Annotated in this window: 38 protein-coding genes (1 of these 38 cut by a window edge); 23 read left to right on the forward strand and 15 right to left on the reverse strand. The window is 49.7% G+C overall.

Going from position 1 to position 45600, the window contains the following annotated elements:
• The 3 genes from ACO6V1_RS02250 to ACO6V1_RS02260 all read right to left on the reverse strand — a co-directional run.
• A protein-coding gene (locus ACO6V1_RS02250) for a hypothetical protein (RefSeq protein ID WP_422465623.1) crosses the window boundary here: on the reverse strand, positions 1-21 show its beginning. The gene continues 1479 nt to the left of window position 1, outside the view; the window shows 21 of its 1500 coding nt (coding positions 1-21); the start codon lies at positions 19-21; its stop codon lies beyond the left edge, outside the window.
• Positions 22-143: 122 nt separating this feature from the next.
• Entirely contained in the window at positions 144-854 is a 711-nt protein-coding gene (locus ACO6V1_RS02255; protein WP_422465625.1) for a hypothetical protein, read from the reverse strand.
• A 237-nt stretch (positions 855-1091) separates the two neighbouring features.
• Positions 1092-2225, reverse strand: coding sequence for a glycerate kinase (locus tag ACO6V1_RS02260; protein ID WP_422446025.1), 1134 nt, complete (start codon positions 2223-2225; stop codon positions 1092-1094).
• 277 nt (positions 2226-2502) lie between these two features.
• Here ACO6V1_RS02260 and ACO6V1_RS02265 point away from each other — a divergent pair, with 277 nt between their 5' ends.
• Together ACO6V1_RS02265 and ACO6V1_RS02270 are read left to right on the forward strand one after the other, a co-directional pair.
• On the forward strand, positions 2503-3252 hold the full coding sequence (locus ACO6V1_RS02265) for an SDR family NAD(P)-dependent oxidoreductase (protein ID WP_422465627.1): 750 nt from the start codon (positions 2503-2505) through the stop codon (positions 3250-3252).
• Positions 3253-3276: 24 nt separating this feature from the next.
• Positions 3277-4761: a cryptochrome/photolyase family protein gene (locus tag ACO6V1_RS02270; RefSeq protein WP_422446021.1), complete on the forward strand. Its 1485-nt coding sequence runs from the start codon at positions 3277-3279 to the stop codon at positions 4759-4761.
• A gap of 40 nt (positions 4762-4801) precedes the next feature.
• Here the strand turns inward: ACO6V1_RS02270 and ACO6V1_RS02275 are convergent, their stop codons facing one another.
• Positions 4802-5707 (reverse strand): C2H2-type zinc finger protein, encoded by a 906-nt coding sequence (locus ACO6V1_RS02275; RefSeq protein WP_422465629.1) that lies wholly within the window; start codon positions 5705-5707, stop codon positions 4802-4804.
• A gap of 221 nt (positions 5708-5928) precedes the next feature.
• On the opposite strand from ACO6V1_RS02275, the gene ACO6V1_RS02280 reads away from it, so the two are divergent.
• Positions 5929-6120: a hypothetical protein gene (locus ACO6V1_RS02280; protein ID WP_422446017.1), complete on the forward strand. Its 192-nt coding sequence runs from the start codon at positions 5929-5931 to the stop codon at positions 6118-6120.
• A gap of 36 nt (positions 6121-6156) precedes the next feature.
• Here the strand turns inward: ACO6V1_RS02280 and ACO6V1_RS02285 are convergent, their stop codons facing one another.
• Together ACO6V1_RS02285 and ACO6V1_RS02290 are read right to left on the reverse strand one after the other, a co-directional pair.
• Positions 6157-6999: a hypothetical protein gene (locus tag ACO6V1_RS02285; protein WP_422446015.1), complete on the reverse strand. Its 843-nt coding sequence runs from the start codon at positions 6997-6999 to the stop codon at positions 6157-6159.
• Positions 7000-7136: 137 nt separating this feature from the next.
• Complete coding sequence (locus ACO6V1_RS02290) at positions 7137-7364, reverse strand: hypothetical protein (protein WP_422460720.1); 228 nt, start codon at positions 7362-7364, stop codon at positions 7137-7139.
• A 144-nt stretch (positions 7365-7508) separates the two neighbouring features.
• Between ACO6V1_RS02290 and ACO6V1_RS02295 the strand changes: the two genes are divergently transcribed.
• Positions 7509-8987 (forward strand): ankyrin repeat domain-containing protein, encoded by a 1479-nt coding sequence (locus tag ACO6V1_RS02295; RefSeq protein WP_422446012.1) that lies wholly within the window; start codon positions 7509-7511, stop codon positions 8985-8987.
• 124 nt (positions 8988-9111) lie between these two features.
• Here ACO6V1_RS02295 and ACO6V1_RS02300 read toward each other — a convergent pair whose 3' ends face one another.
• From ACO6V1_RS02300 to ACO6V1_RS02310, 3 genes are all read right to left on the reverse strand, one after another.
• A complete protein-coding gene (locus ACO6V1_RS02300) occupies positions 9112-11508 on the reverse strand; it encodes a hypothetical protein (protein ID WP_422446010.1) in 2397 nt (798 codons plus the stop codon).
• 158 nt (positions 11509-11666) lie between these two features.
• A complete protein-coding gene (locus ACO6V1_RS02305; protein WP_422465631.1) occupies positions 11667-13001 on the reverse strand; it encodes an RNA ligase (ATP) in 1335 nt (444 codons plus the stop codon).
• A 110-nt stretch (positions 13002-13111) separates the two neighbouring features.
• On the reverse strand, positions 13112-14224 hold the full coding sequence (locus ACO6V1_RS02310; RefSeq protein WP_422465633.1) for a DUF3080 family protein: 1113 nt from the start codon (positions 14222-14224) through the stop codon (positions 13112-13114).
• A gap of 90 nt (positions 14225-14314) precedes the next feature.
• Between ACO6V1_RS02310 and pdxB the strand changes: the two genes are divergently transcribed.
• On the forward strand, positions 14315-15475 hold the full coding sequence (gene pdxB, locus ACO6V1_RS02315; protein ID WP_422446004.1) for a 4-phosphoerythronate dehydrogenase PdxB: 1161 nt from the start codon (positions 14315-14317) through the stop codon (positions 15473-15475).
• Between the two features lie 184 nt (positions 15476-15659).
• Here pdxB and ACO6V1_RS02320 read toward each other — a convergent pair whose 3' ends face one another.
• On the reverse strand, positions 15660-16025 hold the full coding sequence (locus tag ACO6V1_RS02320) for a YacL family protein (protein WP_422460722.1): 366 nt from the start codon (positions 16023-16025) through the stop codon (positions 15660-15662).
• 431 nt (positions 16026-16456) lie between these two features.
• Here ACO6V1_RS02320 and nirB point away from each other — a divergent pair, with 431 nt between their 5' ends.
• From nirB to ACO6V1_RS02350, 6 genes are all read left to right on the forward strand, one after another.
• A complete protein-coding gene (gene nirB, locus ACO6V1_RS02325) occupies positions 16457-18994 on the forward strand; it encodes a nitrite reductase large subunit NirB (RefSeq protein ID WP_422446000.1) in 2538 nt (845 codons plus the stop codon).
• Positions 18994-19350 carry a nitrite reductase small subunit NirD gene (gene nirD, locus ACO6V1_RS02330; protein WP_422445998.1) on the forward strand — a complete coding sequence of 119 codons (357 nt, stop codon included), beginning with the start codon at positions 18994-18996 and terminating at the stop codon, positions 19348-19350. The genes nirB and nirD overlap by 1 nt, the downstream gene beginning before the upstream one ends.
• Positions 19350-20606, forward strand: coding sequence for an NAD(P)/FAD-dependent oxidoreductase (locus ACO6V1_RS02335; RefSeq protein ID WP_422460724.1), 1257 nt, complete (start codon positions 19350-19352; stop codon positions 20604-20606). The genes nirD and ACO6V1_RS02335 overlap by 1 nt, the downstream gene beginning before the upstream one ends.
• A 23-nt stretch (positions 20607-20629) precedes the next feature.
• The gene (locus ACO6V1_RS02340; protein WP_422460726.1) at positions 20630-23332 is read left to right on the forward strand and encodes a molybdopterin-dependent oxidoreductase; all 2703 of its coding nucleotides are present in this window, start codon (positions 20630-20632) and stop codon (positions 23330-23332) included.
• Positions 23333-23477: 145 nt separating this feature from the next.
• On the forward strand, positions 23478-23981 hold the full coding sequence (locus ACO6V1_RS02345; protein ID WP_422445992.1) for a hypothetical protein: 504 nt from the start codon (positions 23478-23480) through the stop codon (positions 23979-23981).
• Between the two features lie 194 nt (positions 23982-24175).
• Positions 24176-24892, forward strand: coding sequence for a hypothetical protein (locus ACO6V1_RS02350; RefSeq protein ID WP_422465635.1), 717 nt, complete (start codon positions 24176-24178; stop codon positions 24890-24892).
• On the opposite strand, the gene ACO6V1_RS02355 is transcribed toward ACO6V1_RS02350, so the two are convergent.
• Both ACO6V1_RS02355 and ddpX (ACO6V1_RS02360) read right to left on the reverse strand, forming a co-directional pair.
• Complete coding sequence (locus ACO6V1_RS02355) at positions 24889-25785, reverse strand: cation transporter (RefSeq protein ID WP_422465637.1); 897 nt, start codon at positions 25783-25785, stop codon at positions 24889-24891. The two genes, ACO6V1_RS02350 and ACO6V1_RS02355, sit on opposite strands and share 4 nt — an antisense overlap.
• Before the next feature lie 228 nt (positions 25786-26013).
• A complete protein-coding gene (ddpX, locus tag ACO6V1_RS02360) occupies positions 26014-26589 on the reverse strand; it encodes a D-alanyl-D-alanine dipeptidase (RefSeq protein WP_422445986.1) in 576 nt (191 codons plus the stop codon).
• A 217-nt stretch (positions 26590-26806) separates the two neighbouring features.
• On the opposite strand from ddpX (ACO6V1_RS02360), the gene ACO6V1_RS02365 reads away from it, so the two are divergent.
• A complete protein-coding gene (locus ACO6V1_RS02365) occupies positions 26807-27751 on the forward strand; it encodes a hypothetical protein (RefSeq protein WP_422445984.1) in 945 nt (314 codons plus the stop codon).
• Between the two features lie 128 nt (positions 27752-27879).
• Entirely contained in the window at positions 27880-29187 is a 1308-nt protein-coding gene (locus tag ACO6V1_RS02370; protein ID WP_422465639.1) for a protein kinase domain-containing protein, read from the forward strand.
• A 47-nt stretch (positions 29188-29234) separates the two neighbouring features.
• Here ACO6V1_RS02370 and ddpX (ACO6V1_RS02375) read toward each other — a convergent pair whose 3' ends face one another.
• Together ddpX (ACO6V1_RS02375) and gltA are read right to left on the reverse strand one after the other, a co-directional pair.
• On the reverse strand, positions 29235-29801 hold the full coding sequence (gene ddpX, locus ACO6V1_RS02375) for a D-alanyl-D-alanine dipeptidase (RefSeq protein WP_422465641.1): 567 nt from the start codon (positions 29799-29801) through the stop codon (positions 29235-29237).
• Between the two features lie 197 nt (positions 29802-29998).
• Positions 29999-31291, reverse strand: coding sequence for a citrate synthase (gltA, locus tag ACO6V1_RS02380; RefSeq protein ID WP_269674837.1), 1293 nt, complete (start codon positions 31289-31291; stop codon positions 29999-30001).
• A gap of 466 nt (positions 31292-31757) precedes the next feature.
• Between gltA and sdhC the strand changes: the two genes are divergently transcribed.
• From sdhC to sucD, 9 genes are all read left to right on the forward strand, one after another.
• Positions 31758-32132 carry a succinate dehydrogenase, cytochrome b556 subunit gene (sdhC, locus tag ACO6V1_RS02385; protein ID WP_422460728.1) on the forward strand — a complete coding sequence of 125 codons (375 nt, stop codon included), beginning with the start codon at positions 31758-31760 and terminating at the stop codon, positions 32130-32132.
• Complete coding sequence (gene sdhD, locus ACO6V1_RS02390) at positions 32126-32494, forward strand: succinate dehydrogenase, hydrophobic membrane anchor protein (protein ID WP_422465643.1); 369 nt, start codon at positions 32126-32128, stop codon at positions 32492-32494. Before sdhC ends, sdhD begins: the two co-directional genes overlap by 7 nt.
• Before the next feature lie 3 nt (positions 32495-32497).
• Positions 32498-34270 (forward strand): succinate dehydrogenase flavoprotein subunit, encoded by a 1773-nt coding sequence (gene sdhA, locus ACO6V1_RS02395; protein WP_422465645.1) that lies wholly within the window; start codon positions 32498-32500, stop codon positions 34268-34270.
• Between the two features lie 13 nt (positions 34271-34283).
• Positions 34284-34988 carry a succinate dehydrogenase iron-sulfur subunit gene (locus ACO6V1_RS02400; RefSeq protein ID WP_101746869.1) on the forward strand — a complete coding sequence of 235 codons (705 nt, stop codon included), beginning with the start codon at positions 34284-34286 and terminating at the stop codon, positions 34986-34988.
• Between the two features lie 381 nt (positions 34989-35369).
• A complete protein-coding gene (locus ACO6V1_RS02405) occupies positions 35370-38204 on the forward strand; it encodes a 2-oxoglutarate dehydrogenase E1 component (protein WP_101746902.1) in 2835 nt (944 codons plus the stop codon).
• 138 nt (positions 38205-38342) lie between these two features.
• The gene (odhB, locus tag ACO6V1_RS02410; RefSeq protein WP_422460730.1) at positions 38343-39587 is read left to right on the forward strand and encodes a 2-oxoglutarate dehydrogenase complex dihydrolipoyllysine-residue succinyltransferase; all 1245 of its coding nucleotides are present in this window, start codon (positions 38343-38345) and stop codon (positions 39585-39587) included.
• A gap of 103 nt (positions 39588-39690) precedes the next feature.
• Entirely contained in the window at positions 39691-41130 is a 1440-nt protein-coding gene (gene lpdA / locus ACO6V1_RS02415; RefSeq protein ID WP_422445971.1) for a dihydrolipoyl dehydrogenase, read from the forward strand.
• A 121-nt stretch (positions 41131-41251) separates the two neighbouring features.
• Positions 41252-42418: an ADP-forming succinate--CoA ligase subunit beta gene (gene sucC, locus ACO6V1_RS02420; RefSeq protein ID WP_163370820.1), complete on the forward strand. Its 1167-nt coding sequence runs from the start codon at positions 41252-41254 to the stop codon at positions 42416-42418.
• Positions 42418-43290, forward strand: a complete 873-nt coding sequence (sucD, locus tag ACO6V1_RS02425) for a succinate--CoA ligase subunit alpha (RefSeq protein ID WP_422445969.1) — start codon at positions 42418-42420, stop codon at positions 43288-43290. Before sucC ends, sucD begins: the two co-directional genes overlap by 1 nt.
• Positions 43291-43369: 79 nt before the next feature.
• Here sucD and ACO6V1_RS02430 read toward each other — a convergent pair whose 3' ends face one another.
• A complete protein-coding gene (locus tag ACO6V1_RS02430; protein WP_422445967.1) occupies positions 43370-44533 on the reverse strand; it encodes an iron-containing alcohol dehydrogenase in 1164 nt (387 codons plus the stop codon).
• Positions 44534-44698: 165 nt separating this feature from the next.
• Between ACO6V1_RS02430 and ACO6V1_RS02435 the strand changes: the two genes are divergently transcribed.
• Complete coding sequence (locus ACO6V1_RS02435) at positions 44699-45574, forward strand: AraC family transcriptional regulator N-terminal domain-containing protein (RefSeq protein ID WP_422445965.1); 876 nt, start codon at positions 44699-44701, stop codon at positions 45572-45574.
• Positions 45575-45600: the final 26 nt, after the last annotated feature.

Below are 45600 nucleotides of genomic sequence, written 5' to 3' on the forward strand. Positions count from 1 at the left end.
TTTGTCAGCACTCAGATCCATAATTTTATTCTCTTTAAATAGTCCGGAAAATCTAGCTCTCGACTTTGTGGTTGACAAGGAATCAGAAATGGTTGGAAAGTGGTTTCGCAGTGTGCAGGTTAATTCAGGCAATAGCAGAAGGATTAACCTTCTACCAGGTGGGTAAATGCCGCTAAAGCCTCCGGATCTCCACGTTTGATTTTATTCGCAATGACATAATGGAAAAAGTAATGGAAGTGTTCGTGATCCTGGGCCGCAAACAGGCACTCATCGCCCGGTAGTACCGGTGTGTTATCGACCTTTTTATCATCGGCCACCATGGCCATGACCCGGCCATCATTGTACAAACGCCAGCTGGTGACATGAACCAGTACAATCGTTTTAAACTGGTCTTCGGTCAGAATGGCATGGGTGCCGATGGTGTCGGGGATTTCCTGAATAATGACAGCTTCATCCGACTCTATGGGTGGGTAGTAATTGGCCGCGTTTTCCAGTTCCGCAACCTTGTGATCCGGTACGTCGAAAAATGCATGGTCGTGTATCTTGTCAAAGTAACCTTCCCAGTGGCCATTTAATGGGTCATTGAGCTCACGGGCAGGTACCACCTTATTCAGCCAGGGGATGAGGGCATCAACCGTGCCGTCTTTCATCATTGCCCAGCAGAGAATTTTCATGCTGAACAGCTTGCCCGGATTGGCATCATTGCTGTAGAGCATTTCCATACCATCCAGTTCAGGAGCAATGCGCACAATCTGATGAAGGTTAACCTCGTCCAGAGGCTTGCGGGTGAACATATCGATGACATTGCCACTGTTATCATCGGGCTGATTTTTATCTTCAGGTTCTTTGGCCATGAACAATCCCGGGTAAAGCTGAGTCTGGTAAAAATGACGAAGTTCATAGCCCATATCGGCATGGTCGTATCATCCTGCACTATTGGTTGCAGTGGGGGAGCACAAACAGGAAGGTATGAATCCTGACGCTGATTAACAGACGCTTTGCACCACAAAGGCACAAAGAAGACTGGTAAGAGCAAAGATCAAACAAAAAAAATGCTTTTACTTTGTGTCTTTGTGGTTAAAACAAAAATATTACCGCAGGAGTATTAAGGCACTGGCCAGGTTTCTGGCTGCCCGGATCAGGTTCTCCTCACCTTTGGCCAGGGCCTCGGACAGTGGGACTGCACCGTGAACAATCGGGAACAACGCATCAATGCCACAGTCGTAGACCGCGTCAACATCGGAACCCACAGAGCCAGCCAGAGCAATCACCGGAAGATTGAACTGTTTGGCAATCCGGGCAACCCCCACGGGTGTTTTTCCCTGCGCGGTTTGTCCATCAATCCGGCCCTCTCCGGTAATCACCAGATCAGCGCCGATCAGTTTTTCTGCCAGGCCGACGGCATCCATGACGATGTCAATACCCGGTTTCAGTTCAGCATCCAGAAACGCCAGCAGGGCAGCACCCATGCCCCCGGCAGCGCCTGCTCCCGGCTGTTGCCCAACATCTTTGCCAAGGTCCCGTTGCAGAACGCTGGCATAGTGTGTCAATGCCTGGTCCAGTTGTTCGACCATCTCAGGAGTCGCCCCTTTCTGGGGACCAAACACTGCTGAGGCACCATTGGCTCCGGTAAGTGGATTGTCCACATCGCAGGCCGCAATAAACTCGATGGTCTGGAGTCGTCTATCCATCGCACCGGTATCAATGCGACACAGACGTGACAGCGCTGCACCACCCCGGGGCAGCTCCCGGCCATCAGCATCCAGCAGTTTTACCCCCAGTGCCTGCATCATACCTGAGCCACCGTCGTTAGTGGCACTGCCGCCAATACCGACGATGATGCGTTTAATGCCCTGGTCCAGGGCGCTGAGAATCAACTCTCCGGTCCCCCGGGTGGTACTGAGCATCGGGTTGCGTTGATCCCTGGGTACCAGCTCAATACCTGAAGCCCCGGCCATTTCAATGACAGCGGTTTCAGCATCACCCAGCAGGCCGAAGCAGGCCTGAACGGTCTCTCCCATTGGGCCGGTTACCGCAACATCCACCAGTGTGCCACCGGTAGCGTCCACCAGTGACTGCAGCGTACCTTCGCCACCGTCGGCAACCGGAACCTTGATGCACTCGGCATCCGGCAGGACCTGCTGCAAACCGGTTGCAATGGCCTGTGCTACTTTGGCTGCGGTAAGACACTCCTTAAAGGAATCGGGTGCAATAACAATTTTCATGGTCTGTTCCCCCAGTATTGAAGAGTGCCGTAAATCAGTGTGGCGGCCCCGGAAAAGCAGCAAAAACAGTGCCTGTCCACTTAGTTAGAAAATATGATTTCATTTGGTTAACTACTTATTCAGGGGGATAATCATAGTCCGTTGGACGATCTGTTGAGTTACAGGTTCCGTAGAGAAGTTTTTATAGAAATAATCGGTTAAACGCAACGCCATTCAGCCTGTCTGCCTGAGGCTGTCTTCTAAATAAGGTTTTCTAGCCAGATATATGGAGTGCTCCATGACAGAATTGAAACTGGACTCATTTGCCGAGGGCTTGCATGTTGCTGTCATCGGAGCCTCCGGTGCCATCGGCAAAGCCATGGTCCATTGGCTGGAGCAGGTACCAACAGTCACCAGAATTTATGCCTTTTCACGCAGTGAACCTGAGTTTGGCCAGGTGAATAAAACCGTTTTTCACCCCATGGATCTTCTGGATGAAAACAGCATTGCCAAGGGTGCGGATCAAATTTCGGAGCCGTTGGACCTGGTGTTAGTCACCACCGGTATCCTCCATGAGGGGGAAGGCCTGAAGCCGGAAAAATCCATCAAGGATTTCCAGCCCGATCACTTTGCCAGAATCTTCGCCGTCAATACCACCGGACCCGCCATGGTTGCCAAATATTTTCTTCCCAAGCTGGCCAGAAACCGTAAGAATGTGTTTGCCGTGTTATCCGGCAGAGTGGGCAGCATTTCTGATAATCAATTAGGCGGCTGGTATGCCTACCGGGCATCAAAGGCAGCGCTGAATATGATTATCAAGAGCCTGGCCATCGAAATTGCCAGAAAAAACAAAGCATCGATTATTGCTGCATTGCATCCGGGCACAGTGGATAGTCATTTGTCCATGCCGTTTCAGTCCGGCGTGCCTGAGGGTAAACTCTTTTCAGCGGACTACTCGGCAGAACGGCTTTTGCATGTGATTGATCAGTTGACACCAGGGGACAGTGGTCACATGTTTGCCTGGGATGGCGAAAAGCTGCCTTTTTGATGGTGCAAAACCTAAGGAGACAAGATGGTTATTATTCACTGGTTTCGTCAGGATCTCAGGTTGTCTGATAACCCCTCTCTGTTCGAGGCGGCTGGCAATGGCCAGGTGCTTCCGGTATTTATTCTGGATGATCACTCTGCCGGTCAATGGGCTCCCGGCAGGGCCAGCCGCTGGTGGCTGCACCACTCACTGGCAGCATTAAACGACGCTCTGAAAGGCCGACTGCTGGTGCTTCAGGGCGACGCGGCAAAAGTGCTTCCGGAGGTGGCGGCGGAATATAAGGTGGATGCCGTTTATTGGAATCGCTGCTATGAGCCCTGGCGGATCCAGCGGGATCAGCAAATAAAGAAAGCCCTGCGAAATGACGGGCTGGAAGTCAAAAGCTTCAATGGTTCCCTGCTCTGGGAACCATGGACCGTGCTGAAAAAGGATCGAACGCCCTACCGGGTATTTACGCCTTACTATCGCAAAGGGTGCCTGGTAGCTGAACCGCCCAGGGAGCCATTGCCGGTACCGAAAAAAATCCGGTGTGTTGATACCACCTCGAAAAGCGACATCAATGACCTTGAGCTATTGCCAGCCGGAGGTTTTGTCCCCGCCCATAATCCTGAGTCTGCCGGTGAGGCAAAACAGGTGCGCTGGGACCATAATCTGTATGCCTACTGGTGTGAGCAGGGCAGAGGGGTTGGTGAGACAGCGGCAAAAAACAAACTCCAGGATTTTCTGGGCGAGGGGCTGAATGGGTATAAAGTAGGGCGTGATTTCCCTGCCAGGCGCAGCATTTCACAACTGTCTGCCCATCTTCATTTTGGTGAGGTATCCCCCAATCAGGTCTGGTACGCGTCGGCGGCTGCTGCAACCGACAGTAATGTGGAGACGGACCTTGACTGTTTTCACTCAGAACTGGGCTGGCGTGAGTTTTCTTACTATTTGCTGTACCACTTCCCAACACTGCCGGAGCAAAATTTCCAGCCAAAGTTTGACGGCTTTCCCTGGCAGGATGATCCCGAAAAACTCAGGCGGTGGCAGAAGGGACTGACCGGTATCCCCATTGTCGATGCCGGGATGCGCGAACTTCGGCAAACCGGGTTTATGCACAACCGGGTGAGAATGATCGTCGGCTCATTTCTGGTCAAAAATCTGCTACAGCCTTGGCGGCATGGGGAAGCCTGGTTCTGGGACTGCCTGGTGGACGCTGATCTGTCCAGCAACTCGGCAAGCTGGCAATGGGTGGCGGGTTCAGGTGCGGATGCGGCACCCTATTTCCGGGTTTTTAATCCGGTTACCCAGGGGCAGAAGTTTGATCCTGATGGCGAGTATATACGTCGATATGTACCTGAGCTTTCCGGGGTACCGAATAAGTATCTGTTTGCGCCCTGGGAAGCCGACGACAATGTCCTTTATCAGTCAGGTGTTATCCTGGGGGAAAATTACCCATCGCCTGTGGTTGATTTGAAAAAGTCCCGGGCTAAAGCGTTAGAGGCGTGGCAGGCCATTCGCACTCAATAAGCTGGCCTTGATATAGAAGCATCTTCATTTTGAATAGCTTCTAACTCGTATGAACGCGTTTGTGTCTTTCCAGATTTGCCTTTCTGATAAATCCTTTATTGCAAATCTCACATTGATACGGCCTCTCCCCTGTATGAGTGCGTTTGTGTCTTGTCAAACATCCCTTTCTGATAAATCCTTTATTGCATATCTCACATTTATGCGGCTTCTCCCCTGTATGAGTGAGTTTGTGTCTTGTCAAACATCCCTTTCTGATAAATCCTTTTTTGCAAATCTCACATTCATGCGGCTTCTCCCCTGTATGAGTGAGTTTGTGCATTTCCAGATTACTCTTCTGGATAAAGCGTTTATCGCAATTCTTACATTCAAACGGTCTCTCTCCCGTATGAATGCGTCGATGTCTTTTCAGAACAGACTGATAATAAAATCTGCTATCACAACCCTCAAACTCACATTTCAATGGTCTGTGACCCAGATGAGTGAGTTGGTGTCTTTTCAGATGCTCATTGCGGGTAAATGTTTTATCGCAACCATTCAATAAACATTGATAAGTCTTGCGCTTTTCTGATGGTAGGGCTGCTGTATTGGGCTGCAGGTACTGCTGTTCATTAGTTTGTGAATTTTGACCGTAAAACCCAGTCGGGTGATAAAATCCGACACGTTGACTTGCCTGACCTGGCCCTGAAGACTGTTGACCCAGTCCGCCAGCAACCTGGTTTTCAGGGGTGGTTAATTTGCACATTCTCTCCCTGAGGTCTTGAGCCACAGACCTTTCCTCCCCCTGCTTTGGTTTTATGCCCAAGTCAAGAGGCTGGCCTTGAACTCTTACCTCTCTGTGAGAGGACGTTGTGCCCGATACTGGTTGCTCAGAACTGGCCCTGGTCAATAAATATGAGGCTATGGCCTCAATTTTTGCACCTGAAGCATTTAAACGTGCTGAATTCATGTGTTTATCATTTGTATGATAATCCTCCCGGGAGGCCGATCGATTTACTGTCGAGTAGGGTAGTCTATTCTCGGTCAGCAACCCGGCTTTGACATATTTGTAGGTTTATGGTTCCCGTTCACAATCGTTCATTTGATTATATTCAGATACCTGTTTATGTATTAAAAATGATTATCCTGTCATTTATTACACGTCTTAAGGCGTGTATTTAGCTGGATTAGATGATCAAAGGGGCATTTGATGAGATGTCTTCACTTGGGACATCCTACTGCCAGGGAAGTTTAATGAACGTTGATTGTTATAGAGAGCGAAGTTTTGCGAAAGCTGAAAAAACAATCCTTGAGGTGGGTGACTTTTCTATTGCTCCTGGTTTGAATTTTGCCGCCAGATTACTGGCGGCCATCTTTAAGTAGCTAACCATATGATTTCATATGGTTAGCTACTTATAGTTACAGATTATCAACGGTGTTAAATAAGGTTCTTAATTGTGCGTCAAGTTCGTTAAAGTGAACAATGTCCGCCTTTGGCGCTTTTTCAACGGGTTCTGGTACATATTTGAGATTGCAAATTTCCCTGAAGTAAGGGGCATCAAATTCAAAACGACTTTCCAGTTGATGACCGCAGAGTTGCCATTTGTCCTTGTCAGCAGATTTGGTGGCAATCAGCTGGTTAATTGTATGTCGTATAAGCTTAATGGGTTTAATTGAGTCATGAAGCTTATATTTTTCAGGACGAGTAGTATGGATCAATGATTCAAGCGGTTGCTTAAATTCTTTTATAATTTTGATAAACCCAGCATTGTTTGGTTGAGAATCTGGCGGAATATCAAAGAATTTATCACTAAAACCTAAATCCAGAGTTTTGTTAACTTCCTTTAAAATGGTAATATCCTTGTCAATGTTTTTCCTTTTGATTTTTGTAGGATTAACCTTAAGATTGCTGGAAATAATATTTTTGGCAATAAATATATAGTAGGCCTTTTGTTTTAACTCTTCTAAAAGATTCAAGTAAAGCTCCAGGCAGTTTGTAAATGAGGTGTGCAAATTCTCAAGCACATCATCTTCTAGCTTTTCAGTTGAAACCGTATCAGTTGAAACCGTGCGTGAATCCAGGGTTTTGTTGGGAGCTTGACTCTGTTCGGAGTTGTCTGATCTACAGGACAGGTAATTAAAGGCAGACGAAATAGCCTTTACGACCCTGCCGAAGCAATAGCCGATCAGTTTAAACGGAGCTTTAATCGCCTCAATCAATATATTACCGGCGGAAGCTGCAATTTCAGAAATACTTTTCATAGTTTGTTTTCCCTAAGTTATTTTCCATTGTCAAAGACTGAAATTTCAATAAATTTCATGCAATGCACCGATAGAGATGCAATAGTTATTCTTTTTGGACATCGTTCTGATAAGAAAGTTCCATGCAAGTTGATTCATCAGAGATTATCAATGGTGTCAAATAAGTCGCTTAATCGCGCTTCGAGATAGATAAATTGACCGCTGTCCGCCTCTGGAGCTCTCTCACCGGGTTCTGGTACATATTTGAGAGCACAAAGTTCCCTGATGTAAGGCTCATCGAAGGCAAATTGCTCCTTCAGTCTTTCTCCACAGCGTTGCCATTTATCCTTGTCGGCACAGGTTGTTTTCCCTTGGCTATTTTTCATATGGTTAGATACTTAAGTGGGTATCTGATGCAATAACTATCTATATAGCTTCATATTTTGAATCAGGGAACTTTTGGATAACTTTTCGACTCATAATATAAGATAAATGAATAACTAAAATAATTAACAAGTAAGGATAAACTGATGCTTCCAACCATAAAAGTAAATGTAACCGTAGAAATTGCGTATCCTTCAGCCTCTGGTTTGAAAAATGGATTGAAACTGAATCAACCCGATCACACGGGTTATTTCCCGGGACGTGGAAAAACCAGCGTTGGCAGCTGGGGTAAAAAACTGCCAGTTATGGGAAAGTGTCCCTCTTGTGATTATTCAGGGGGGGTTAAACTTGCTGATCGAACCACGGCTGAAAAAAGAAATATGACCTCCCTGCTCACAAATGTGATGCAGCAGACAAGTCCAGGAAAAGAAACGATCAGTAATAAAGTGCTGCTGAAAAGGATATTGCTCGCAGGAGATCCCTGCTCAGAAATTCAACTCAACACAAGTCTCGGTTTCTGGCAGAACTTCAAGCAGAATGGATTGGTAAAAAAAGCAGTGAGTGATTTCTTCAAAAATTCAACCCATGATTGTTTTCCTGATGGCTCAGTTTGCGGTTCACTGCTACAAGCCGAACGGCTGCTGGATACGTTTGTCAAAACGAAATCTGCTCGAAGGTTGTATAGAAAAGCCGTTGCGAATAATCTGGTGTGCCTTGAAAGTCTTTTGAGAAAGGCGGGTGTTGATATCAATTATCAAAGCCTTAAAAGTGGTAACACACCAATAATGGCCGCAGCCCGGGCAAAACACTGGGAAATGGTTAGTTTATTGCTCGATAAAGAAACCTGCGTGGATACACACAACAAATCTGATTATCATTTATTGGAAATAATTTTTTGTGCCAGGGATAAGAAAAAGATTACCGATAAGCAGCAATATGAACTTACTTTACAAGTGCTTAAGCGTCAGCCTAATGCCAGGATTAAGGTTGCACAAGGCAAGGAGGAAATGCTACTTGCCCTTTATGCCTTTAAATATGCAATCTCGGAAAAGAATTGGCTATTATGCGATGCTTTACTGGAAAAAAACGAATGTCTGGTCACCGAATTACAACAAGAACCGATAAGATCCAAGATTATCATGGATGTAGTGACGGGCTATTATGATCGGCCAATAACAACGAAGTATCTGGCTAATTTGACAAATAGTAAAGGGCAGCCATTGTTAAATCTCAACTGTAAGACAGCTCGTGGCGAAACGCTCCTGATGCTGGCATTAAAAAAAGGCAAAACCCAAACTGTGTTATCCCTTCTTAAGACCCCGGGTGCTTTGCAAAATATTAATGATACCGTCTATTTTCAATCAAAAAATCCTAATTGGTGGTCAGCATATACTTATGCTCATTACTACAGTAACTACTATCAAAACGGCTTTCTCCTCGATGAGCTAGAGCGTCGTGGAGCATTGCCGAGACGTGCTGATTTTTTGAAAAAAAGACCATCAGATAATAACCATGGTCATTCCTACAGTTTCGGTGCCTTTGTCCTTGATGATGGTGATTGTGATGGCGGTGGCGGCGGCGGTGGCAGCTGTGATGGCGGTGGCGGTGGCGATGGAGGTTGTTAGTTTTTTTTCGATAAAACTGTGATGATACTCAGGTTATTTTGAACTGGTGATTTAGACCGTGAGTCATAAAAACTCAGGTGCCAGATCTTTTACGGAGAGAGACCTGACGCCTGATTTCATTTGGTTAACTACTCAGGCTGGTATCACTTGCGCCTACTAATTCAGACAACTCCAGGCCTGTATCAGGGTTTGCGGTGGAAAAACGCTGGCTTATGGTTTCTTTGATCCGGGTAAGCGGGTAGATGGCCAACGCTTTACCTTTTAACCCTTGCCAGTAGCCCTGGTACCACTGGTACAGGGCATAAAGGGTCACACCACCGGCAATCATCCCCCCTGCCACAATGCCGCTGGTCAGGGCTGTTGGAAATTCAACGTCAACTTCCTCGCTGTTATTATGAAGGGCTGAAGCCGTGCTGTTGACGATCCCGTTACCGGCCGCAGCAGATAGTGACGACCCATTTTGCCGGGAGGGTATTTCTGTTGACGACAAGTGTTTAATGGTGGCTGGTATCCGGTCACTGGTGGCCACACTTGAGCTGTCGGCTCTTTCGGTTGCGGGGCAACTGGCATTATCGCAGGCAAGATTTACCGTAGTGCTGATACCATCAGCAAAACTGGTTAACTCAGTATTGCAGGCAACTGTGCCGGAAAAGTTGCGATGAGGATCACCAGCTGCTAAGCCGGCGCGATACCCTTTGATGACACTGCCGCAGACCCGGGTATCGCTGATACTGCCAAAGTTATCCTGGCGACCGGCAGCAACACCGACCGCTGCACTTCCTGTATAACGGTTCGTGTCTTTTTCCCAGGCAAATAGTCCACAGTCAACGGCGGTTGTTTGGTGTACTGTGGTGTCAGCATCGTTAAACGCCGCAGCAATTGCAACGGAACTTTTGTCCGTTTCAGCATCGATTATCGTCTCTCTGGCAGTTGTGTTATGAATGCTACAGCCTTCGGCAACAGCCGCAGCAACGGCCGCATGGCCTCCCGCCGAATCTTCTCGAAAGCTGCTCTGGGACAACTCCAGATCAGAGTCGATGTCCAGGGTATGTTTGATGGTGCTATTGTGACAATCTGCGGTAACGATACCAACATGTGCCGGTAAGAAAGAGTTAACGGTTGCCTGCAGGTGGTTGTCGCGGGTGGTAGTATCCAGAATTGTGCAATGACGGGCATCAGCAACCACCATTGCGATGCGTCCATCAATTATTATGGAATGATAATGAATTTTGTTTTGATTGTGGGCCTGCGTATCTTCAATACGGGCAAAATCGGCCCTGCCGGCAACACCACCGATATTGGCCGCGAAAATGCCCGGAGAGCTTTCAATGCGGTTATGAATCAACGTTGAGTTTTTAACGACCACATTGTTATGTTCGTTACCAACTATTTTCCCTGCGATCAGGCCGATGTTGATATTGGTCTCGGCCCGGGACCTGTTCAAGGTACGTCTGCCGCTGCCAATTCCTGAGAGGAATACCTTGCAGTTTTCAACCTGGTTGCTGTCGATGGTGGCTCTATCCAGTGCTTGCCCGGCCAGCATGCCGACGTCAATCCCACTGCCCTGAATAGCAATGTTGACGTTGTTGATCTGGTTGTCCCTGAGTACGGCGCTGTCGTTCATCTTGCCTGCCAGCATCCCCAGCTGTCTGTGTTGTTGTACCCAGGGTTTTACAGCTGTAACCCTGATCTTTGAATTTTCTACGACGATGTTTTCCTGCCTTGAGCCCCCTGACATGGTACAGGCAACCAGTGCTGCACTGCCTGTGTCGTTAGTCCCGGGCAGTCCTGCACGGTCAATATGGCCATTAGTAATTGTGAGATTGCGGACTGTTCCATTGCCCTCCAGGCTGTTAAACAGGCAGCCCTTCAGGTTGCTGATGGTATTGCCGTTACCGTTGTACTCACCGGTGAAGTGCGGGATAGGCGAGTGGTTGCCAGCATCAATATCAGTGGTCTGTGCGTAGGTACCATTGGCTGGACAACAGGGATCCTTTCCGACTTTGGCCAGGACTGCGGCTCCATCAACAGGAATCGGTTTGCCCCTGCTGCCCGTGGGGGCGGTTGAGGCTGCCGTGGTGGGTGCTGAACTTGTGTCAGGACTGCTGGCCCGCTTTGTTGGTTTGTTACTGCCAGTGGTGTTGACTGTGGCCGAACCATGAGTGCTGGCAGGATTGCTCCCCTCTGAAGAAGCCCCGTCACAACCGGGCAGGCTGGCCAGCGCCATACAGGCCATGACGAGTTGATTAATGGTATTCAGATAGCTATTGGCCGGTATGGTTTTCTGGACCAGGCGCAGGGCCAGCTCTCTGGGTTGAATATTCAGTTGTATCCATGGGGTATCCGGCTGATCAGACCCTTGATGGGGGTCAAAGCCCGGATGGATGGATTTAGCTATCGACTTACTGATATTCCAGTAGCGTGACCAGCCAGAAGCCTGCTCCGGGTCGATGTTGCTATCAGTGCCAGCCGAATCAGACGTTGGCGTCAGGGTTATGCAGGAAGTGAGTATAGGGGGCATTGCAGGGATTCCGGGTTGAAAAGATTCTGATTACACATGTAGATAAAAATGAGAATAATTGTTTTTTATTTTTGTAATTCCGGGATTGTTCAGCGTTCTTGCCGCTGATGTCCCGGGACTGCTGTAGAGCAGAAACGGGAAATCAGTGAAATGATGTATTAATGTACTGCTTTGACGGTGTTGTCTTTTAACAGATAATTGTTGGAAATCACTTTAAAAGAGACTCTTTCCTCCGGATCATTGCCGTCGAATACATAGACCAGACCTTCTCGTTTTTTCTGATTGTTTAACTTTGATTTTCCGTTAGCATCCACCAATACCTTATCAATAGTTGCAGCCAGCTCCTTGTTATTGGACACAACAGGGCAGATGGGTAAACCTATTTCCTGGCATATTTTTTCCATTTCTGCCTTTTTTATATATGACTGTTTGTCAATATCATAAATATTAAACACAAAAAGCTGGAGTTCCTCGAGTTCGTATGGATTAGCTTCTATTTTGTGACCGACGACTTCAGCCTGGATCGCTATATTTTTTCCCAGGCTCCTGAGCTTTGATTCAATGTCATTCTTACTGGCTACCTTACCCAGTGGGTGATCTCTATCTGTTTTCAGTTCGTAGTTCTTTGAGCAAATACCGAAATCGTTATTTCTCAAATAAAATGTTGAACTTGTTCCGTTCAGTTTCTCTGAGACATAGAATTTTTTATCTTTGAAGGAATCAAAAATAGAATGCAGGTTTTGTATTCTTTCTTCATCGCTCTTTGGAATAAAAAAGGGAAAGTAACCTTTGATAAAGTCACGGTCCGATAAGCTTCCCGGTCGCTCATATTTTTTAATATCGAGTTTTGCGGTTACATCATCCCCCACATTGACAGTTACATCTTTTCCCAATATTGAAAGAGGCAGAACCAGGCCTTGTGATAGCTGACCACGGAGTTTGATGGTTCTCAGGCGATAACCTTCACTGCCATCTGGTAAGACTATATGGGAGGATTTACTGAGAAACTCGAACTCATCCCTGACCGGCAAGACGCTGTCAATTTCGCAAAAAATAACCGATTGGCCTGGTTTAAATTCGGATTTTTCAACAACCACTTTCCAGCCATCGACCGTAGCAACTTCAATTTTATCAGCATTTTTAATAGGCTGTATTTCTGAAATGGTTCTAATGGTTGCTAACTTTCTTACATCATCAGGGATGCCCGTATTGGCCAATGGCTGGGGAGCGTCAGACTGACTTGCCGCAATCGAACGATCAGTGATAGACGTTGAATCTTTTGCAATGTCTTGTGCAAAACCCGGGGGCTCCGTGTTGAGCGGCGGCAATTGTGGTAAAAATTCACCTTTCTGACCAGAATCAGCTACGGTCTTGCCAGAAAAAGTCGAATTGTTTGCAGAAGCAGTGTTATCAATACTCGATTGCACGGAATCACTGCCGGAAACAGTAAAGTTTGCAGCACCTCTGCTGAGGCTATCGGAGGGCAAGGACACTGGCTAATACTCCTGATAATTAATTGATCGGGATTTGCGACATAATCTGACCATTTGTTTTAATAAAAGTTTCCTTTCCATGCCGTTGGGATCAATTTCAGACAGCTTTGCTAATTAATTTGTAACGCTGGTGCTTTGCCACATTGATCCAGAAATTCAGCCCAGATGGTCGTATGGTGCTTAATGCTCTGTTCCAGCTGATACCAGGGGCTGTGAATGTTTGACGCTTGCGTGATCAGGCTGAGATAGTGTTGAATGTCATCCCGGGGTGCAGCTGGCAAGAGGGAGAGCAGACGCTTGAAGTCATTCCGGATAATGGTTCCTTCCTGATCAACCCTGGCAAGATAGGGCTGAATCTTTTCCCGATAAAACAGTCGAAAGACATTGTGCAGCCTTTCTACTTCCGCAGGGTCAGCAGCGGGGCAAACAGGCCCTTTTTCCAGACGAAGCTGCAGTATATTGGCAGCATGGTTTAGGGTCTGACTTAACAGGGCAGCGGAGTAGATGAGTTCTCCCAGGTACCGGCTGGTGGTAACCTGTTGCAAGTGACGTTCCAGATCAGTGGCGGTATAGGGGGGCTCAAGTAATTGATCGGGCAGTAATCGGGTGAGGTAGTTAAGTGCTTCGCGGGTTCCCCGGAAACTCGCCTGATCGTCAATGGCGAGCAACCTGCCCTGACTGTGCAACTGTTTGCTGAATTCAGTATTGGCAAATACCAGGTTCCACTCAATGGCTGGAAACGTTGCCAGTTTTTCGCTGAGTATCTCTTGAAGTTTGGCAATGACTTCCCGGTTGTCATTGGTTTTTTGTAAAGAGCCGATGCATTGGGGAATCAATGATAACAGGGTTTTCTCATAGAAATAGTGTTGCGAGGGGAGCATCTGCTTGCCCAGGCTGCTGTTTCTGTAGGCCACAGCCTGACTGAGGGCAGGGCATTTGAGCAAATCCAGTGCTTCCAGAGCTTTTATACGGAGATCGGGTGCCGGATAAGCGCGCTGTCTTAACGGGGGCAGCGTGGGGATAGCGATCTCTGGTTCAGGGATATCGACACCGGTAACCCGGCTGAGTCGATGGGGGTATTCCTCAAGAAAATACTCAGGCGAGGAGTGGTCTGAGCATCCGGATAACATCAGGGCAAAGACAAATAACAGGGTTGGAAACCGGTCTACCGTTATCTTGATCACTGGACCCTCAGGCAGGGATGCTGTTTTTGAGGCTTTCATGTTGGTATAACATAGCCAGTTTATTATTTTTAGCTTTTTTTAAGGGTCAGCGCTGGCTGTTAATGACAACAATTTTATGAAACATCGTGTATGAAAATAGTGGCTGATGAAAATATTCCCTTGCTGATGGAGTGCTTTGGGGCGATGGGGGAGGTGGTTGCTCTGCCTGGCCGGAACATTTCACCGGAGGATGTGCAGGATGCGGATGCTTTGCTGGTTCGGTCCGTGACTAAAGTGAGTCGGCAGCTGGTGGAAAACAGTTCACTGAAGTTCGTCGGTACTGCCACAGCAGGTTTTGATCATATCGACCGGGAGTATCTGGCCAGCCGGGGAATTGCTTTCAGTCATGCGCCGGGTTGCAATGCCACGGCAGTGGTTGAATACGTTCTGGCGGCTTTGGATATTCTGGCAGAACGAGACGGTTTTGAACTGCGTGATCGAACAGTCGGCATTATCGGCAAGGGGCAGGTGGGTGGTCGTCTGTATCAGATGATGGAGCGGCTTGGGGTAGAAGTGTGTGCCTGCGACCCCTGGCTGGCATTGGCAGAAGGCAACAGTGGTCGCTATGTCAGTGTTGATCAACTGATTGCATGTTCGGATGTCATTTGTCTGCATACCCCGCTGATAATGGATGGCCCATATCCAACCCACTATCTGATCGGTGAGCAGCAACTCAAGGCAATGAAGCAGGGAACGGTGTTAATTAATGCAGGGCGGGGGCCTGTGATTGATAATGCCGCTTTAAAGCAGTGTCTGGGCGAGCGTGACGATCTGACCGTTGTGCTGGATGTCTGGGAGTATGAACCCGATGCTGACCCGGAATTGATGACTCGGGTCGATATTGCGACCCCCCATATTGCCGGATACAGCCTGGACGGAAAGATTCGCGGTACGGAAATGATTTACAAGGCACTGTGCCGGCACTTTGGGCTTCCTGCCAGGGTGCGTCTGCCTGCGATTACGCCATTGCCGGTACTGAAACAGATGAAGTTCAGTGAGGGAATGACCTTTTCAACCACCTGTTCCAGGGCGATCCGTTCTGTTTACGACATTCGTCGTGATGATGCCACGATGCGCAAGGGGCTGATAAGGGCTGAAGAATCTCAACGCAAGCTGACGTTTGATTTGCTGCGTAAGGATTACCCGGAACGTCGGGAGTTCAGTACACTGCGAGTGGAGTTGAAAGACTGTGCACCGGAATTAGTGCATATCTTTCAGGCATTGCAGTTCAGGATTGGTGATGAACTCTGAATGGAGTTCATTCTACTCTCCTAGGAGGCTGACCGAGAATAGCGCCCGTAGCGAGGATGGCAGAAAATTGAGGATAAAAAGTCGGAAATTTTTAGTAAATAGTGGTTCTATTTGCTAAAAAATTCCGACTTTTTAGACCAATTTGCTGCCACCGCAGTAGGGCAGTCTATTCTCGGTCAGCCTCCTAGATATTCAGAAAGTCCTGCCAGCAAACCAGGAGAGTTTTAAAGTCATCCAGGCCACAGTGGCTGATGGATTCATGGTCGTAATAGTCCAGGTCTTCCATCTCTTCACAGTCCATTTCGGTATCCAGCAGGGCGGCCCGAACTTCGGCGTGATCCCGGGTCAGATGAAGGCGATAATCTGTGCCATCATCAAAATATTCCCAGCGCTGTCCTTTCTCCAGACTTTCAACCACCAGTAACAGGTGCTCCAGTTGTTGCCTGTTACTGCCCAGCTCTTCGGTCAGCCAGATGCCCATGGCTTCATGGTCCATGGAGAACTGAGCTTCCGGACGACCGGAAAAGTTGCGCTGGAAATGATAGTCCATAGTGGTGTGATATCAGAGAAACCAATAAAAGCGGGAAAGCTATTTTAGAAGGCTGCGCAGGTTTGCCAATAAGTAGTTCAATCAAAATTAATCAATAATCAGGTTTCATCGACCTGAATTCTCTGAAACTTTAAAAGCCTCCTATGCGCCAGGTCAACTGGCAAGCGGGTGTGAGTACTGAAGCGTTCTTTTGCAGTGATGCCTCAAAGCAGTGTGATGCACCAGAATTATTCCCTGAATGTCGTTCACTTACATTTTTGGTCTTATTTTGGTGCATGGATTATCGATGGCCGGAAACCTGAAGGCATTTTGCCACCGGCAACAAGCTGCCGCTCCGGCAAATCCTGTTGTGACAGCGCTTTGCGTGTTTTGGCATATCCCCTGCATGTGGGGAGGAAGAATTTGGTTTATTAAAAGGGGAATTAGCCGAAATGAGCGGGAAACAAACCCTGGTAGTGGTCGGTAATGGCATGGTCGGTCACAGCTTTATGGAAAAACTGGTGGCTGCTGGTGGATTAGAGCAATACCAGGTGGTTGTTTTTGGTGAAGAGCCCCGCCCTGCATACGACCGTGTTCATCTGTCCGAATTTTTCAGTGGTCGCAGTGCAGAAGATCTGTCCATGGTGCCTGACGGTTTTTATCAGAAACACGGCATTGACTTGATTCTGGATGAAGCAGTTATTGCCATTAACCGTGATACCCGGGAATTAACCACCAATAAAGAGAGACGTATTCATTACCACAAACTGGTGCTGGCTACCGGTTCTTATCCTTTTGTGCCGCCGGTACCGGGACATGAGCGGGACAACTGTTTTGTCTATCGCACCATTGAGGATTTGCAGGCCATTGCCAAAGCGGCTGGCAGCAGCAAGGTTGGCACCGTGGTTGGTGGCGGGCTGTTGGGGCTGGAAGCCGCCAAAGCGTTAAAGGATCTTGGCCTTGAAACCCATGTTGTTGAGTTTGCGCCCCGCTTGATGGCGGTCCAGGTGGATGATGGCGGCGGTGCCATGCTGCGACAGAAAATTGAAGCGTTGGGTGTGCAAATCCATACCGGCAAGAATACACGGCTGATTACCGATGGTGAGGGGACTGTCCATCAAATGCAGTTTGCTGATGGTGAGGTTTTAAACACCGATATTGTGCTGTTCTCGGCGGGTATTCGCCCTCGGGATGAACTGGCAAAACAGGCCGGGCTGGTGAGGGGTGAACGAGGGGGGATCGTTATCAATAACGACTGTCTGACCTCGGATGAATCGATTTACGCCATCGGTGAGTGTGCATTGTGGGATAACCGGATATTTGGCCTGGTCGCTCCCGGTTACCAAATGGCCCAGGTGGCGGTTGATCATATAACCGGTAAAGACAGCAGCCAGTTTACCGGCGCAGATATGAGTACCAAGCTCAAATTGATGGGGGTGGATGTTGCCAGTATTGGTGATGCCCATGGCAATACGAAAGGCTCCCTCAGCTATCAGTTTATCGATGAGGAAAAACAGGTTTATAAAAAACTGGTGGTTTCCAAAACCAAAAAGCGGGTATTGGGCGCGGTGCTGGTGGGTGATGCAGACGACTATGGCACGTTACTGCAAATGATGTTGAATGGCATTGTGCCACCGGCCAATCCGGCTGAGTTGATTTTACCTCAAAGCGATGGCAGTGCCAGTGCCGGACTGGGTGTTGCGGCACTGCCGGAGACTGCCCAGATCTGTTCTTGCTTTAATGTCAGTAAGGGGGATCTGGTCGATGCAGTGGCCGCAGGTTGCCAGGACATTGCTGCACTCAAAGGGGCAACCAATGCTGGAACCGGCTGCGGTGGTTGTGCCCAGCTGGTAAAACAGGTGCTTGACCATGAACTGACGCAACTGGGAGTCGAAGTCAAAAAAGACATCTGTGAACACTTTCCCCATTCACGACAGGAGTTGTATCACCTGGTCAGGGTGGGTGAGTTGACAACGTTCTCTCAGGTGATCGAAAAGCATGGTCGCGGGATGGGCTGTGATATCTGCAAACCAACCATTGGTTCTATTCTGGCTTCCTGCTGGAACGATTACATTCTGAAGAGTGACCATGCCCCGCTGCAGGACACCAACGATTATTTTCTGGGGAATATCCAGAAAGACGGCACTTACTCCATTGTTCCACGGGTTCCCGGTGGTGAAATTACCCCTCAGAAGCTGATTGTTATTGGCGAGGTGGCCAGAGACTTTAACCTTTACACCAAAATCACCGGCGGGCAGAGAATTGATCTGTTTGGTGCCCGGGTGAATGAGTTGCCCGCTATCTGGCAGCGGTTGGTGGACGCCGGGTTTGAAACCGGACATGCCTATGGAAAATCCCTGAGAACAGTTAAATCCTGTGTCGGCAGTACCTGGTGTCGTTATGGTGTTCTGGACAGTACCAGTATGGCCATTGCCATTGAGCACCGTTATCGCGGGGTGCGTTCACCCCATAAAATCAAAATGGCTGTTTCGGGATGCACCCGGGAATGCGCTGAAGCCCAGAGTAAGGATGTTGGCGTTATTGCCACCGAGAAAGGCTGGAATCTTTATGTTGGTGGTAATGGCGGTATGAAACCCAGGCATGCTGACTTGTTTGCCACCGAACTCGATGATGAAACCCTGGTGAAATATATTGACCGTTTCATGATGTTTTATATTCGCACCGCTGACCGGCTCCAGAGAACCTCGGTCTGGCTGGATAATCTGGAAGGTGGTCTGGATTATCTCAAGTCAGTGATTATAGACGACAGCCTTGGCATTAATCAGGCGCTGGAAGATGAAATGACCCATCTGGTGGGCACCTATCAGTGTGAGTGGAAAACGACACTGGAGAGTCCTGAAAAACTCAAGCGTTTCAGCCATTTTATTAACAGTGACCAGCCGGACAGCCATGTTGTTTTTGTCGATGAAAGGCATCAGATACGACCAGCAACAAAGCAGGAAAAAATACAGCTGAAGGAGGTTATCTAATGAGCCAGTGGACGACAATCTGCCAGGATGAACAACTTTCTGCAAACCTGGGCATCTGCGCCCTGGTGGGTGCTTATCAGGTGGCGGTATTCCGGGTAAAGGATCAGGTGTTTGCCCTGGATAACTTTGATCCATTCAGTGGTGTCAATGTGATCTCCCGGGGCATTGTGGGGGATCTGCAGGGGCATCTTGTTGTGGCGTCGCCTATTTACAAACAGCACTTTGATTTAACCACCGGACAATGTCTGGAAGATGATACGGTCAGCCTCAATGTATTCCCGGTGCGAGTCCATGAAGGTGCCATACAGGTGCAGCCTGCACCGCTGGTAAGACCAGTTGCTGAGCAGGTTGCCTGATGTGCCATTATCAACAGCCGGATGGTCGGCAAAAACTGGTGATTATTGGCAATGGTATGGGCTCGGTCCGCTTTCTTGAACATCTATTTAACGGTGGTCAGTGCCCTTTTCATGTGACCGTACTCTCGGAAGAGGGCTGCCCGGGGTATAACCGGATTCAGCTGTCCAAATTGTTGGCGGGCAGTGTCGATCTGGATGGGATTCAGCTGAAAAGTGCCGCCTGGTATCAGCAGCAGGGTATCGAGCTACTGATGGGCGAGAGCTACAAAGCGATCCGGATTGATCGCTCATTAAAACGGGTCGTCACCCACGGTGGTGATACGTTTGACTATGACCGTCTTGTTCTTGCCACTGGCTCTTTGCCCAATCAGATTCCGGTGCCGGGAGCTGATCTTCAGGGCGTTCTGGCCTTTCGCAGTCTGGCCGATGTCAACCTGATGCTGGAAGCGGGTCAGGGGCAGGCCGTGGTGATTGGCGGTGGTTTGCTGGGGCTGGAGTGTGGCAGTGGTCTGGCCAAACGGGGCATGTCGGTGACCATCGTCGATAATATGCCCATTCCCATGGCCCGACAGCTGGATCAACATGCCGGTGGGCTATTGCGCAAAGAACTTGAGGGCAGAGGCATTGCTTTTCGCAGCAGTGCTACGCTGCAATCCTACCAGGGCGTTGATGGTCGGGTTTGTGGTGTGCAGATTGATGGGGAATATCTGCCTGCATCGCTGGTGGTGGTGACTGCCGGTGTCCGGCCTAACATACAACTGATGCAGGAGGCAGGCCTGACATGCGACCGTGGGGTTCTGGTCAATGAGCGGCTACAGACGTCTGATCCGGATATCTTTACTGTGGGTGAATGTGCGCAGATGCAACTGACTGGCGGGCAGGAAGCGCAGTCATTGTTGTTTGGTCTGGTTGCTCCGGTGTATCGGCATGCGGAAATTGTTGCTGCATCGCTGCTGGGGGACCATGATCAAACGTTTACGCCAGTCCCCATTCCCACCAATTTGAAAGTTGATGGTATCAACCTGTTTTCCAGTGGTGAGTTCATTCCGTCTGACTCGGATCAAGTGATGACACTGGATGCTTCAGACGCTGGAATCTATCGCAAACTGGTACTTCAGAATAATCGCATCAAAGGTGTGCTCCTGTATGGTGATGTAACTGATGGCCTTTGGTACCAGGAGTTGATGGAGTCAGGCACTGATATCTCATCCATCCGGCAACAACTTATTTTCGGGCAGCGTTTTCTGGCTGCATGACGGTTCTGATTCAGGCAAACATCATGGCAGTAAATCAATTGGCAAAGGCTATCAATACAACATGTGCCTACTGTGGTGTGGGTTGCGGTATTTCCGCCAGGGTGGTTGATCCTGAGCTGCACCTGGTGGAGATTACCGGGCGGGAAGATCATCCAGCCAATTATGGTCGGCTCTGTTCCAAGGGCAGCGCTCTGGGGGAAACGGTATCACTGGACGGGCGTCTTCTTTACCCAAAAGTTCATGGTCGTCAGGTAGTCTGGTCTGAAGCCCTGGATCAAGTGGCCTCACGGCTACAGGAAACCATTGAACAGTATGGGCCGGACTCTGTGGCCATTTATGGGTCGGGTCAGCTGCTGACAGAAGACTACTATGTCGCCAATAAACTGATGAAAGGGTTTATCGGCAGTGCCAATATGGATACCAACTCACGGCTCTGCATGGCTTCCACCGTGGCTGGCCAGAAGCGTGCATTTGGTTCGGATACCGTACCGAATACTTATCAGGATCTGGAGCTGGCTAATCTGCTGGTGCTGGTGGGCTCCAATACGGCCTGGTGTCACCCGGTGTTATTTCAGCGTATCCGGGCGATGAAAGAGCAGCGGCCGGACATGAAAGTGGTGGTGATTGACCCGAGACGCACAGAAACCTGTGATCTTGCTGATCTGCATCTGGCGATAAAACCGGGGGCGGATGTATTGCTGTTTAATGGTCTGCTTGCCTGGCTTGCCGATCAGGGTGCTTTGGATCAGGACTATATTGATCAACACTGTCAGGGCTTCGATCAGGCGCTGGAAGTGGCCAGGGCCAGTGTTGGTGATATACAACAGCTGGCGGATGCCTGTGGTGTAGAGCAAAACGAACTTATCCAGTTTTATCACTGGTTTTGTACCACCGATAAAACCGTGACGGCCTGGTCGCAAGGGGTGAACCAGTCAGCAGCCGGGACGGATAAAGTGAATGCCATGATCAACTGTCATCTGGCTACCGGTCGTATCGGTCGTCCCGGCAGTGGTCCATTGTCACTCACCGGGCAGCCCAATGCCATGGGTGGCAGGGAAGTGGGTGGGCTGGCCAATCAGCTGGCTGCGCACATGGAGTTTACGCCTGATGATATCGCCAGGGTCGGGCGTTTCTGGCAGGCAGCCAATATGGCGCAGTCTCCGGGCAAGACGGCGGTTGACCTGTTCAAGTCAATGGATCGGGGTGAAATACGTTTTGTCTGGATCATGGGGACTAACCCGGTTGTCAGTTTGCCGGAGAGTAACCGGGTGATAAAGGCTCTGACAAAGTGTCCGACAGTGGTCGTTTCAGACTGCATTGAGCACACGGATACGGCTGCATTTGCCGATATTTTATTGCCAGCAGCGCCCTGGAGTGAAAAGGATGGCACGGTGACCAACTCTGAGCGGCGAATTTCCAGACAGCGTGCGTTATTTCCCACGGCCGGAGAAGCCAGGCCGGACTGGTGGATGATCAGTGAAGTGGCAGGCCGTCTGGGGTTTGCCGAGGCGTTTAACTATTCCGGCAGTGCTGATATTTTCCGTGAGCATGCGGCACTGTCAGGCTATGAAAATAACCGGGAAGGAAAAGTCCGGGATTTTACCATTGCTCCCCTGGCCGATATCACTGACTCAGAATATGACGCTTTGGAACCGTTTCAATGGCCATTATCAGCGGTTCAGGGTGATGGTTCCGGGGCGCTGTCTGACACACAGCCGGTAATATCAACAACAGCAAGCAAGGCACGATTTTTTAAGGATGGCGGCTTCTTCACCGGGAATGGCCGGGCCAATTTTATTGCCACTGATGTTCTGCGCCCTCTGAATGCTCCCGGAAAGTCTTATCCACTGTTGCTGAATACCGGGCGGGTGCGTGATCACTGGCACACAATGACCCGAACCGGGCTTTCAGCCCGGTTGAATCAACATACCGATGAGCCGTTTCTGGCCATACATCCGAAAGATGCTGAAAGTTACCAGTTGCGTGATCAGGCGTTGTGTCAGATTTCATCGGAATTTGGCAAAGCGGCGGTGCGAGTGCAGGTTTCTGAAGCTCAACGGCCTGGTGAAGTGTTTATGCCCATGCACTGGACACGCCAGCACAGTGAGACGGGCTTTTCCGGGGTGCTGGTGAATCCGGTGCTTGATCCTGTGTCCAAACAGCCGGACCTGAAGTATACGCCGGTGGCTGTTGAACCTTACCACACTGAGCGGTATGGCGTACTTATTACTCGGGAGAGAGTAGCTTTTGGCGACATGGATTATATGACTGAGGTCCGTATTGAAAATGGCTATCGCTATGAAATGGCGGGTAGCAACCTGGATCAGTTATCACTGTTCTCAAGGCTCAAGAGCTATCAAAAGGTTGAGTTTACCGACAATACCGCTGGTGAGCGTCGGGTGGCCTGGTTTAGTGATGCACAGCTTCAGGCTATTTGGGTATCAAGTCAGGCGATATCTTCCTGTGATCGGCAGTGGTTACAGTCCTGGTTTTGTCAGACGGCCTCAATTGAGGAAGCCTGGTGGGTTCTGTCCGGCCAGCCTCCCCGGGGAGAAGACGCCGGCAGGCAGGTTTGTGCCTGCTTTGGGGTTGGTGAGAAGACCATCTGCCGGGCCATTGCTGAACATGGGTTGACCGACCCTGTGCAAGTGGGCAGTCATTTGCAGGCGGGAACCAACTGTGGGTCCTGTATTCCTGAAATCAGAGGATTAATCAAGAGAGGTTGACATTAGCCTTTGAATTCCGGACATAGGTACAACAACAAAACAAGTAACAGGGCAAGGAACTAAAAGAACTTTGGTTAGTCTCATAGCAATAGGGATAATCCGCAATAGGATTGCGCTATTGAGAGGACTCAAGAGGTTTATAATTATGAGTAACCCTTTAAATAACTCAGCATCACTATACATTGGGAGTGCATCGCCACGTCCACCGGGACCGGGCCGACCTGATGGCGCGGCAAGAGGAGCAGACCCCGGATTCCCCGATAGAGCCCAAGATGGTATTCCCCGAAATTTTCGCGGCAGAGGTATTACCATCGCCGAGCAACACCCATCATCGGTACATCAAGGGGAATTGAAAATCATTAATGAGGGACGTAGTTACATTGGTACTCATTTACCAACCGGCCCTATGGCGTTTATTCCACCAGATCGCGTAATCCGTGAAATTAACAACCCTGCTTGGCTGACCAATTCTCCCAGTGCCGTTTATACACCAGAATCTGGAGGAATAATTGGACCTTCCCGTAACCCTGACGCCCCCGGCTTCAGTTCTGAGATTCAGGTGCCGGATCACTGGGTGAATCCGGGGAATACGCAACCGTTTGCGCCTCCTTCCGATGGCCCCAAATTACCAAAACCCAGAACTCTCTAGAAAAGTTACAAGCCCGACCATGCTCAATTCTAAGAGCTGTCGGTGTTTCCCGGCAATAATTAACACCTATTGCATTTTCTAAGTATCTGTTGGTTTATGACTTGTCAGACAGTGATAGAATAAATGGTACGGGCTAGAAACAAATAAAAATACGGATATTCTTGTGCCTGAATGGGCATGGAAAAACTATAAAAATGAAAATTTACTCGGAAACAATCCAGGATATAAAAGTACTTGTCGAACAGAATGAAATCAGAGACAAGCAGGATATTGCACAATATTTGGACCGCTGTTCAGAGCTTGATCCTGTGGCAGAGGGTGTTTATGCCACGGTTTATAACCTGCCCGATGAACCGGATAAGGTGGTCAAGGTGTGCCCTGACAAAAAAGATGGCTATTACCTTTTTGCCCGATGGTGCATGACACCGGAAAACCAGAGCAACCCACACCTGCCTGTTATTCATCGTGAAGATGTCATTACCTTACCCTGCGGGATGGTGGTTCGGGTTTACGTGGTGGAGCGACTGTCAGACTTTATGGATGATGGGTCGCGGGCAACTGAACCCCGGCACTTTCATGACTATGACTTTGGCCTTTTATGGGGTTCCTGTAAGGCGGTCATGCAGTCTTTTGGTGTGGATAACAGTGAGTTTCCTGAGGAAATCAAAACACTGGAAGTGTTTGTTGAGAAGATAAAAGTATCCAGTTCTGATTTGGTGCAACGAGCAGGCAACAATATCTCCGATGTGGTTGATGACGGTATCATTGAATCCCATGAAGACTTTCTGCAAACACTCTTTGATATATTGACCCAACTGTCAACGGTGGGCTCAATGGACCTTCATGGCGGTAACTTTATGCTTCGTGGTGATACGGTTGTGATTACTGACCCAATTGCCCACAGGTATTAAGTGCTGTTCTGAAAACTGAAGCTGAACTGAAGACGATAATATTGACATATTGAGCTGATAGCGTGTTCTGCTTTAGCCCTGATACTCTCAAACTCCTCTTTATTTGGCAAAGTATCGTTATGGATGGTTATCTCTACATTGACCCATAACCATCTGCCGAGCCAGATCATGCTGATATTGATTTGCTGGCCGTCCCATTGTTCTGCTATGACTTTTTTTGTCGATTCTAACAGCTCTGGTGTTACCACATCTTTTAACAGCAATTGTTTAAAGTTTTTGTGCAGTGTCTTGAGGGGGAGCCCGACCAGAAACAGCAGTAGCCCTATGGTGAGTATGGAGTCAATAAAAGGGGTAATCGGGTGACTATTTCCTAACCGGTAAGCTATGGCAAACGCTGCCGTGGCCGCTGCACTGACGGCAGAGTCAACCAGCCACTCCTGGCATTCAAAATAGATCAGCGGGGAGGGTTTAGAGCGATGAAGCAGAAAAAAAAGTGTGGCTGTAGCTCCCCCGATGATCGTTGAAAAAATCTCGTAAGCCAGGGCAAGGTCAAACTCCGGTATATACCCACCGGTGATGAGTTTGCAGATAGAAAAAGACAGTAAGGCAAGGCAAAGTCCCAGTAAAATAATGCCTTCAAAAAAAAGCATTAATGGCTCAAGGGTCGGGTAACCATAAGGGCTTTCAGGGGATGGCGGCAGCTTGACGATCTGGGATATCCTGACGTTTGCCATCATCGTCAAGGTGCAAAGCAGGGAATAACAACCGTCCAGCAGTACAGCGTTTGAGCGGCTGTAGAAGGCTACGAGAATACCTGTCACTCCAAAAAAAAGCTCCAGCACAACAGAATAGCGCAGGATGTTGAGCTCATTTAGCTGTAGCCAGTGATACATATTGTGCTCATCATAGGTCTTTCAGGAGCGTTAGAACCTGCTCTTTACCATCGTTGTCGATGACTAAGCTATGAGACATTGCACTGTCTCGAATGAAGGCATTCATTCCCGGATTTTTAATTGGGTAATTACCAGGGTTCGCTTAAAGGTCATCATGGCAAATCAGGTATGATTTATAGCAAATCACAGAGCCACGTGTGCTTTATTCTGTGCTGAAAAAGCAGGGAGTCATATTATCCCTTCAGGTGTCTCAGCTTCAGGGATTAAGGGATAACTCTCCACGTTGGGTAGCTGGTAGTGCCACCACACGGTTGCCAAGGGCTTAAAACCGGCAATATTCATCACGCCTGCCAGCATAAGTCGGTTGCGCTGTGCTTCTTCTGAAACCAGAGCGTTGCCATGATGGGCCAGCGGACGAAAGTCATCAAATTGGCTGCCCATGTCAAGCTCTCTGCCAAAACGGTCGGTGATGGTGAGATCTACCGCAACGCCTCTGCAATGTGGGCAGGGATCGGATTCCGGGTTGCCAACATAGTCAGGGTTCGGCATGTGGTGAAACAGGATGTGCTGTGCCGACAATGGACGAAAGGCATCCCAGATTTTGAGCCGGAGATTCAGTGGTCTGAGCAGCTCGGTCGCTTTCAGCAGGCAAGTCAGTGCGTCAATATGCAGAAAGCATTGGCTGCTTTGGTAAATGGGCTTGCCGGTAAAGTTGTTGCTACTGGCATAGGTAATATCAAGTGTAACGGGGTGGTGCTTTTCGCTAAGTAGAACCAGATTGCCATTACTATTTATTGTCGTCACTGGAGTCTCCATACCAGGGCAAATAGCAAGCATAGTCACTATTTCACAGGTTTCCTGTATTTTTAGCGGGATATGGGGATCTGTTCATGCTGAGTCTGTTGAAGGGCGAGAACTTCTGCCCCACATCATTTTGCCACTACCTGAAAACCAAACATCTGAACTATCAGTAAACAAATCGGTCTTGTATGCAAAACCCTTTATTCAGGTCAGCATGTTTATGGAAAGTCTTCATCAGTCAATTCCCAGGTGTACGCCACTGACTCGTTGCGAGCAGAACTTTGATTTGCAATTGGGGCCACAGTGCAAGGTTTATGCCCTGGCCGTTGTGCATCATGTTTTATGTGCCTGCGGCCAGCTACTGCCCTACAAAAATGGTGATGCGAGTGCATTAAGCGCGCGTAAAATTGCCAAGTCCTGCGGTTCAGCCGTTGGTGAGATTACCTCGCCCGAGCTGTTCCAGAAAGTGGCCTGCGGGATGGGAATGGCCACCAGTTTACATGAATATAAAGACCCGGTTGAGATGGTGTCGCTGCTCGACCATGCCTTTCGAGCGGGACGTCATGTCATCGTTTTTGTCCAGATGGACCAGGATACCATCAGTCACCCGGCCTCATCCGACTGCCACAGTCAGTGGCTTGAGCACGCCATTGTGGTTGTCGGTTGGGGTTCAGACACTCTGACAACGCTTAAAGCCGAGGTTGATGTCAGTAAAGTGGAGTACAAAACCCTCAGCGTGACCTGTTTTAACCGATCCGGTGGTATAGAAGACATCAGCCTGTCCGAGATCTACAACAGCTCCTGTCAGGTGGCGGAACAGAGAAAGTGTGAGCGTTTCTACAAACATTTGACTCTCAAGCACCATTTACCAGATCGTACTATCAAGGACTCCTGGCTTGGCATCTGCAATTCATTTCGCAAAGGTAGGGGTTCTTGCTACTGGCACGATTTTGATTCCAGTTACCATCTTTACCTCAAGCTTCATCGCGAAAAGTATCCGGATTTGTACATATCCTACGACTCGGATGCCTTATTCGACAGGGCTGCATCGGGGCTTATTCCTGAAATTGTTACCCGCGAATCATTTTCGGACAACGGCAGTTTCCGAAAGAAACTGGTCGTTGTCTCCTTGAAGACGACAGATGATACCCATCGTGCGTTCTGACTCCCGTGATGGGCATCTGATAACTTTGATGCTTGGTCGGGCTTGTGGCGCGTGTTATTAAACTTGTATCGATTATCAGCTGCGCTGGTCGAAAAAACTGAAGATATACAAGACCAGCAGGTGGCTTTATGGACGGAGTATCCGGGAATGGGAGCGATCGGCCTGTGGATGGTCAGGATCAGAAACTACCAGGACAGTCAGTTGTGAGCGTGGTGGATAATGCTGAAAAGGCGTTACCTGAGTCTGAGCTCCATCATCATGAAACGGGTTTACGGGCACGAAGCGTATCCGGAACGGATCTCTCTGTGGGCTGGTCTAGCGCAGATGAAGACGCCTCCAGCGGGGACGAGGACAGTGCTGACAGTGTCAACGGTGATGAAGGTTTTGCTGATGTTGAGATTCCCGGCCTCAACAGTAGTCTGGATTCTTTTTCCCGGGCAGATGAAGACGACGATAACGATATCATCTTCAGAGATGACAACTCATCCGGGATTGGAAGTGCGCCAACGACTCCCGGCGAGAAACCAGAAGACCCCTGGTCGGTGCCTGCCAGCGCTGAAGAAAAGTTACCCAGGCCGGTCTCCTTGGGGGAAAATCCAGATAAGTCCAACGCTACTGCCAGTGAAATCAGCTGTAATAGTAATGCTGAATCTTCAGCCTGCGAGACGCTTGTGGTCAGATACTCACCCCGTGCCCCGGCAAAGAAGCCATGGATAATCCGAAGCCGCAGTATTGATGCCAGTGATGAAGAGGCTAAGGCGGTTTATGAGGCCGATCATCATGAGGCTCTGTTGCTCAGGTCGCTGAGCAGTGATTTTATTATCGGTTTTATTGGCTTTAACGGAATCATTGATACGAAGGACTACACCACGGAGCTGGTGCTCCAGGATGGCGGACTCAATATGGCCCGGGCGATCACTCAGGTGCTGCCGGATGAACGCGTCCCGACCATCGTTTCCTGGCTGTATGATCTGGCTCGTGGTCTGACGGTGCTGAAGCAGAACCGCATTTTGCACCGGGATATCAAACCGGACAATCTGCTGGTTGATATGATTGCGAACCGTCTGCGGATCGCCGATTTTGGTAATGCCCACCGGGTGGTTGAGGACCGCTTTCCCTGCGATGCCTCCGGTTCTGCCCGCTATTCTGCGCCAGAAGTGAGAGAGTGCAAGCGACAGAATTACAGTGCTGATATTTACTCCGCTGGCATCTCATTTGTTGAGATTATGATGGATGCAGACTTGTTAACCATGCATACCTGGCAGGAATTTTGCCGAGAGAAGTTACCGGTAACACTTGCTGAACCTCATTGTCAGCATCGGTCAGCTCCCGAGCTGACGGCATTGGTCAACGGGATGATTGAAAAAAAAGCCAATCGGCGACCCTGGGCGGAAACGATTGTGCACGCACTGCAGGGGCATGGTTTGCAACCATAAGTCGTTAACCAAATGAAATCGTATTTTCTGGCTAAGTGAGGAAGCGGTTACGTCAGTGTCGATGGTTTCTGCTCCGGTTTAATAATGGGGTAGCTTGCAGCCTCCGGCAGTTGATAGTGCCACCATTCAGTATCTAAAGGGTCAAAGCCAGCAAGATTCATGACGCCTGCCAGAAGCAGACGGTTGCGCTGCGCCTCAGCAGAAATCTGTTTATTGCCATGGTGTGCCAGGGGGCGGAAGTCATCAAATGGGGTTCCCATCTCAAGCTCATGACCAAAATGGTCAATAATAGTCAGGTCAATTGCTATCCCACGGCAGTGGCTGCACAGGCCGCTCTCCGGGTCGGAAACGTAATCAGGATCAGGAAAAAGCAGGAATAATTCTGCCTGAGCCGTTATTGGCCTGAAAGCATCCCATACTTTCAATTTCAAATTCAGTGGACGTAACAGCTCTGAAGCTCGTTTGATTCCCTGCGCGGCCAGTGGGTGAAGATAACAGTCGTGGCTTTTATAAAGCGGATGTCCGGTAAAATTCTTGCTGGTCGCATACGCCATTTCGATATCAATGCCAAACTGTTCTGCGGTAATGAGTTTCAGTTCTGTGGGCGCTTTCATGAAGACGATCTCACGTTTATATAGCAGGAGAATTGGCTGTGACCAGATAGAAAGAGTGTATTGAACTCAGTGTTTCAAGCGCTGGCTTTAAACCGCAGGAGTTATTATTTATCTGAGTTTAGACGATGGGCAGAAAGGGAGTATTAAGCCCGGTATCGCTTTTGCGAGAGATACCGGGATAGAAAAGCAACTGAGGATTAACTGCGATCTGTTACAGCTATGTAGTCACGTTTTGTCTCACCGGTGTATAGCTGACGAGGACGCCCAATACGGTAATCACCGCTGATCATCTCATGCCAGTGGGCAATCCAGCCCGGAGTTCGACCGGTAGCAAAGATTACCGTGAACATTTCGGTTGGAATACCCAGTGCCTTGAGAATAATCCCGGAGTAGAAGTCCACATTGGGGTAGAGCTTCTTCTTGATAAAGTACTCATCCTCCAGGGCGATTTTCTCCAGACGCTTGGCAATCCGGAACAGAGGATCATCTTCAAGGCCCAGTTCCGTCAGCACTTCATCGCAGGTTTGCTTCATGACTTTGGCGCGAGGGTCAAAGTTCTTGTAAACACGGTGGCCAAAGCCCATCAGGCGGAATGGGTCGTCTTTGTCTTTTGCTTTGGCAATGTACTCATCGATATTGGCTTCATCACCAATCTCGTTCAGCATCACCAGCACCGCTTCATTGGCACCGCCATGAGCAGGGCCCCAGAGGGCAGCGATACCGGCGGCGATACAGGCAAATGGGTTGGCTCCGGAAGAGCCTGCAAGACGAACGGTGGAGGTGGAGGCATTCTGCTCGTGGTCCGCATGGAGCAGGAAAATGCGATCCATTGCCTTGGCCAGAACAGGCTTGACTTCATACTCTTCACAGGGTGTGGCAAACATCATGTGGAGGAAGTTGCCACCGTAGCTCAGGTCATTGCGTGGGTAAACAAACGGCTGGCCAATGGAGTATTTGTAGGCCATGGCAGCAAGCGTAGGCATTTTGGAAATCAGGCGATAGGCACAGATTTCGCGATGCACTTCATTGGTGATGTCCAGTGAGTCGTGATAGAACGCCGACAGGGCTCCGACAACACCACACATAACCGCCATTGGGTGAGCATCACGACGGAATCCGGAAAACAGATCGCTCATCTGTTCATGGAGCATGGTGTGACGCATGATGGTGTTTTCGAACTTTTCTTTTTCCTGGCGGTTGGGGAGGTCTCCATAAAGCAGCAGGTAACAGGTTTCCAGATAATCAGACTGCTCGGCCAGCTGCTCTATTGGATAGCCACGATGCAGGAGGATACCTTTGTCGCCATCGATGTAAGTAATTTTCGACTCACAGGATGCAGTGGAAACGAAGCCCGGATCGTAGGTGAACAGACCGTTGGAAGTCAGCCCCCTGACATCAACAACATCAGGCCCGAGAGAGCCTGAATAAATGGGTAACTCCAGTGTCTGGTCCGTGCCGTCAATGGAGAGTAGAGCTTTCTTGTCAGCCATTTATGGCCTCCTGTCATGCCGTTTGGTCTCGTTATAGTTACTTTAGATGGATACTTTTTACAAAATGAAGCCGGAAAAAATCACAAATAAAGCCGGGAGTCTGTTTAAAAAAAATATTCAAATTAGTTGTAAGTAGCTCCCTTTTACGGTTTGACCACTATAGAGACATAAATTTTTTTGTCAAACGAACTGATTATGAATGTAATCCGTAACAAATCTATGAAATACGGCTTGGTCTTTTAAGGGTAATTGCCTAACAAGGTGAGCAATTGTAATTACCTGTTAGAGTGTATATACTCCGATCCCGAAGCCGTTAGGGTTGGTTCTTCGGTCCACCGGCTTTAAATTGAGGGGAAATCGTATATTTCGCATTTAGCGTTTCTCCACTTGCTTGTCGTAGGGTCCAGAGAACCTGGATGTTCTTGCTGATTCTGCTGTGTACGCTACCGAGCGTTGGGGCAAAAGAGTGAATAGCAAAAGACCTGTCAATCTCGATATAACAACAATCAAATTACCCCTGCCTGCATACACTTCGATATTGCACCGCATATCGGGTGTTATCCTGTTTATTGGTTTGGGTTTTATTCTTTATGGACTGGAATTGTCGCTTGCTTCCGAGGAGTCATTTGACGCTCTCAAGGCCTTGCTGTCAGCTCCCCTGGCAAAATTCATAATCTGGGGCATTCTGTCTGCCCTGATTTATCATTTGATTGCCGGAGTGAAACATCTGTTGATGGATATGGATGTGGGTGATGGCAAGGAGTCTGGAAGTCTCGGATCAATTGTGACTCTGGTTCTTTCAACAGTGCTGATTATCCTTGCGGGGGTTTGGGTATGGTAACCAATATCACCAATTTGTCCCGCAGTGGGCTTTATGACTGGATGCTGCAAAGGCTGACGGCAGTGGTTCTTGGTGTCTATTCAGTGTTTCTGCTGGGCTATCTGGTTATCAATCCGGATCTGCAGTATGAGCAGTGGGGTGAGCTCTTTGATGAAACCTGGATGCGGATTTTTACCCTGCTGGCGTTGATCTCTATCCTGGCTCATGCCTGGATCGGTATGTGGACGATCACCACTGACTATTTTAATGATCGCGCTTTTGGTAGTAAGTCTGTCCTTATCCGTTTTCCTTTGCAGGTTGTGTGCTTTATTGCCCTGTTCAGTTATGTGATCTGGGGCGTGCAAATTCTTTGGGGGCTTTAACCGATGTCAGCACTTCGTACCCTGACCTATGATGCCATCGTTATAGGTGGTGGGGGAGCAGGCATGCGTGCCGCGCTCCAGCTTACCCAGGCCGGAATTAAAACGGCCTGCGTCAGTAAAGTATTTCCTACCCGTTCTCACACGGTATCTGCCCAGGGCGGTATCACCTGTGCTATTGCCAGTGCCGATCCTAAAGATGACTGGCGCTGGCATATGTTCGATACCGTGAAAGGCTCCGACTATATTGGTGACCAGGACGCCATTGAGTATATGTGTTCGGTGGGTCCGCAGGCGGTTTTCGAGCTGGAGCACATGGGCTTGCCATTCTCCCGGACTGAAGAGGGACGAATTTACCAGCGTCCGTTCGGAGGTCAGTCCAAAGATTTTGGTAAGGGTGGTCAGGCCGCCAGAACCTGTGCAGCGGCAGACCGTACTGGTCACGCACTGTTGCACACCTTGTATCAGGCTAACCTGAAGGGCGGCACAACCTTCCTTAATGAGTGGTATGCCGTTGATCTGGTGAAGAATCAGAAAGGTCAGGTTGCCGGTGTTATCGCCATTGATATTGAAAGTGGCGAAACCGTTTATATCAAAGCAAAAGCCACAGTCATGGCCACCGGTGGTGCAGGTCGTATTTACGCTTCCACTACCAATGCCCTGATCAATACCGGTGACGGTATCGGTATGGCTTTGCGTGCCGGATATCCGATGCAGGATATGGAGATGTGGCAGTTCCATCCTACAGGCATTCATGGTGCAGGCGTACTGGTGACAGAGGGTTGCCGTGGCGAAGGTGGTTACCTGATTAACAGTGAGGGCGAACGCTTTATGGAGCGTTATGCGCCAAACGCCAAAGACCTTGCTGGCCGGGATGTCGTTGCCCGTTCTATGGTGATCGAGATTCTTGAAGGGCGTGGTTGTGGTCCCAATAAGGATCACGTTCTGCTGAAGCTGGATCATCTCGGTGAAGAGACTCTGAACCTGCGTCTGCCCGGTATCTGTGAACTGTCTAAAACCTTTGCACATGCCGATCCTGTGAAAGTGCCGGTACCTGTGGTGCCCACCTGCCATTATATGATGGGTGGGATTCCCACCAACGTTGGCGGTCAGGCTCTGCGTCAGGATGGGGCCGGTAATGATGAAGTGATTGAAGGCCTTTATGCCTGTGGTGAGGCGGCCTGTGTTTCTGTTCATGGTGCCAACCGTCTGGGTGGTAACTCTCTGCTGGATCTGGTGGTCTTTGGTCGCGCTGCTGGCCTGCAGATTGAGAAAAACCTGAAAGATGGCTTTGACTCTGTGGACGCCTCAGACAGTGATGTGGAAGCAGCCTTGTCACGACTCGATCGTCTGAACAAATCAAGCAGTGGTGAAAGCGTTGCCAAAGTGCGTGCTGACTTGCAGAACACCATGCAGCTCTATTTTGGTGTGTTCCGTGAAGGTGAGAGCATGCAGAAAGGTCTCAAGCTGCTGGATGAGCTGGGTGAGCGCCTGGCCAATCTTCATCTGGAGGACAAGAGCCAGGCATTCAACACCGCCAGGGTTGAAGCACTTGAGTTGGAAAACCTGTATCAGGTGGCTTATGCAACAGCTGTTTCCGCCGAGGTCAGAACAGAGTCCCGTGGTGCTCATGCCCGTAATGATTACCAGGAGCGGGATGATGAAAACTGGCTGGCGCACTCGCTTTACTCACCGATTAATCAATCAGTAAGTAAGCGTGCTGTTAACTTTGCTCCGGCAACCATGGAGGCATTTCCTCCCAAGGCAAGAAGCTACTGAGGGAGAGAGGCTTATGAAGGTAAGTATCTATCGCTATAACCCGGAAGCCGACAAAAAGCCCTACATGATGGACTTTGATGTCGATATCCCGGAAGGCCGGGACCTGATGGTTCTGGACGTTCTGAATCTGATTAAAGAGCAGGATCCAACGCTGGTTTACCGACGTTCCTGTCGAGAGGGTGTTTGTGGCTCCGATGGCTTGAGTATTGGCGGTACCAATGGCCTGGCCTGCATTACCCCTTTGTCAGAAGCTGTCAGGGGAAATAAGCTGGTCATTCGTCCACTGCCCGGGTTGCCAGTAATCAGAGACCTGGTGGTTGATATGAGTCTGTTCTATAAGCAGTACGAAAAGATCAAGCCATACCTGATTAACGATACGCCAGCGCCAGCCATTGAACGGCTCCAGTCCCCGGAAGACAGGGAGAAACTGGATGGGCTTTATGAGTGTATTCTTTGCGCCTGTTGCTCAACAGCCTGCCCTTCCTTCTGGTGGAACCCTGATAAATTTGTTGGTCCTTCCGGCCTGTTGCAAGCTTATCGTTTCCTTGCCGATAGCAGGGATACAGCGACAGAGGAGCGTCTGGCAGATCTTGATGACCCATTCAGTGTTTTCCGTTGCCGGGGAATCATGAACTGCGTCAATGTCTGCCCCAAAGGCTTGAACCCGACACGGGCTATTGGTCATATCAGGCAGATGTTGTTTAAGAGTGCAACATAGTATAGTTGCGGGTCATTCCAGCCTGTCTTTGCTGGTTGGTGGTAAAAAGGTACCCCTGTAAATTCTTTTTCCGGGGTACTCAAGAACCATAAAGCTGAAAAGTCAGCTATGCTCTGTCAGGAGAGTGCAGGCGACCTCTGACAATACAAAGCCTGTAATTGAATATATTTTTAAACTAAATAAACTGTGCTGCTGCCATCCGGAATTATGGGGCCGCAATAGCTTGAACCAGCAGGGGCGGTCGGAAAACATCCGACCCTATCTGAGGGGGATCGTTCACTGACTGGCTATCGACATCATCAGTGACCTCTGTTTTTCAGCCAGTCAGGCTTGTCAAAGCAGATTTCCCGGGATAAGCCCCAGACTCACGGGGTAATGATCATGCAAGAAGGTGTAATGCAGCGGATGTGGAGTTCTTCCCACATTGCAGGGGGAAATGCTGCATACGTCGAGGATATGTACGAACGCTATCTGCGCGATCCCAACAGCGTAGAAGTACAGTGGCGTGACTATTTTGAAAAGTTGCCCCCGGTAAGTGGTGGTGGAGCGGATGTTCCACATTCTACCATCCAGGAAAATTTCATCCTTATGGCGCGTCAGCGTCAGACTACCCGCCCGATTCAGACATCATCGGTTTCAAGTGATCACGAACGCAAGCAGGTTCAGGTTTTGCGTTTGATCAGCGCTTTTCGGATTCGCGGTCATCAGCAGGCTGTTATTGATCCTCTCGGTGTGATGAAACGGGAAGAGTTTCCTGATCTATCCCTGGCATACCACGGTCTCAGCGAAGCGGATCTGGATACCGAGTTTCATACTTCAACGTTGTTTATTGGCAAGGAGCACGCTTCTCTCCGGGAAATATACGATGCCTTAAAAGCCACCTATTGCCAGTCAATTGGTGTTGAATATATGCACATTCCCCAGACAGAAGAACGCCGCTGGTTTCAGAGTCGTATGGAAAGTGTTCGCAGCCGCCCGGAAGTAGGAGTAGAAGCCAAGCTGCACTTGCTGGAACGATTGACTGCAGCGGAAGGTCTGGAAAAATACCTGGGGACCAAGTTTCCCGGAACCAAACGGTTTGGCCTGGAAGGTGGTGAGTCTCTGATCCCCATGCTGGATGAGATTATTCAGCGCTCCGGCTCCTATGGTTCGAAGGAGCTGGTGATCGGCATGGCTCACCGTGGCCGCTTGAACGTACTGGTCAATATTCTGGGTAAGAAGCCCGGAGATCTGTTTGACGAATTTGAAGGCAAGAAGCTGGTTGAACGCGGCTCTGGTGATGTGAAATACCATCAGGGCTTCTCTTCCAATGTGATGACGCCGGGTGGTGAGGTGCATCTTGCCCTGATGTTTAACCCATCGCATCTGGAAATTGTTACCCCGGTGGTTGAGGGTTCAGTCAGAGCCCGTCAGGACCGTCGAAAAGATTCAGTGGGCAACAAAGTAGTGCCAATTGCCATTCACGGTGATGCCGCTTTTGCGGGGCAGGGGGTTGTGATGGAAACCCTGCAAATGTCCCAGACCCGTGCCTATAAAACCGGTGGCACCATCCATATCATCATTAACAACCAGGTTGGCTTTACCACCAGTTTCCGTGAAGATGCCCGTTCCACAGAATACTGTACCGATGTTGCCAAGATTGTCGGGGCACCGATCCTTCATGTTAACGGTGATGACCCTGAGGCGGTTCAGTTTGCTACCAAACTGGCCCTTGATTACCGCATGGAGTTCCATAAAGACATTGTTGTAGACCTGGTCTGTTACCGTCGGCGCGGGCACAATGAGGCGGATGAGCCGTCCGCCACTCAGCCGATGATGTACAGCAAGATTAAATCCCACACGACCACCAGGGATCTTTATGCCAAGGTTCTGCTGGGTGAAGGTGTGATCAGTGAGGCGGCTGATAAAGAGCTGGTAGAGAGTTTCCGTAATGCCCTCGACAACGGTGAGCATGTGGTCAAGGCCCTGGTAAAAGAGCCTAATAAAGAGCTCTTTGTGGATTGGGCACCCTATCTTGGTCACGAATGGACTGCCCGCCATGATACCCGTGTCGCTGTGGGAACACTGCAATCATTAGGTCAGAAGCTGTGTGAAATACCCGAAGGTTTTGTGCTGCAGCGCCAGGTCAGCAAGATCGTTGAGGATCGTCGCAAAATGGCGGCAGGTGCCCTGCCGATTAACTGGGGGTGTGCTGAACTGCTGGCCTATGCGTCACTGCTGATGGAAGGCAGTGAAGTTCGAATTACCGGGCAGGATGTCGGTCGGGGAACATTTTCTCACCGCCATGCGGTATTCCATAACCAGAAAGATGGCTCGACCCTGGTGAACCTGACCAAACTTTCCCCGGAGCAGCCACGATTCCAGATCTGGGACTCATTCCTGTCCGAAGAAGCGGTTCTGGCTTTTGAGTACGGCTACGCAGCAACAACGCCCAATGCACTGGTTATCTGGGAAGCTCAGTTTGGTGATTTTGCCAACGGTGCCCAGGTGGTTATTGACCAGTTTATTTCCAGTGGCGAGCACAAGTGGGGGCGCCTTTCAGGCCTCACCATGCTGCTGCCCCATGGTTATGAAGGTCAAGGACCGGAGCACTCATCGGCAAGGCTTGAGCGTTTCTTGCAGCTGTGTGCCGAACACAATATTCAGGTCTGCGTTCCGACAACGCCAGCCCAGGTGTTCCACATGTTGAGACGGCAGATGCTGCGTCCGCTGCGTAAACCGTTGGTGGCATTTACCCCCAAGAGTTTGCTCCGTCACAAACAGGCCACCTCCTCTCTGGAAGAGCTGGCGGAAGGCAGTTTCCAGACGATTATCCCTGAGGTTGACGGTCATGAGCCATCAGCGATCACCCGGATGATTATGTGCTCAGGAAAGGTCTACTATGACCTGCTGGAAAAGAAGAGAACGGAAGGGCTGACTGATACGGTGATTATCCGCATTGAACAGCTTTACCCATTCCCTCAGGATGATCTGGATGAACTCATTGTCAGTTATCCAAACCTGAAAGATGTGGTCTGGTGTCAGGAAGAGCCAATGAACCAGGGGGCGTGGTACTGTAGTCAGCATCACATGCGTCGCTCAGTTGCCGTTCATCCGAATAAAACAATGAGTCTCAAGTACGCAGGGCGCGAAGCATCAGCCGCTCCGGCATGTGGCTATATGTCAATACATGCCCAGGAACAGCAGCAATTGGTAAATGATGCTTTCAGCATTTGAATAATGATAATTTACTGCTCATGCTGAGCAGTAATATTGGTTAAACGGCCAGCAGGTACTATTTATCGATCTGGCCAGAGCGTTTAACACAGTTTCTGTGAATAACGCTTAAAGGGGCGAAGACGCAAAGGATCAATAATGGCCACAGAAATTAAAGCACCTACCTTTCCTGAATCCGTTGCTGATGGCACCGTTGCAACCTGGCACAAGCAGCCCGGTGAACAATGCCATCGGGATGAACTGCTGGTTGATATTGAAACCGATAAAGTGGTTCTTGAAGTTGTTGCACCGGCAGATGGTGTTTTGAGTGAAATTATCAAGCCTGAAGGTGAAGTTGTTCTCAGCAGTGAAGTGGTTGGAATTTTCCAGGAGGGGGCTTCTGCTGGCACCGCCCCGGCTGCCGCTGAAGCTTCAGCTACTCCTGCAGCTTCACCGGAAGCCATTAAGGAAGAGCCCATTCTCAATCCTGCAGCACGCCGGATGGCTGATGAGAAAGGCCTTGATCCAGCAGCTATTCCCGGTACCGGTAAAGGTGGCCGTGTAACCAAGGAAGATGTGGTTCGTCATGTTGAAGCTGGTGCTCAGGTGTCACCAGCCCCGACAGTTGATGCCACTCCGGCAGTGTCCACGGCTGCTGCACCAGCACCTCAGGTCGAGGCAACCGCACCGGTGTTTGCCGGTGAGCGTGTAGAGAAACGGGTACCCATGACCCGCCTGCGAGCCAAGGTTGCCGAGCGTCTGGTTCAGGCCCAGCAGAATGCGGCCATGTTGACTACTTTCAACGAGATCAACATGAAACCGGTTATGGAGCTTCGTGCCCAGTACAAAGATACCTTTGAGAAGCGTCATGGCGTACGACTTGGTTTTATGTCTTTCTTTGTCAAGGCCTGTGTTGAAGCGCTCCGCCGTCATCCAGTGGTCAACGCCTCTATTGATGGCAATGATATTGTCTACCATGGCTACCAGGATATTGGTGTTGCCGTTTCCAGTGATCGCGGGCTGGTAGTACCAGTGCTTCGTAACACCGAAGATATGAGCCTTGCTGATATTGAGGCAAAAATCCGTGAGTTCGGTAAAAAGGCAATGGATGGCAAGCTCGGCATCGATGAAATGACCGGTGGAACGTTCACCATTTCCAATGGCGGTGTATTCGGTTCACTGTTGTCAACGCCCATCCTGAATCCACCACAGTCGGCCATCCTGGGAATGCATAAAATTCAGGAACGTCCCATGGCGGTTAACGGCAAGGTTGAAATTTTACCCATGATGTACCTTGCCCTGTCCTATGACCACCGTCTGCTGGATGGCAAGGACGCAGTTACCTTTCTTGTGACCATCAAGGAACTGCTGGAAGATCCGGCCAGAATGCTTCTGGACGTTTGATTCCGGATTGTACCGGGCAGCCTTATTTTTTCTATTAAGCGGTGCTGCCCATTATTGACTTGACCCGTATACCTTGTTTTATAAACCGTTTTGGAAATAACTTATGGCAAATCAGTTCGACGTGGTAGTTATTGGCGCAGGCCCTGCCGGTTACGTCTGTGCTATTCGTGCAGCCCAGCTGGGGCTGAAAACTGCCTGTATCGAGAAGTGGTCCGATGACAAGGGTAAGGCCAAACTGGGCGGTACCTGCCTGAATGTTGGCTGTATCCCTTCCAAGGCCCTTCTGGATAGCTCCCACAAATTTATTGAAGCCAAGGAAGATTTTGTCAGGCACGGCATTAAGCACAGCGGTGTAGATATCGATGTCCCTGCAATGCTTGCCCGCAAGGACAATATTGTGAACCAGCTGACTACCGGTGTTACCGGTCTGTTCAAGGCAAATGGTGTGACCTTGCTGGAAGGTGCCGGTAAAGTGCTGTCTGGCAAGCAGGTTGAATTAACCAGGGCTGACGGTTCTGTCGAAGTGGTTGATGCTGCCAACGTGGTGATTGCCACTGGCTCCCGTCCCATTGAAATTCCCCCCACACCGCTGACTGAAGGCCTTATTGTTGACTCTACCGGTGCTCTTGAGTTTCAGGAAGTCCCGAAGCGTCTCGGGGTTATTGGTGCCGGTGTTATTGGTCTGGAACTGGGGTCTGTCTGGGGAAGGCTGGGCGCTGAAGTGGTTGTCCTTGAAGCCCAGGATAAATTCCTGGCCCTGGCTGACCAGCAAATCGCCAAAGAAACCCAGAAGATTTTCAAAAAGCAGGGACTGGACATTCGCCTGGGTGCACGGGTGACCGGTTCTGAAGTCAAGGGTAGCGAAGTTGAAGTAACCTATCAGGATGCCAATGGTGATGAACAGAAGCTGACCTTTGATAAACTGATTGTTGCTGTCGGTCGTCGCCCCTATACAGAAAACCTGCTGGCTACTGACTCCGGTGTCAATCTGGATGAACGCGGTTTTATTTTTGTTGATGATAACTGTGCCACTGACGTTCCCGGCGTTTATGCGGTTGGGGACGTGGTCCGGGGTCCGATGCTCGCTCATAAGGGCAGTGAAGAAGGCATTATGGTGGCGGAAATCATTGCTGGTCAGAAAGCACAGATGAACTATGACCTGATTCCTTCGGTGATTTATACTCACCCTGAAGTGGCATGGGTTGGTAAAACCGAAGAAGAAGTCAAGGCCAGTGGTGACGAGTACAAAGTGGGTACCTTCCCGTTTGCCGCCAGTGGTCGTGCGCTGGCTGCCAATGATACCCATGGCATGGTCAAGGTGATTGCCGACAAGGTAACGGACCGTATTCTTGGCGTTCATGTTGTGGGCCCAAGCGCAGCTGAGCTGGTGCAACAGGGGGTTATTGCCATGGAGTTCGCTGCCAGCAGTGAAGATCTTGCGCTGACCATTTTCTCACACCCAACCCTGAGTGAAGCACTGCACGAAGCAGTTCTGGCGGTTGATGGCCACGCTATCCATATTGCCAATCGCAAACGTCGTTAAACGTATCTTAAGGGGAGCGGTCAGGGTCGACTTGCTCCTTTCTTCATAGACAATATCCAGGGATATGGTTTGACGAGAAACTTAAAAACAACGCTCAAATAAGAAAGAGGGCCGCGTCAGAATGAATCTTCATGAATATCAGGGCAAACAACTCTTTGCCAAATATGGACTGCCCGTCTCTCAGGGCGTCGCTGCGGATACGCCAGAGCAGGCTGCTGCTGCTGCCGATGAAATCGGTGGTAATCAGTGGGTGGTTAAGGCCCAGGTGCACGCCGGTGGTCGTGGTAAGGCGGGTGGTGTGAAGCTGGTCTCCAGCAAAGACGAAATCCGCGCGTTCGCCGAGCAGTGGTTAGGTAAAAACCTGGTCACTTATCAGACCGATGAAAATGGCCAGCCGGTCAGCAAGATACTGGTTGAAAGCTGCACTGATATTGATCAAGAGCTTTATCTTGGCGCTGTTGTTGATCGCGCAACCCGTCGCATCGTGTTTATGGCCTCCACTGAAGGTGGGGTTGAAATTGAGAAGGTGGCGGAAGAAACACCGGAAAAAATCCTTAAGGCGACCATTGATCCCCTGACCGGTGCCCAACCTTATCAGGCCCGTGAGCTGGCTTTCAAACTGGGTCTGGAAGGAAAGCAGATCAAGCAGTTTACCCAGATTTTCCTTGGTCTGGCGAAACTCTTCCAGGAATGCGACCTTGCCCTGCTGGAGATCAACCCGCTGGTAATCACCAAAGAAGGTGACCTGCACTGCCTGGATGCGAAAATCAACATTGATAGCAACGCCCTGTACCGTCAGCCACAGTTAAAAGCCATGCATGATCCTTCCCAGGAAGATGCCCGTGAAGCCCATGCCGCTGAGTGGGAGCTTAACTACGTCGCACTGGATGGCAACATTGGCTGCATGGTGAATGGTGCAGGCCTTGCTATGGGGACCATGGATATCGTTAAGCTGCATGGCGGTGCGCCTGCCAACTTCCTGGATGTTGGTGGTGGTGCAACCAAAGAGCGTGTCACCGAAGCCTTCAAGATCATTCTCTCTGATGACAGTGTGAAAGCCGTTCTGGTCAATATCTTTGGTGGTATTGTCCGCTGTGATCTGATTGCTGAAGGTATTATCGGTGCGGTTAAAGAAGTCGGCGTTGAAGTTCCTGTCGTGGTTCGCCTGGAGGGCAACAATGCCGACCTGGGTGCGCAGACCCTTGCCAACAGTGGACTTGATATCATCGCGGCCAACAGTTTGACCGAGGCTGCCCAACAGGTAGTTAAGGCAGCGGGGAACCAGTAATGAGCATTTTAATTAATAAAGACACCAAAGTTATCTGCCAGGGGTTCACCGGTGCCCAGGGGACTTTTCACTCCGAACAGGCCATTGCTTACGGCACTCGCATGGTGGGTGGCGTAACACCGGGCAAAGGTGGTCAGACTCATCTGGACCTGCCCGTCTTCAATACGGTGGCTGAAGCGGTTGATCAGACCGGTGCAGAAGCGTCGGTTATCTATGTTCCTGCGCCTTTCTGTAAGGACTCCATTCTTGAAGCTGCTTATGCTGGCATCAAGTTGATTGTCTGCATCACTGAAGGTATTCCTACGCTGGATATGCTGGAATGCAAGGTCAAGTGTGATGAATTGGGTGTTCGTCTTATCGGTCCCAACTGCCCGGGTGTTATCACGCCAGGTGAGTGCAAGATCGGTATTATGCCGGGCCATATCCATCTGCCGGGCAAGGTGGGTATTGTTTCCCGTTCCGGCACGCTGACCTATGAAGCGGTCAAACAGACCACCGATTATGGCTTTGGTCAGTCTACCTGTGTTGGTATTGGTGGTGACCCTATTCCCGGTTCCAACTTTATCGATATTCTGGAACTGTTCCAGAATGATGACAAGACTGAAGCTATCGTGATGATTGGTGAAATCGGTGGTTCTGCTGAAGAAGAAGCGGCTGCTTATATCAAGGAGCATGTCACCAAACCTGTCGTCTCTTACATTGCCGGTGTCACAGCGCCTCCGGGCAAGCGGATGGGCCATGCCGGTGCGATTATTGCCGGTGGTAAGGGGACTGCCGATGAGAAGTTTGCGGCACTTGAATCTGCAGGTGTCAAGACGGTTCGCAGTCTGGCGGATATCGGTGAAGCTCTGAAAGAAGTGACCGGTTGGTAAAACAACCGGTTCAGGTAACAAAAAAAAAGGCCGGATTTATATCCGGCCTTTTTTGTGATGGAAAATACTGGATCAGAGGTCAGGCTGCGTAAGCATCTTCAAGGATTTCACGGGAGGTATTGAGATCCTGGTCACCGGTCTCTGACAGAGCCGTCATGCCATGGGCTTCCAGAGCCTTGATCACGTTCTCAAGCTGGTTATGCTCAACACCATACTGCGACAGTCGTGTTTTTACACCCAGTGATTCAAAGAAATCACGGGTTTTCACAATAGCGAGATCAACCTTTTCATCGTCACTACCTTCTCTGATATCCCAAACGCGTTCTGCATACTGCACCAGTTTTGCTCGCTTCTTATCTTTGCGCAGCTTCCACAGGGATGGCAGAACCACCGCCAGACTCTGGGCGTGGTCCAGGCCAAACAGGTCAGTCAGCTCGTGGCCAATCATGTGGGTGCCCCAGTCCTGGGGAACGCCGACACCAATATAGCCATTCAGGGCCGAAGTGGCACTCCACATCAGGTTGGCTCGGGCATCGTAGTTGTCTGGCTCAGCCAGCGTTACCGGGCCCACTTCAATCAGCGTTTTCAGAATACCTTCCGCCATACGATCCTGAATCCGGGCGTCAACAGGGTAGGTAGCATACTGTTCAAGTACATGAACGAAGGCATCCACTACACCATTAGCGATTTGCACCGGTGGCAGGGTGAAGGTCAGTGATGGGTCCAGAATGGAAAACTGAGGGTAGAGTAGTGGACTCATAACCGGCAGTTTGCCAATGTCGTGAGAAATAACGGCACCCATGTTCATCTCAGAACCTGTGGCCGGTAAGGTGGCAACCGTACCCAGTGGAATGGCAGTGGTGATCGGCGCACCGGCAAAACCTGCCTTGAGCAGATCCACTTCGTCACCTTCATAAGGTGCTGCCGCAGCAACAAACTTGGTGCCATCCATGACAGAGCCGCCACCAACCGCCAGCAGGAAGTCAATGTTTTCAGCACGGACGATCTCAACTGCTTTCATCAGGGTGTTAAAGGTTGGGTTTGGCTCGATACCGCTGAACTCAAAAACTTCACGGTTACCTAATCCGGCCAGCACCTTTTCCAGGGTACCGAATTTCTTCACACTGCCACCGCCGTAAAGGACCAGTACTTTGGCATTAGCCGGTACCAGTTGATCCAGTTCCTGCAGACGGTCCTGGCCAAACACAATGTGGGTTGGATTCTGATAATTAAAATTCATCATTGCGATTCTTCCTCATTAAATTTCCTAGCCAGCGTAGATTATCCTTTCTGTGCAGGAATAGAATAACCATAACTTGCAAAGTCATGCCTAAAACGATCAGTAGTGGTTTTTTTATGTATTGGGTGAAGCTATGCTGTGCCTAAATTACCGATCAGAAGATAAGACATGACGCCATTAGCCCAGACCCTCTCTCCTTTGGCCAAAGAAGAGGGCTATAACAAAACCCATATTCCCGGCGTTGGCGTTTTTAAAGCCAGCGAATCCAGAGAACGTGAGCCACTGTGCTATAGCCAAGGTATTATCATTGTAGCCCAGAGTGCAAAACGGATTTACCTGGAGCAGCAGGCTTATGAATATAATCCGGATAACTATCTGGTACTGACTTTGCCTATTCCTGCGGAATGCGAAACCATTGTTGCTGAAGATAAGCCATTATTATCCATGCTGGTCGATATCGATATCAGCCTGTTGCATCCGCTGGTGCGATTGTTCGACCACCATCAACAGGCGACAGACACCATGGAAGATCTGTTAGAGGCACGAAGCAGTTTATATGTCAGCCCGGTGACGGATGTTTTCTCAGCAACGGTGTTAAGGCTGGCTCAGTGCCTTCACTCGCCGCTGGAGAGTGAAGCCTTAGGCAAAGGGCTGGTGCAAGAGTTGCTTTTTCATGTTCTTAACGGGGAGCAGGCTGCGCCATTATTTGCCCTGGCCAGACACAATACGCATATCGCCCGTCTGGAGCGGGCAATGAAGTATATGCACGAGCATTATGATCAGTCCCTTGATGTTGGGCACCTGGCCTCTATGGCTAATATGAGTCCATCAACCTTCCATCGTAATTTCCGGTATATGACATCATCGTCGCCTATTCAGTACCTGAAGAAACTGCGCCTGAGTCGGGCCAGAGAGTTGTTACAGGATCACGGGGTCAGAGTAAAGCAGGCAGCTGCAGAGGTTGGCTATGAGAGCCCAACGCAATTCAGCAGGGAATTTAAACGTTACTTCGGGTTAACGCCTCAGGCATGTGCGGCAGCCTGATTTTGTCAGGCGGTGGCAGGGTTGAT

This window comes from Endozoicomonas sp. ALC013, from assembly GCF_049310205.1.
Lineage (GTDB): Bacteria > Pseudomonadota > Gammaproteobacteria > Pseudomonadales > Endozoicomonadaceae > Endozoicomonas.

Excerpts from the sequence above, each read along its gene's own strand:
- ACO6V1_RS02255 (WP_422465625.1), bottom strand. The coding sequence starts at position 854 with ATGGCCAAAGAACCTGAAGATAAAAATCAGCCCGATGATAACAGTGGC.
- ACO6V1_RS02260 (WP_422446025.1), bottom strand. The coding sequence starts at position 2,225 with ATGAAAATTGTTATTGCACCCGATTCCTTTAAGGAGTGTCTTACCGCA.
- ACO6V1_RS02265 (WP_422465627.1), top strand. The coding sequence starts at position 2,503 with ATGACAGAATTGAAACTGGACTCATTTGCCGAGGGCTTGCATGTTGCT.
- ACO6V1_RS02270 (WP_422446021.1), top strand. The coding sequence starts at position 3,277 with ATGGTTATTATTCACTGGTTTCGTCAGGATCTCAGGTTGTCTGATAAC.
- ACO6V1_RS02275 (WP_422465629.1), bottom strand. The coding sequence starts at position 5,707 with ATGAATTCAGCACGTTTAAATGCTTCAGGTGCAAAAATTGAGGCCATA.
- ACO6V1_RS02280 (WP_422446017.1), top strand. The coding sequence starts at position 5,929 with ATGATCAAAGGGGCATTTGATGAGATGTCTTCACTTGGGACATCCTAC.
- ACO6V1_RS02285 (WP_422446015.1), bottom strand. The coding sequence starts at position 6,999 with ATGAAAAGTATTTCTGAAATTGCAGCTTCCGCCGGTAATATATTGATT.
- ACO6V1_RS02290 (WP_422460720.1), bottom strand. The coding sequence starts at position 7,364 with ATGAAAAATAGCCAAGGGAAAACAACCTGTGCCGACAAGGATAAATGG.
- ACO6V1_RS02295 (WP_422446012.1), top strand. The coding sequence starts at position 7,509 with ATGCTTCCAACCATAAAAGTAAATGTAACCGTAGAAATTGCGTATCCT.
- ACO6V1_RS02300 (WP_422446010.1), bottom strand. The coding sequence starts at position 11,508 with ATGCCCCCTATACTCACTTCCTGCATAACCCTGACGCCAACGTCTGAT.
- ACO6V1_RS02310 (WP_422465633.1), bottom strand. The coding sequence starts at position 14,224 with ATGAAAGCCTCAAAAACAGCATCCCTGCCTGAGGGTCCAGTGATCAAG.
- pdxB (WP_422446004.1), top strand. The coding sequence starts at position 14,315 with ATGAAAATAGTGGCTGATGAAAATATTCCCTTGCTGATGGAGTGCTTT.
- ACO6V1_RS02320 (WP_422460722.1), bottom strand. The coding sequence starts at position 16,025 with ATGGACTATCATTTCCAGCGCAACTTTTCCGGTCGTCCGGAAGCTCAG.
- nirB (WP_422446000.1), top strand. The coding sequence starts at position 16,457 with ATGAGCGGGAAACAAACCCTGGTAGTGGTCGGTAATGGCATGGTCGGT.
- nirD (WP_422445998.1), top strand. The coding sequence starts at position 18,994 with ATGAGCCAGTGGACGACAATCTGCCAGGATGAACAACTTTCTGCAAAC.
- ACO6V1_RS02335 (WP_422460724.1), top strand. The coding sequence starts at position 19,350 with ATGTGCCATTATCAACAGCCGGATGGTCGGCAAAAACTGGTGATTATT.
- ACO6V1_RS02340 (WP_422460726.1), top strand. The coding sequence starts at position 20,630 with ATGGCAGTAAATCAATTGGCAAAGGCTATCAATACAACATGTGCCTAC.
- ACO6V1_RS02345 (WP_422445992.1), top strand. The coding sequence starts at position 23,478 with ATGAGTAACCCTTTAAATAACTCAGCATCACTATACATTGGGAGTGCA.
- ACO6V1_RS02350 (WP_422465635.1), top strand. The coding sequence starts at position 24,176 with ATGAAAATTTACTCGGAAACAATCCAGGATATAAAAGTACTTGTCGAA.
- ACO6V1_RS02355 (WP_422465637.1), bottom strand. The coding sequence starts at position 25,785 with ATGTATCACTGGCTACAGCTAAATGAGCTCAACATCCTGCGCTATTCT.
- ACO6V1_RS02365 (WP_422445984.1), top strand. The coding sequence starts at position 26,807 with ATGGAAAGTCTTCATCAGTCAATTCCCAGGTGTACGCCACTGACTCGT.
- ACO6V1_RS02370 (WP_422465639.1), top strand. The coding sequence starts at position 27,880 with ATGGACGGAGTATCCGGGAATGGGAGCGATCGGCCTGTGGATGGTCAG.
- ddpX (WP_422465641.1), bottom strand. The coding sequence starts at position 29,801 with ATGAAAGCGCCCACAGAACTGAAACTCATTACCGCAGAACAGTTTGGC.
- gltA (WP_269674837.1), bottom strand. The coding sequence starts at position 31,291 with ATGGCTGACAAGAAAGCTCTACTCTCCATTGACGGCACGGACCAGACA.
- sdhD (WP_422465643.1), top strand. The coding sequence starts at position 32,126 with ATGGTAACCAATATCACCAATTTGTCCCGCAGTGGGCTTTATGACTGG.
- sdhA (WP_422465645.1), top strand. The coding sequence starts at position 32,498 with ATGTCAGCACTTCGTACCCTGACCTATGATGCCATCGTTATAGGTGGT.
- ACO6V1_RS02400 (WP_101746869.1), top strand. The coding sequence starts at position 34,284 with ATGAAGGTAAGTATCTATCGCTATAACCCGGAAGCCGACAAAAAGCCC.
- ACO6V1_RS02405 (WP_101746902.1), top strand. The coding sequence starts at position 35,370 with ATGCAAGAAGGTGTAATGCAGCGGATGTGGAGTTCTTCCCACATTGCA.
- odhB (WP_422460730.1), top strand. The coding sequence starts at position 38,343 with ATGGCCACAGAAATTAAAGCACCTACCTTTCCTGAATCCGTTGCTGAT.
- lpdA (WP_422445971.1), top strand. The coding sequence starts at position 39,691 with ATGGCAAATCAGTTCGACGTGGTAGTTATTGGCGCAGGCCCTGCCGGT.
- sucC (WP_163370820.1), top strand. The coding sequence starts at position 41,252 with ATGAATCTTCATGAATATCAGGGCAAACAACTCTTTGCCAAATATGGA.
- sucD (WP_422445969.1), top strand. The coding sequence starts at position 42,418 with ATGAGCATTTTAATTAATAAAGACACCAAAGTTATCTGCCAGGGGTTC.
- ACO6V1_RS02430 (WP_422445967.1), bottom strand. The coding sequence starts at position 44,533 with ATGATGAATTTTAATTATCAGAATCCAACCCACATTGTGTTTGGCCAG.
- ACO6V1_RS02435 (WP_422445965.1), top strand. The coding sequence starts at position 44,699 with ATGACGCCATTAGCCCAGACCCTCTCTCCTTTGGCCAAAGAAGAGGGC.